Below are 57,671 nucleotides of genomic sequence, written 5' to 3' on the forward strand. Positions count from 1 at the left end.
TGCGTGGCACCGCCGGCCGGTCCGTACCGGCGGCGCCTGGATATGTCGTCGGTACACACCGACCTCCCGCGTTCGCAGGGACTTGAGGCGCGGCTTCATGCCGCGCGGTCCGTCTTTTCGACTCGGGGAGACGGGGCCCGCATATGCAGTTCTCAATCAGCCGGCGCTTCCTTCGAACCCGTTTCACGGGGCCCTCCAGGCGCTACCTGCACACCGGGATTCCAGAACCAGCCTGCAATCTGGTGCGCACCAGTAGAGTGCATCTGGTGCGCACCAGTGTCAAGGTGGTTCGCTGATTCGGTGGCGGTCGAGCCGCCGCGGTGCATCTCCAGAAGACCTCTGGAGGCAGGGCCGCCGGTAGCCAACAGGGCTTAACTTCCGGCCTGTTAACCCCTGTTGACCTGCGGCAATGTTCGTCATCCTGGCAAGGTGGTGCGAGGGGAACCAACGCCGGGAGGTGGGCCCGTGAGTGCGGGACTTCGGAGTGCGCGGACGGCGCGCGGGTGGTCGCAGGAGCGGTTGGTTCGCGAGATCGAGCAGTTCGCCCGACGGAACCTCACGGACGTTGCGTCAACCGCGAGTCTGCGGGTGTACGTGTCCGAGTGGGAGAACGGCAAGCGCACCATCTCTGACCGGTACGCGCGCGTCCTGCGGCAGCTTCTCGGCGTAACGGATGAGGAGCTGCGGGATTCCGGTCCGGCCCCGGTGGCGCCGACCGCCGACGGCTACGACGACCTACTGAGCCGGATCGATTCGGCCAGCAGCGTCAGCGAGTCCATGGTGAAGATGTTCAACGACCAGACTGAGCTACTGCGGACCATGGACCGCCAGAGAGGCGCCGCAGCCCTGGTCGATCAGATGTCCGGCCATCTGTCCGCCCTCGAAGACGCGCTCAACTTCGCGGTGCTGCCTGCTGCCCGTCGCCCCGTGGCCCTTGCGCTCGCGGGCGCCTCAACTCTTGCGGCATGGCAGGCAATCGACTCGGGGGCCGTCGAGCGGGCGTGGCGGCACTACGAGCTTGCCAAGCGTGCGGCGCGCGATGCTGAAGAGCCCATGTACCTGGCCCACGCCATGGGCGAACAGGCGTACGTCCTCTGCGAAGCGGGACGGCCGGCGCTCGCCGTCGACCTCGTGCGGGATGCTCAGCGCACTGTTGGGCAAGCCGGTTCCGCCCGACTCCGGGCATGGCTGTACGCCGCAGAGGCCGAGATGTGCGCTCATGCTGGGATGCCCGAAGACTGCCGGCGTGCACTGGACTCGGCCATGGCCGTCGTCCCGTCGGGCCCCGAGGACCGTGACCCGGACATGCTGAGCATCTTCCTGAACGGCGCGCATCTGGCCCGGTGGCAGGGCAATGTGCTCGCCCTGCTCGGGGAAGAGTCGGCGGTCACCAGCCTCTACAGCGCGCTCGAAGTGATGGACCCGACCTTCGTGCGCGCCCGGAGTGGGCTGCACGCCGACCTGGCCCAGGCGCACCTCACGCGAGCCGAGTACGACGACGCCAGCACGCACCTGCGGCAGGCCCGACTGTTGGCGAGCCGGACCGGTTCGGTCCGGCAGCGCCGTCGCGTCGACCTGCTCAGTGCGCGGTTGTGAGTCCCTGAGTGCGTCGAGCCGCCAGGATGTGGAGCAGTGCGACCAGGGTTCCGGAGCCCAGTAGCTCACCCCGGGCCATGAGCCCGGGGATGTCCGCCAGAGGTACCCACTCGATGTGACCGGACTCCTCCGGGTCGCTCGGCGCACCGACCTTCTCAGCGCCGTGTCCCACGAAGATCTCGTGCGGTGAGTCGACCATGCCGACCATGGGCTGATAGCTCACGACGTGTTCCAGCGATCTGGGACGCCACCCCGTCTCCTCGATGGTCTCCCGCATCGCCGTGTCCGCAGGGTCTTCCCCCTGGTCGACGATGCCGCCCGGCAGCTCCCAGCCGAATTGCTTCGGGACGAAGCGGTACCGCCACATCATCAGGACGCGGTCCTGATCATCAATGACGGCTGTGATCGCTACATGGTGAAGCTTCACGACGTGGTGTTCGAACCGCTTCACTCCCGGCGGCTCCACGTCCCAGAGCTGGAGTTTGACCCATCGGTTGTCGTAGACGTCGCGCTCGCCATGGATTCGCCAGGGCTCCAGCCCTTCGGGCCGCTCAACGCTCACCGCGCCCGGTACCCGGTACGAACTCCGTCCCCGGACCTCCAGCAGTCCCTCTGAGACGAGGCGGGCGAGCACCTGCCGTAGGGCTGTCCGGCCGATGCCGAGTTCTTCCACAAGCGTGCGTTCCGAGGGGAATTTGTCGCCGGGGGCGTACTCACCTGCCGCGAGTCGCGCGCGAAGCGTCTCGTAGACCTTGGTCGTCTTCGGTCCCATCCGCGGAGCACTCTCCGTTCTGACGTGGTGCGTACCAGCGTAGCGGGGATGGGTCACGCTTCCTCCGGCCGTCGGGTAGCCCATGGGGCACGTGTGGGGCAGTGGGTCCTCCAAAGGTGGATATGCACAGGCCACGGCGTGATCGTCGCGCGGACTGTAAATCTGCCGGCTCAGCCTTCCCAGGTTCGAATCCTGGCGCCGCCACACGACCGAAAGGGTCCGTGACCAGCGATAACGCTGGACGCGGGCCCTTTCGTCGTTCCCGGGGTTCCCGGGGTTCCCGGAGTCCGTGGGGTCGTGCCGGGCGGGGTGTCCCGGTTCGCTCCCGGTTCTGGTGGGCAGGCGGCCGGTGTGCGAAGACCCGGCCGCCGGGGTTGGCGCCGGATCATCCGAGGCTCCTCCTCTCCCGATCTCGAACGTCGATCCGGGTGGCTCTGGTGCCCTCCCGGGTTGTACGGGCTTGCGCCCATGACGGTCCGCCGTTTCTGGGGTCGGGCGAGAGGTCGATGTTCGGGTGTGTTTTCCGGAATGGCCAGAGAATCGTTTTTTGTGAATGAGGTGCAGAAATCGATCCCGGAGTGGTTCCGCTGTTTCGCTGGTTCATGGGGCGCTGGGGCGGGACAGTGGCGGGGCGGTTCGGGGAAGGCTTCTTCCCCGTCGCCTTGGGAGAAGGAGGACGCCGGCGGAGCGGTCGTGCCGGGTTGCTTCGCCCGGTCCCCTCGTGGAGATCGGTCTCAGCAACGGTCGGCGCCCCCGCATGTCCCCTGCCGCCCCCGTCGAAACGTGGCGGCGGCGTCGACCGCGGAGGTGCTCGAATGCGCCGCGGTGCCGCTCGACCGGCTTGAGCGCCGGACGGGGGGCGGCGCGAGGGGTGAGTGGAGGTCTGAGCTTCCGCAAGGCATGCTGAATGAATGCAGGCGCGCTTGTGGTCGACCTCTCGGCCGGGAGCGGGGGGTCACGGCCGGGTCCTCTTGGCGCTGATGCAGTGTGTGCCCTTCCTGATCGGGCTGGCCGTGCTGGTCATCGAGCTCACGCCTGCCCACTTCATCTACACCGGCCCGTTTCTCACCGCGATCCCGGCGCTGGCGGCGGTGACGCTGGGCCCCGGGGGAACCGCTGCGGCAGCGGGTCTGGCGCTCGCGATCAGCGTGACCACGGCCACCCACAACGACGCCTGGGGCACCCTGCAGGTCTACACCAACTTCCTGGCCCTGGCCCTGGTGTCCGTGGCCGGGTTCATCACCAGCCGCGCCATGCAGTCGCGCCGGCAGAGAGAGCTCGATCAGGTTCGCCGGATCGCCGTGGCGGCCCAGGAGGTGGTGCTGCGGCCCATACCCGAGCGGATGGGTCCGGTGCGGGCAGCAAGCCTCTGCCTCGCGGCCGGGACGGGCGCACAGGTGGGCGGTGATCTGTACGAGGCCGTGCAGACGCGGTACGGCGTCCGGATGATCGTGGGGGATGTGCGGGGCAAGGGGCTGTCCGCGGTGAGAGCCGTGGCCGTGGCCGTGGGCGCGTTTCGGGAGGCCGTGCACTACGAGGTCGAGCCGGTGGAGGTCATGAACCGCTGTGCGGCTGCCCTGCGCCGGGAGGTCGCCGTGCCGGGCGCCTTCGAGCAGGAAGTTCTGCTGGAAGGGTTCACCACGGTGCTCATCGCGCAGATTCCGGACGAGCCCGTGGTGCAGCTCGTCAACCGAGGGCATCCGCCGCCGCTGCTGCTGCATGAGGGCAGGGCGAGGGCGCTGATGCCGGCCTCGCCCCTGCCGCCGGTCGGACTGGAAGACCTCGTCACCGGCTCTCCGCCCAAAGCCGAGAGCTATTCCTTTCTCCCCGGCGACCGTCTGCTGCTGTATACCGACGGCGTGATAGAGGCCCGGGACCGCACCGGCGAATTCTTCGATCTACCCGCGGCCATGGAGGGGATACGCCCCGACGCCACGCCTTCGGAATTCCTGGAACAACTGCACCAGGAATTGCTCCGCCACACCGAGAACGACCTGGCGGACGACGTGGCGATGCTCTTCGTCGACCGGCTCGACGACACGGTGGAGTCGCCTGCCGCCCAGGTGCAGGTCGGGGAGAGGCCGCTGTGAGCCGAGGAACCGCGCTGTGGGTGATGCCCTCCGCACGGCGGGCGGGTCCGCCGGCTGTTCCCCGCCTCGGTGTGTCAGGGCCTGGCGCGGGTGTGGCGGGTCCGAGCCCGCTCGGGGGATCGGCCTGGAGGGCGTGGGCCGCCGGTAGGACGCAGGGCGCTGATCGTGGCCGCTGCGGGGTGCCGTGTCGTGTCGGATCGGTGCCGTGTCCGGGCCGGACCGGCGTCATGCTTCGCCGGTGGGGGGCTCCTGGGCCGTCCTCTTCACTTCCGCCTCGACCTCGTTGCGGGGTTTGCCCTCACCCTTGGCGTACTCGGTGACCGATCCCTGTGCCTCCCGCGCGAGGTCGCGCCAGGCGCGCCAGGCGGTCTCGTACGTGCCGTGCTGCTCGCCGGTCCAGGCCGACGTCGTCGGGGCGCCGAAGGTGTCGCGCAGCTCCAGCACGCGCGCGTGCGCCTCGTTCGCCGCACGCTGTTTTTCCACGAGTTCGTCGAAAGTGTGGGCCACGTTGGGATGCTATGGAGGTCACGGCGTATGCGCGCGGCGGGCCGGGCGCCGCGCGCGCAGGGATACACGAGTGGCGCACCGGGGCACGCCGACCGCGCGTCCAGCCGCCGCGGACACCACCCGCATGCCCTGGGCGGGCCGCTGTCCTCGCGGGCCGTCGTCTTCGCGAGCCCGCGGTCTCCGCCCCGGACGTCCCGCCCGGTCCCGCGGGAGCGGGGCGCCGTCGTCTGCGCCGGTCCGGGAGGTCCGCCGCCCAACCGGGCGCGGCGCAGCCGGGCTTGGACGGGTGCGTCGTTTGACGGTCCCTCGGCCGGCTGACCGTTCCGATGGGCAAACGGGCAAACGGGCAAACGGGTGAACCGGTGAACCGGTGGACGGCCACACGGCCACACGGCCAGGTGGGCCGGCGGGCCGGCGGGCCTGCGGGGCGACCGTCCGACGGGTCCGGGCTGGGCCGTGTACTGCCCCGCAGCGAGGCGCGTCACGGAGACGGTGCCGCCCTCGGGGCCGTCGAACCGTCAGGGTCAGTTCCCCGCCACCGACTTCACCGCCACCGAGACCGGAGTCGAGCCGCCGACCAGTTCAAGGGTCAGTCCGGCTGTCGCCGTGCTGTCGACCAGCTCGGCGAGGACGGCGGCCACGTCGTCGCGGGGGATCGGGCCGCGGCCGGTGCGAGCTTCCAGGCGGACCAGCCCGGTGCCGGCGTCGTTCGTGAGCGAACCGGGGCGCAGGATCGTCCAGTCAAGGTCCAGGCCGCGCACATGGTCGTCGGCCTCGCCCTTGGCCCGCAGGTACACGTCGAAGACCTCGTTGCCCTGGTGCCGGGCGTTCGCGCCCATCGACGACACGATCACGAGGCGCCGTACACCCGCCCGGACCGCCGCGTCCGCGAACAGCACGGCCGCGCCCTTGTCGACCGTGTCCTTGCGCGCGATCCCGCTGCCCGGGCCCGCACCCGCGGCGAAGACGGCCGCGTCCGCACCCTGCAGATACGCCGCGACCTCTTCCACGGACGCCGACTCCAGGTCCAGCAGCACCGGTTCGGCGCCGGCCGCCCGCAGGTCGGCGCCCTGTTCGGCCTTGCGGATCAGGCCTGCGACCTCGTCCCCGCGCGCGGCGAGCAGACGCTCCAGCCGCAGCGCGATCTGACCATGACCACCAGCGATGACAATGCGCATGTCTTTGACCGTACGCCCGTGGCGTTGTATCCGCCGCATGATGCCGGCGACGCGCTTCCGGTTCGTGCACGGCGCGTGAAACGGCACCCTTGACCTGCCGTGCGCCGTCCCTTCGGTGGGAGCGTGCCGTCCTGCACGTCCCGCGCGCCCCCGTCGCGCGCCATGCCTCTTCGCCTCACCGACGAGTGCGGACACCGTCGCAAGCCGGTCCCGCGCCTCGCGCAACGGCCCGCGCGCCAGCGGCGCGCGCCCGGTGTCCCCGACCCCTGGCGCAGTCACGGCACCCGCGGCGTGCGCGCCGTGCACGGCGCACGAAGCCGGGCGGCCGGGCGCTGTGATCGGGGTGCTGTCACGACAGCTCCTTGCGCCCCTGGCGCGGCAACCCCAGTTCCACCGCTGCGGCCGAGTCGCAGAACTCCCGTACAGCGCTGGTGCGCGCCACCACGCGCCCCCGGTGGACGACGACCCGGCTGTACGCCAGGGAGAGCGCCCCGGAGAGCCGGTCGCCCCGCACGGCCAGCAGCTCGGCGGGGAAACCCGCCTCCACCCGTACCTCGGGCAGACCCATGGCGGCCCGTGCGGCGGAGCTGACGGTGTCGTAGGCGTCGTCGGGGCGCAGTCCCTCGCGTGAGGCGAGCAGGTACGCGGCCTCCAGGGGGTCGCCGCGGCCCACGGGGTTGCCGGAGTCCCGCAGGGCGCCACTGCCCGCTGCGAGGTGCACGCCCGCGCCGCGCAGGAGCCGTACGGGCGCCGTGTCCCGCTCCTCCGCGCTCCCGCAGCCGCCTTGCGGCAGGCAGACCACGGAGACGCCGGCGGCGGCCAGCTGGTCGGCGGTGCGCCCGGCGATGTCTGCGGGCAGCCGGTCCAGGCCGCCGCACGGTCCGATGGTCACACCGGGCCGCAGACCGCCGGCCATCGCGGCCACGCGCGCGAGACGTGCCGGATCGGCGGCGTCGGTGTGCAGGTCGACCGGGCAGCCGTGTTCGGAGGCGATTTCCAGGACGGCCTCGACATAGCCGGTGGGGTCCGGGTCCAGGTCCGGGCAGCCGCCCACCACGGAGGCGCCCATCTTCATCGCGTCCCGCAGCATGGCGAGCCCGTCCGCCCCGGCCGCCCCGGTCAGCACGCGCGGCATCGCCACCGCCGAGAGTTCCACGAGCCCGCGCAGTGCTCGCCGCGCCTGCAGGACCGCGGCCAGCGCGCCGAGCCCCTGGACGTCGCCCACACGCACGTGCGCGCGCTGGGCGGTCGCGCCGTGCCCGAGTTGCAGCAGCGCGGCCTCGGTGGCCCGGCGCTGGACGTCGTGCGCATCGTAGGGGGCCGGTCCGCCGAGGTCCGCCGACAGCGCGGTGTCGGCGTGGGCGTGCGGTTCCGCGGGTGCCGGCAGGAGCAGGAAGCCGCTGAGGTCCACGCGTGCGCCGCCGCGGGCGCCTCCGGCGGCCAGGCTCCCGGCGGTGCCCACCGCCACGATGCGCCCGGCGCCCAGTCGTACGTCCACCCGGCGGCCGTCGGTGAGCCGCGCCCCGCTCAGCAGCAGGGGGGAGGGGTGGGCCGGGCCCGAGGGGGGCGGCGTCGCGTGGGGCGGCTGCTGCTGGCTGTCGGGCATCGCGCTCCAGGGGCTCGGGCCTGTCGTGGGGACGGCGTCCGGCTGTCGTGCGGTGGTCGTCGGGTGCTCGGATCGCACCCGGCCCGCCCTGGCGCGGTCGGGGCCGGGCCGGGCTGCGGTGCAAGATCACACAGCGGTCGAGCCTAGGGCTGAGGCCCGCCCCCGTAGCGGAGGAGCGCAATAGTCGTACCGGTGTGGTCCGCCGTTCGGGCGGTGCGGCCGAGGCCGGTGGGAAGGCTCCGGGGCGCCGCCGGTGAGGGTGCGGGATACGGATTTGGGCGAACGGCGGGCGACCGTGTAATGTCTTCATCGCTCGCCCCAATAGCTCAGTCGGCAGAGCGTCTCCATGGTAAGGAGAAGGTCAACGGTTCGATTCCGTTTTGGGGCTCTGGTGAGAGAGGTTCCCGCCGCGAGGTGGGTTCTGATCGATCCGCAGCGGTGTAGCTCAGTCGGTAGAGCAAGCGGCTCATAATCGCTGTGTCACCGGTTCAAGTCCGGTCACCGCTACTCGCAGTAGCCGATTGGTGGGTCGGTCCGTCGATCGGCTACTCTTTCTTGCGTTGAAATAGCCTACCCGTTCGTCAAGGAGCACTCACGTGGCTGCCACCGACGTCCGCCCGAAGATCACGCTGGCCTGCGTGGAGTGCAAGGAGCGGAACTACATCACCAAGAAGAACCGGCGGAACAACCCCGACCGGCTCGAAATGAAGAAGCACTGCCCGCGTTGCAACGCGCACACCGCGCACCGCGAAACGCGCTGATTCAGGCTCGTACACGAGGCCGCCCCCGCAGTTCGGGGGCGGCCTCGTGTCGTTTCCGTGCCGGTTACCCGCCGGTTCGGGCAGGCGGTCAAGTCGTCCGCCGGACGTTCACAGCAGACACCAGGAGGTGCCGGGCCATGGCGCTCGACCAGTCCTTCGTCGGGCGGAGCTACCCGCCCACCGAGCCCTACGAGGTGGGGCGCGAGAAGATCCGTGAGTTCGCGGAAGCGGTGGGGGACGCCGACCCGGCGTACACGGACCCGGAGGCCGCCAAGGCACTCGGCCATCCCGACGTCGTGGCCCCGCCGACCTTCGTCTTCGCGATCACCTTCAAGGCGGCCGGGGTGGTCATCCGGGACCCGCAGCTCGGCCTCGACTACAGCCGCGTGGTGCACGGAGACCAGAAGTTCGCCTACACCCGCCCGGTGCGCGCGGGGGACCGGCTCACCGTCACCTCCACCATCGAGGCGGTCAAGTCGATGGCCGGCAACGACATCCTGGACGTTCGTGGAGAGGTCCACGACGAGGCCGGCGAGCACGTCGTGACCGCCTGGACCAAGCTGGTCGCCCGCGCGGCGGACCCGGACGAAGGGCAGGGCTGAGAACCACATGACCGCGAAGATCGCTTACGACGACGTCGAGGTCGGCACGGAACTGCCCGCCCGTTCCTTCCCCGTGACGCGTGCCACGTTGGTCCAGTACGCGGGTGCCTCCGGGGACTTCAACCCGATCCACTGGAACGAGAGGTTCGCCAAGGAGGTCGGCCTCCCGGACGTCATCGCCCACGGCATGTTCACCATGGCCGAGGCGGTCCGGGTCGTCACCGACTGGACGGGCGACCCGGGCGCGGTCGTCGAGTACGGCGTGCGCTTCACCAAGCCGGTCGTCGTCCCCGATGACGACCAGGGGGCCGTGATCGAGGTCGGCGGCAAGGTCGCGGCCAAGCTCGACGACAACACCGTCCGCGTGGACCTGACCGTGACCAGCGGCGGGCAGAAGGTGCTGGGGATGTCGCGGGCGGTCGTCCGACTGGCTTGACCGGCAGACCGGCAGACCGGCAGACCGGCAGACCGGCAGACCGGCAGACCGGCAGACCGGCAGGCCGGCGAACGGGTGAACCGGCGGGCCGAGAGACGGGCCGGCGGACGACGGACCGACTGATCGGCGGGCTGGTTGAAGCCCCCCCCCGCCGGTCCTGTGGAAAGGCGGGGTGGGCGTCCTCCGCCGAGAGGCGCCCCTCGCCCGCCACCGGCCCTGAGTCCCCCGGCGCATGCCCCCGTGCGGGAGCCCTTGACGAAGTTAGTGATTGAGTACTAACTTATGTCTCATGGTCAGGATGAGCGCAGAAGAGCGGCGTGAGAGTGTCGTCCGGGCAGCGACCGCCGAGTTCGCGCGAGGCGGCTACCACGGCACCTCGACCGAGGCGATCGCCAAGCGGGTCGGCGTCTCGCAGCCGTACCTCTTCCGGCTCTTCCCCGGAAAGAAGGCGATCTTCCTCGCGGTGGCCGAACGCTGCGTGGAGGACACCATCCGGACCTTCGAGCAGGCCGCCGAGGGGCTGCACGGCGAAGAGGCCCTGCATGCCATGGCGAACGCGTACACCAAGGTCATCGCGGAGCAGCCCGAGCGGCTGATGATGCAGATGCAGATGTACGTCGCCGTGGGCGCCGCGGAGGCGGAGGGCGACCGTGAGTTCGGTGAGTCCGTGCGGGCCGGCTGGATGCGGCTGTGGGACACGGTCCACCTGCCGCTGGGGGCGGACGTCGACGAGACGACGACCTTCATGGCGTACGGCATGCTCATCAACTGCCTGGTGGCCATGGGTTTCCCGCCCGACCACCGGGTGTGGGAGGGCGTGTACTCGTCGGCCCGGCTGCCGGACGGGCCGAAGGAGGAGCGCGGGCGGCGGGCGTGCGGTGGCGTGGGCCCGCGGTCGTGCGAGCGGTAGGGGGGGCAGGGGTGCGGAACGAGCGCCTTTCTGTGTCCCAAAAAGTTAGTAATCAATAACTAATCAAGGTCATCAGCGCTCTCTGGGGGAGAGATGTCACAGCCAACCGCACCACGCGGGGGAGCCGCATGGGCCCTCGTCATCACCAGCGTCGCCGGATTCATGGCGGCCCTCGACAACCTCGTCGTCACCACCGCCCTGCCCTCCATCCGCGAGGACCTCGGCGGTGCCCTGGACGACCTGGAATGGACCGTCAGCGCCTACACGCTCACCTTCGCCGTCCTGCTGATGTTCGGCGCGGCCCTCGGTGACCGCTTCGGCCGCCGCAGACTGTTCCAGGTCGGTCTCGTCATCTTCACCGGTGCCTCCGCGGCCGCCGCCCTGGCGCCCGGCATCGGCTCCCTCATCGCGGCCCGTGCGGTCCAGGGAGTGGGAGCCGCCGTGATGATGCCACTGACGCTCACCCTGCTCACCGCCGCCGTCCCCGCGGCCAAGCGCGGTATGGCGTACGGCATCTGGGGCGCGGTGAACGGCCTCGCGGTCGCCTCCGGACCCCTCATCGGTGGCAGCCTCACCGAGCACATCTCCTGGCACTGGATCTTCTGGCTGAACGTTCCGCTCGGTGTCGCCCTGCTGCCCCTCGCCCGGCTGCGCCTCGCCGAGTCCCACGGCACCGGCGCCCCGCTCGACATCCCCGGCACCCTGCTCGCCAGCGGCGGTCTGTTCGGCATCGTCTACGGACTGGTGCGCGGCCCGGCCGACGGCTGGACCAGCGCCCTGGTGCTGACCGGCCTGTTCGCGGGCGGTGCCCTGCTCTTCGCCTTCGTCCTGCACGGTTCACGCGCCGCCAACCCCATGCTGCCGATGCGGCTGTTCCGCTCCCGCGCCTTCTCCGGCATCAACGCGGCGAGCCTGCTGATGTTCCTCGGCATGTTCGGCTCGATCTTCCTGCTCAGTCAGTACATGCAGGGCGTCCTCGGCTACTCGCCCACCCAGGCGGGGCTGCGCATGCTGCCGTGGACCGGTATGCCGATGCTCGTCGCGCCGATCGCCGGCATCCTCTCCGACCGTGTCGGTGGTCGCCCCGTCGTCGCCACCGGCCTGTTCCTCCAGGCGGCCGGCCTCGGCTACCTGGCCTCCGTGGCCGCGACCGACACCTCCTACGCCGGCCAGCTGCCCGGCCTGATCATCAGTGGCATCGGCATGGCCCTGTTCTTCGCGCCGGCCTCCAACCTGGTCATGTCCAGCGTCCGCCCGGCCGAGCAGGGCATCGCCTCCGGCGCCAACAACGCCCTGCGCGAGGTCGGCGGCGCACTCGGCATCGCCGTCATGTCGTCGATCTTCTCTGCCCGGGGCGGCTACGAATCCGGCGAGGCCTTCGTCGACGGCCTCCGGCCCGCGCTGGTCACCGGCTCTGCCGTGGTCGCCCTCGCCGGTGTCGCGGCCCTGCTGATCCCCGCCCTGCGCACGGGCGGCCGCACCACGGCGGAGGCCGCGCCGGCGCCCGAGGCGGCCCTCGTCCAGAACGCCTCCCACTGACCGCGACCCCACCCGCAGGAGTCCGAGATGCCCACCCTCCCCTGGACCGTGCCGAACACCCCGCCCCGGGACGCCGTCGTCCACGTCTTCGCCTCCCGCTTCGAGACCCGCACCGTCCTCGGCGCGCTCCGCTTCCTCACGCGTACGGCGGGGGTGTGGCGGCAGGTCGGCCGGGCGCCCGGAGCGTACGGGGCGTCGCTGAGGGCACAGCCGCTGAAGCGGACGTTCTGGACGCTGTCCGCCTGGGAGTCGGCGGAGGCGCTGAAGGCCTTCGCCCGCTCCGGCACCCACGCACCGACCTCGCAGGGACTGGCCGGGGAGATGAAGGACGTGAGGTTCGCCTCCTGGACGACGCCGGCCGATCGTCTTCCGTTGCCGTGGGAGGAGGCGGTACGGCGCCTGAAGTGAAGCGGACGCGGCGGACCGCTTGCTCGGAGGCACCCGAGACTCCCGGAGCCGCCGACGCTCGGCCCTCCGGCACCCGAGCCCACCCACGCGTCCGGCTACGGCACCCGACCCCGCCCCCGAGTCCGCCCACGCTCCCCCTGCGGAACCCGAAGCCGCACCCGGATCCCGCTCCCGCCGGCCGAGGCAGAGCCCGAGCGTCCGCACCCGCCCCGCACCCGTACGTGGACCCGTACGTGGACCCGTACGTGCCGCCGCGCCGCGCCGCTGGCGGGCGGCCCGGCCGCGCAGTCGCACCGTGCGGCGCACGGGGGCGACACCGACCGGCCCCCGCCCACCCGCACCGGCCGCCGCGGACCACCCGTCTCGTAGTCTTGGCGCGTGCAGGAACTCCACGACGCCCCCCTCGCCCCGCTGACCACCTTCCGGCTGGGCGGCCCCGCCACCCGGCTGATCACGGCGACCACCGACGCCGAGGTCGTCGACGCAGTCCGTGAGGCCGACGCCGCCCGGACGCCGCTGCTCGTCATCGGCGGCGGCTCGAACCTGGTCATCGGCGACAAGGGCTTCGACGGCACCGCCCTGCGCGTCGCCACCACGGGCTTCGCACTGACCGGGACCAGCCTGGAACTCGCCGCCGGCGAGATCTGGACCGACGCCGTCGCGCGTACCGTGCAGGCGGGCCTGGCCGGCATCGAGTGCCTGGCCGGCATCCCCGGCTCCGCCGGCGCGACCCCGATCCAGAACGTGGGGGCGTACGGCCAGGAGGTCTCCGCCACGATCACCGAGGTGATCGCCTACGACCGCCGCGCCCGCCGGACGGTCACCCTCACCAACGCCGACTGCGCCTTCTCCTACCGCCACAGCCGCTTCAAGGCCGACCCCGACCGTTACGTCGTCCTGCGCGTCCGCTTCGGTCTGGAGGACGCGGACGGCCTCTCGGCGCCGATCAGGTACGCCGAGACGGCCCGCGTGCTCGGTGTGGAGCCCGGAGACCGGGTCCCGCTCTCCGACGCACGCGAGACGGTCCTGAAGCTGCGCGCCGGAAAGGGCATGGTCCTGGATCCGGAGGACCACGACACCTGGTCGGCCGGCTCCTTCTTCACCAATCCGATCCTCACGGACGCCGACTTCGCCGCGTTCCGCGCCCGCGTCCACGACCGGCTCGGCGCCGGCGCCGAACCGCCCGCGTACCCCGCGGGAACCGGTCACACCAAGACCTCCGCGGCCTGGCTGATCGACAGGGCGGGCTTCACCAAGGGCTACGGCACCGGCCCGGCCCGCATCTCGACCAAGCACACCCTCGCCCTGACCAACCGGGGTGGCGCCACGACCGAGGACCTCCTCGCCCTGGCCCGCGAGGTCGTCGCCGGCGTCCACAGTGCCTTCGGCATCACGCTGGTCAACGAGCCGGTGACGGTGGGCGTCAGCCTGTCTTCCTGACCCGGTCCTCCCGGCCGGTGGGCCCCGGATGTCCCGCTCCAAGATCCCGGGACGAGGCCCACGTCGGTCGGGTTCCCGGCGCACGGGCAATCGGATGGCACCGGTGCACGAAGATCACATAGGGTCGCCCGGTCATGTCGACGACGTCACGAGAGGGGCGGCTTCGTGTCAGGGGGATGGGTACGCCGGGGGGCGGCCGCGGTGGTCGCGGCGGCACTGGCAGCAGGGCTCGCCACGGGATGCGGTGCTCGCCACGCGGCACCGGGCGGGGGGAGTTCCTTCGCGCCGGCGTACGGGAAGGACGAGGACATCGCCGAGAGCCTGGCGCCGGACGGTGCCACCGTGCTCGTGGGCTCCGCACGGGCCAGGACCGTGGTGCACCTGTACGAGGACATGCGCTGTCCGGTCTGCGAGGAGTTCGAGACCGGGGGCGGCGGCCGCCAGCTGCGTGAGATGGTCCTGGCCGGCGATGTCCGGGTCGAGTACACGCTGGCTTCGTTCCTCGACGACAGACTCGTCGGCGAAGGCTCCCACAGGGCCGCCAACGCCCTGCGCGCCGCCTTGGAGGCGGGGAGGTTCGTCGAGTACCACGACCTGCTCTTCGCCCACCAGCCCGAGGAGTCCGCCGACGGCTACACCGACGCGTTCCTGCTGGAGACGGCCTCCGAGATCGAGGGCCTGCGCGGCGCGGAGTTCGACGCGGCCGTCCGCGGCATGAAGTACGGCGACTTCGTGACCGCGTCCGAGGAGGCCTTCGAGGCCTCGGGGGTTTCCGGCACGCCCGGCATGGAGGTCAACGGAAACCTCGTGGGTGGCCGGCTGGGAGACCAGATCTTCGACCGCCAGACGCTTCCGCTCGTCATCGCCCTCGTGTCCCAGCAGTGAGCGCCCGCGGGCACCCTCTCAGCCGGCCAGCCAGTCGTCCACGCCCGACAGCAGCTTGTCCCGCACGCCGTCCGGTGCCGCCGAAGCCCGGATCGACTGGCGGGCCAGCTCGGCGAGCTCCTCGTCGGTGAAGCCGTGGTGCCGGCGGGCGATCTCGTACTGCGCCGCCAGCCGGGAGCCGAACAGCAGCGGGTCGTCCGCGCCCAGCGCCATCGGCACGCCCGCCTCGTACAGGGTGCGCAGCGGCACGTCCTCCGGCTTCTCGTACACCCCCAGGGCCACGTTGGAGGCCGGGCACACCTCGCACGTCACCCCGCGCTCGGCGAGGCGCCGCAGCAGGCGGGGGTCCTCCGCGGCCCGCACGCCGTGCCCGACCCGGTGGGCATGCAGGTCGTCCAGGCAGTCCCGCACCGACGACGGCCCCGTCAGCTCGCCGCCGTGGGGTGCGGACAGCAGCCCGCCCTCCCGGGCGATGTGGAAGGCGCGGTCGAAGTCCCGGGCCATGCCGCGGCGTTCGTCGTTGGACAGCCCGAAGCCCACCACGCCCCGATCGGCGTAGCGCACCGCGAGCCGGGCCAGGGTGCGCGCGTCCAGGGGGTGCTTCATGCGGTTCGCGGCGAGAAGGACCCGCATGCCCAGCCCCGTGTCGCGGCTCGCCCTCTCCACGGCGTCGAGGATGATCTCCAGTGTGGGGATCAGACCGCCCATCCGGGGCGCGTACGACGTCGGGTCGACCTGGATCTCCAGCCAGCCCGAGCCGTCCGCCAGGTCCTCCTCCGCGGCCTCCCGGACCAGCCGCTGGAGGTCCTCGGGTTCGCGCAGGCAGGAGCGCGCCGCGTCGTACAGCCGCTGGAAGCGGAACCAGCCCCGCTCGTCCGTCGCCCGCAGCCGCGGCGGCTCCCCGCCGGTCAGTGCCTCGGTCAGGGCCTCCGGCAGGCGCACGCCGTACTTGTCGGCGAGTTCCAGCACGGTTCCCGGCCGCATCGATCCGGTGAAGTGCAGGTGCAGGTGGGCCTTCGGCAGCCCAGAGAGATCACGTACACGCTCCATCCCAGGATCCTGCCGCATGCCCGGGCGGTCCCGGTAGCGCATTCCCCGAACGTGGCCTTGCTCGCACAAACGAAGGGGCCGGTGCCCCGGGAAGGGGACACCGGCCCGTACGGGTCCGGGGGACGTCAGTCCCTGGCCTCCGCCAGCAGCTTCTGGAGGCGGCTCACGCCCTCGACGAGGTCCTCGTCACCGAGCGCGTACGACAGGCGCAGGTAGCCCGGGGTGCCGAACGCCTCACCCGGTACGACCGCGACCTCGGCCTCCTCCAGGATGAGCGCGGCCAGCTCGACGGTGTTCTGCGGGCGCTTGCCGCGGAGCTCCTTGCCGAGCAGGCCCTTGACCGACGGGTAGGCGTAGAACGCGCCCTCGGGCTCCGGGCAGAGCACGCCGTCGATCTCGTTCAGCATCCGCACGATGGTCCGGCGCCGCCGGTCGAAGGCCTCGCGCATCCGCTCCACGGCCGACAGGTCGCCGGAGACCGCGGCCAGCGCGGCGACCTGGGCGACGTTGGACACGTTGGAGGTGGCGTGCGACTGGAGGTTCGTGGCGGCCTTGACGACGTCCTTCGGGCCGATGACCCAGCCCACGCGCCAGCCCGTCATGGCGTACGTCTTGGCGACGCCGTTGACGACGATGCACTTGTCGGCCAGTTCGGGCACGACCACCGGCAGCGAGTGGAACGCGGCGTCGCCGTAGACGAGGTGCTCGTAGATCTCGTCCGTGAGGACCCACAGCCCCTTCTCCGCCGCCCAGCGGCCGATCTCCTCGATCTGCTCGCGGGTGTAGACGGCGCCGGTCGGGTTCGACGGCGACACGAAGAGAAGCACCTTCGTGTTCTCGGTGCGGGCGGACTCCAGCTGCTCCACGCCCACCCGGTAGCCGGTCGTCTCGTCGGCGACGACCTCGACCGGGACACCGCCGGCCAGGCGGATCGACTCCGGGTAGGTCGTCCAGTACGGGGCCGGGACGATGACCTCGTCGCCCGGGTCCAGGATGGCGGCGAAGGCCTCGTAGATGGCCTGCTTGCCGCCGTTGGTGACGAGGATCCGGGTGGGGTCGACCTCGTAGCCCGAGTCACGCAGCGTCTTCGCGGCGATCGCGGCCTTCAGCTCGGGCAGGCCGCCCGCCGGGGTGTAGCGGTGGTACTTCGGGTTCTTGCAGGCCTCGACGGCCGCCTCGACGATGTAGTCGGGGGTCGGGAAGTCGGGCTCGCCCGCGCCGAAGCCGATCACCGGCCGTCCGGCGGCCTTCAGAGCCTTGGCCTTGGCGTCCACGGCGAGGGTGGCGGACTCGGAGATCGCGCCGATGCGGGCCGATACCCGGCGCTCGGTGGGAGGGGTTGCAGCGCTCATGCCGCCCATGGTTTCAGACCGGAAACGAGCCCGGCACGCGGGTTTCACAGACTGAACAGCACAGGGGACAGGAGCGAACAACAGTCCGGAACCCCGCCCCGGCCTGGCTGATCTTCCCTCCCTTTCCCGCCGATCTTGCGCTTCCGGGGCCCTCACGGGCCCTTTCTGTTCGACGGGGCGCTTCGGACCACGTACACTCTCACCTCGTTGGCCTTCGGCAGCCGTGCCCCAGTCGGTGCACACCAAGCACCCGACCGGATGCGGTACGTTGGGGGACACACAAAGGGTCGTAGCTCAATTGGTAGAGCACCGGTCTCCAAAACCGGCGGTTGGGGGTTCAAGTCCCTCCGGCCCTGCTACACACACCTTCGCCAGGATGTGTGCGCATGTACGTACAGCAATGCACCGCCGTGCGGCTCAGACCGGGCGCGGCACGGCCACGACCCGGGATCAGGTGAGGACGAATGGCGGACGCCGTGGGCTCCATCGACACGCCTGATGCCCAGGATGAGGCGCCGGAGTCGAAGAAGACCCGCAAGGGCGGTAAGCGCGCCAAGAAGGGCCCGCTGAAGCGCCTCGCGCTCTTCTACCGACAGGTCGTCGCGGAACTCCGCAAGGTGGTCTGGCCGACGCGGAACCAGCTGACGTCGTACACGACAGTGGTGATCTTCTTCGTCGCCGTCATGATCGCCCTGGTGACCGTGATCGATTATGGGCTCAGCCACGCGGCCAAGTACGTCTTCGGCTGAGCCGAGAGCGAAGGGCGCCGAGGTATCCGGCGCCCGTTTCGCGTGTTCCACCCCTCTGTATCCAGGAAGAAGCAGCCACCGTGTCTGACCAGAACCTGAACGACGCCGTCGAGCCTCGCGCGGAGGACGTCGAGTCCGTCGACGACGAGCTCGACATCGTCGAGGGCGCGGACGAGGACCTGGACGAGGTCGAGGCTGCCGACGCCGAGGCGGGCAAGCCCGCCGAGGAGGCCGCGCTGCACACCGAGGAGACGGCCGAGGGCACCGAGGGTGCCGAGGACGCCGTCGACCAGGTCGAAGAGGCGGAGGAGGCCGAGCCGGTCGACCCCGTCCAGGCCCTGCGTGATGAACTGCGCACCCTGCCCGGCGAGTGGTACGTCATCCACACCTACGCCGGCTACGAGAACCGCGTGAAGACCAACCTGGAGCAGCGCGCCGTCTCGCTGAACGTCGAGGACTACATCTTCCAGGCCGAGGTGCCGCAGGAAGAGGTCGTCCAGATCAAGAACGGCGACCGCAAGACGATCAAGCAGAACAAGCTGCCGGGCTACGTCCTGGTCCGGATGGACCTCACGAACGAGTCCTGGGGCGTCGTCCGCAACACCCCCGGTGTCACCGGTTTCGTGGGCAACGCCTACGACCCGTACCCGCTGACGCTGGACGAGATCGTCAAGATGCTCGCCCCGGAGGCCGAGGAGAAGGCCGCCCGCGAGGCCGCGGAGGCCGAGGGCAAGCCGGCGCCGCAGCGCAAGGTCGAGGTCCAGGTGCTGGACTTCGAGGTCGGCGACTCGGTCACCGTCACCGACGGCCCCTTCGCCACGCTCCAGGCGACGATCAACGAGATCAACCCCGACTCCAAGAAGGTCAAGGGCCTGGTGGAGATCTTCGGCCGCGAGACGCCGGTCGAGCTGTCCTTCGACCAGATCCAGAAGAACTAGCTTCGCGATCATCCGGCAGAGCCCCTGCCCGGCGGGAAACCGCCGGGCAGGGGCTCTGCCGCGTCCCGGGGCCGCCCCGGCGCCCGTCCGGGCGCCTGCCGGAGGCGGTCACCTTCCCGCCCCGCGGCGGAACGCGTCCGCGGCTGCCGGTGCGGCCGTGCGGTGCGGCCGTACCGGCGAGCGGGTGCCGTGGTGCGTCCGTGGCGTACGGGCCCGCGCGACCTGGGCCGAGGACCGTCCGGGGCGCCGCGCGCCCCCGGTCGCGGATGACCGTGGCCGGGGTCGGTGCGCACCCCCGGCGCTCTCTCTGACCTGGCCGATTTCGTGCCGCGGGGTGCTGGCGGCTATCGTTGTGCGGTATGCCATCTGCGGGATCATGCATCCGAATGGCGCAGACGGTACTCAACCTCTCAGTAAGGACCCGGAGAGAGCATGCCTCCCAAGAAGAAGAAGGTCACGGGGCTCATCAAGCTCCAGATCCAGGCCGGCGCAGCCAACCCGGCCCCGCCGGTCGGCCCGGCGCTGGGTCAGCACGGCGTCAACATCATGGAGTTCTGCAAGGCCTACAACGCCGCGACCGAGTCGCAGCGCGGTTGGGTCGTGCCGGTGGAGATCACGGTCTACGAGGACCGCTCCTTCACCTTCATCACCAAGACGCCGCCGGCCGCGAAGATGATCCTCAAGGCTGCGGGTGTGGACAAGGGCTCCGGCGAGCCGCACAAGACCAAGGTCGCCAAGATCACCGAGGCGCAGGTCCGCGAGATCGCCCAGACCAAGATGCCCGACCTGAACGCAAACGACCTGGACGCCGCCGCGAAGATCATCGCCGGCACCGCCCGGTCGATGGGCGTCACCGTCGAGGGCTGACCCCAACCACCCCCAGCAGAAGCACGTGGCGGGGCCTGCTCGGCCCGGACCACGACTCCTAGCCACAACACAGGAGACAGAAGTGAGCAAGCGCAGCAAGGCTCTCAAGGCTGCGGACGCCAAGGTCGACCGGGAGAAGCTCTACGCCCCGCTCGAGGCCGTCCGTCTCGCCAAGGAGACCTCCACGACCAAGTTCGACGCCACCGTCGAGGTCGCCTTCCGTCTGGGCGTCGACCCGCGCAAGGCCGACCAGATGGTCCGTGGCACCGTGAACCTTCCGCACGGCACCGGTAAGACCGCCCGGGTCCTGGTCTTCGCGACCGGCGACCGTGCCGAGGCCGCGCGTGCCGCGGGCGCCGACATCGTCGGTGCCGACGAGCTGATCGACGAGGTCTCGAAGGGCCGCCTGGACTTCGACGCCGTCGTCGCCACCCCGGACCTCATGGGCAAGGTCGGCCGCCTCGGCCGCGTGCTCGGTCCGCGTGGTCTGATGCCGAACCCGAAGACCGGCACCGTCACCCCCGACGTGACCAAGGCCGTCACCGAGATCAAGGGCGGCAAGATCGAGTTCCGCGTCGACAAGCACTCGAACCTGCACTTCATCATCGGCAAGTCGTCCTTCGACGACTCGAAGCTGGTGGAGAACTACGGCGCCGCGCTGGAGGAGATCCTCCGTCTGAAGCCGTCCGCCGCCAAGGGTCGCTACATCAAGAAGGCCGCCATCACCACCACGATGGGCCCCGGCATCCCGATCGACCCGAACCGCACCCGCAACCTCCTCACCGAGGAGGACCCGGCCGCGGTCTGAGCCCGACGGCTCACCGAAGTCGGTCACGGGCCCCGCACCCTCTGGGTGCGGGGCCCGTTCCCGTTCAGCGGGACACCACCACCGGGCCGCCGTGGAGACCAGGAGGCCAGGGGGATCACGGGGGTCAGGAGCCGCGGGGACCGAGGGGAGGCGATGCGCCTTTCCGCTCGTCGGGCGCGGCGGCCGTCCGCGGATCCTCCCGACCCTGCAGAAGACCGTCCAGCCGTCCAGCCGTCCAGCCGTCCAGGCGCCCAGCTGTACCGGCGCCTCGGCCGTCCCTGCCGCCTCCGCCCGCCCTGGCCTGGTCGCCGTCCTGGCCGCGAACGCCGCTGTGACGGCGCACAGGGCCCGGACGGCGCGAGAGACCGCGGGACGGCCCGAGGGAGCGAGTTCGCCTGCTCCGGGAGCCCCCACAGGGCGCACAGCGCCCACAGCGCGCCTGAGGTCCCCGTGCGAGCGGCTCACCCCGCCCTCCACGGCGTCGGGCCGCAGTGACGACCCCGCCGGCCGTCGGCGCCGCGGACCGCGCGGGGAAGAAGGCGACGGGTACGAGCGGTCCGCCGGAAACGGCGCGACCAGCCGGTAACAAGGCGGATATGGTCATGACATCGCTGCCGTGCACCGACCATGTCGTTCCTGGGGGGAACCAATGAAGCCTGCCGCACCCGCCGTCGCCGTCGCCACGCTGCTCCTGGCCGGAGCCGTCGGCTGCTCCGCGGGGGACGCGTCACCGGAGATGGAGCCCGCCGCCGCGGCGGTCGCCAGGGCCGCGAAGTCCTCCGACGGCATCACGTCCTTCCGCTACCGGATCACCGGCACGGTGCCGGAGACGGGCCGGGTGCACGGCGAGGCGGCGATGAACGTCGAGCCGCTCGCGATGAGCATGCGGATGACGGCCGAGGACCGGGCCGACGACGGCCAGGTGGAGATCCGGCTCGTGGACGGCGCCATGTACATCGGCGGGGGCGCCGAGGCCGCCAAGGAGACGGACGGCAAGAGCTGGATCAAGTTCGACCTGTCCGCGACGGGCGCGGACGGGGAGCTCAACAGCGAGCAGCTCGGCGGCGGGCAGGCCGGCAAGAACCCGGCCGCCGAGTCCACCTTCCTCACCGGCTCCAAGGACGTGAAGAAGGTCGGCAGCGAGACGGTCGAGGGCGTGCGGACGACCCACTACAACGGCACCGTCACCCTCGACGCCCTGGAGAAGTCCTTCGACAAGGCCGACAAGGCCACCCGTGAGAAGCGGCAGAAGAGCATCGAGCAGTACGAGAAGATGGGCGTCGACCGGCTCACCATGGACCTGTGGGTCGACGGCGACGACCACACCAAGCGGTTCCGTATGCGCGGCGACGCCGACAAGGGCCCGCTCGACATGACGATCACGTTCTTCGACGTCAACAAGCCGGTGACCGTCGCTGCCCCGCCCGCCCGGGACGTCGCCGACCTCGCCGAGATGATGAAGGACGGCGGCGCCTGAGGGCTCGCCGCCCCGCGAGCGGGTGCCGTACGAGCGGATTTGCCTGACGGCGGCCCGTTCCCTTACTCTCCTCGGGAAGCCAAAGACCGCTGGTCGTTGCCGTGCCCCTGCCGGGGCTCGGTGGCCGAAGGATCCGCTGACAATGCGGACGACCCGCGCAGGTGACAGTGGAAGAACTCCCGGCGTGCACGTGTGACGCGTGTGTGACCGGTCGAGTCCGCCCCGTGCGCCTGCGCCGGGGCGTTTCGTTTTACCCCAGTCCTCCTTCGGGTCCGCGCGGTCCGAATCACCCGGAAGGAGGCCGAGGCTCTATGGCGAGGCCCGACAAGGCTGCCGCGGTTGCCGAGCTGACGGACAAGTTCCGCAACTCGTCGGCTGCCGTGCTGACCGAGTACCGGGGTCTCACCGTGGCGCAGACCAGGAAGCTGCGTCTTGCACTCGGTGAGAACGCCCAGTACGCCGTGGTGAAGAACACGCTGACCAAGATTGCGGCCAACGAGGCCGGGATCACGACGCTGGACGACCTGTTCAACGGTCCGACGGCTGTCGCCTTCGTCACCGGTGACCCGGTGGAGTCGGCGAAGGGTCTCCGTGACTTCGCCAAGGAAAACCCGAATCTCGTCATCAAGGGCGGTGTCCTTGACGGCAAGGCGCTGTCCGCCGACGAGATCAAGAAGCTTGCGGACCTCGAGTCCCGCGAGGTTCTGCTCAGCAAGCTGGCCGGTGCCTTCAAGGCGAAGCAGTCCCAGGCTGCCTCCGTCTTCCAGGCGCTGCCGTCGAAGCTCGTCCGCACCGTGGACGCGCTGCGCGCCAAGCAGGCCGAGCAGGGCGGTGCCGAGTAACTCGGCTCGCACCCCGGCCCCCGCTGCCCGAACGCGGAGGCCGACGCGGGCCGACGTACGCCCGCCTCATCCAGTACATCCGGCACCTGCCGATTTAGTGGAAGGACCGCCATCATGGCGAAGCTCAGCCAGGAAGACCTGCTCGCGCAGTTCGAGGAGATGACCCTCATCGAGCTCTCCGAGTTCGTGAAGGCCTTCGAGGAGAAGTTCGACGTCACCGCCGCTGCCGCCGCCCCGGTCGTCGTCGCCGGTGCCGCCGGTGGCGCCGAGGCCGCCGCCGTCGAGGAGCAGGACGAGTTCGACGTCGTCCTCACCGGCGCCGGCGACAAGAAGATCCAGGTCATCAAGGTCGTGCGTGAGCTGACCTCCCTCGGCCTGAAGGAGGCCAAGGACCTGGTCGACGGCACCCCGAAGGCCGTCCTGGAGAAGGTCAACAAGGAGGCCGCGGACAAGGCCAAGGAGGCCCTCGAGGGCGCCGGCGCCTCCGTCGAGGTCAAGTAAGACCTCCGCGACCTCCGCGACCGCGAGACAGGCCCCGCAGGATCTGTAACGCGAGCGCACCGAAGGGCGATCATCCATCCGGGTGGTCGCCCTTCGGCGTTCCCCGGGGCCCGGCGCGGGCCGCCTTGCACCTGTGAGCGCGAGGGGTAAGGTGATCTTCGTCGTGTCTCCGGAAGCCCCGGTTCGGGCAAGGGGGGCCTTGACGAACCGCACGCAGCGCGCAATTCTCAGGACGCGTCGTCACAAGGATCCGAATCCGAGGCATGGATCGACGGCGAAGAGGGCAGTATCAACGTGCGTTGAGGGCAGACATGCCGCAGGCGTTGAGAACAGTGGGAGTCTCAGTACATCGGGACTGGACATCAGTGTGCCATGTGGCTACACTGACCCTTTGCGCTGCCTGTTAGCTGTCCCCTGCCCGTCACCAGGGGTCTGCCCTCACTCGAGCACTGACCGACAGATGGTCTCCGACCTGGGACTTCTGTCTCTGTGTACGGGTGAGGGGCCGGTACGCGCGTAGTGAGTCCGAGCCCTCGGAAGGACCCCCTCTTGGCCGCCTCGCGCACTGCCTCGACCGCGAATACGAACAACGGCGCCAGCACCGCCCCGCTGCGCATCTCCTTTGCAAAGATCAAGGAGCCTCTCGAGGTTCCGAACCTGCTCGCGCTGCAGACCGAGAGCTTCGACTGGCTGCTCGGCAACACCGCCTGGCAGAGTCGGGTCGAGGAGGCTCTCGAGAACGGTCAGGACGTCCCCACCAAGTCCGGCCTCGAGGAGATCTTCGAGGAGATCTCCCCGATCGAGGACTTCTCCGGGTCGATGTCGCTGACCTTCCGCGACCACCGCTTCGAGCCGCCGAAGAACTCGATCGACGAGTGCAAGGAGCGCGACTTCACCTACGCCGCGCCGCTCTTCGTCACGGCCGAGTTCACCAACAACGAGACCGGCGAGATCAAGTCCCAGACGGTCTTCATGGGCGACTTCCCGCTCATGACGAACAAGGGCACCTTCGTCATCAACGGCACCGAGCGTGTCGTGGTGTCGCAGCTGGTCCGGTCGCCGGGTGTCTACTTCGACTCCAGCATCGACAAGACGTCCGACAAGGACATCTTCTCCGCCAAGATCATCCCGTCCCGGGGTGCCTGGCTGGAGATGGAGATCGACAAGCGCGACATGGTCGGCGTCCGCATCGACCGCAAGCGCAAGCAGTCCGTGACCGTCCTGCTCAAGGCGCTCGGCTGGACGACCGAGCAGATCCTCGAGGAGTTCGGCGAGTACGAGTCCATGCGCGCCACCCTGGAGAAGGACCACACCCAGGGCCAGGACGACGCGCTGCTCGACATCTACCGCAAGCTGCGCCCGGGCGAGCCCCCCACGCGCGAGGCCGCGCAGACGCTGCTGGAGAACCTGTACTTCAACCCCAAGCGCTACGACCTCGCCAAGGTCGGCCGCTACAAGGTCAACAAGAAGCTGGGTACGGACACCGCGCTCGACGCCGGCGTCCTGACCGTCGAGGACATCATCGCGACGATCAAGTACCTGGTGAAGCTGCACGCGGGCGAGGCCGAGACCACCTCCGAGTCCGGCCGGACGATCATCGTCGAGACCGACGACATCGACCACTTCGGCAACCGCCGCATCCGCAGCGTCGGCGAGCTCATCCAGAACCAGGTCCGCACCGGCCTGGCCCGGATGGAGCGCGTCGTGCGCGAGCGCATGACGACGCAGGACGTCGAGGCGATCACGCCGCAGACCCTGATCAACATCCGGCCGGTCGTCGCCTCCATCAAGGAGTTCTTCGGCACCAGCCAGCTGTCCCAGTTCATGGACCAGAACAACCCGCTGTCGGGGCTGACGCACAAGCGTCGTCTGAACGCCCTCGGCCCGGGTGGTCTCTCCCGTGAGCGGGCCGGCTTCGAGGTCCGCGACGTGCACCCGTCGCACTACGGCCGCATGTGCCCGATCGAGACGCCGGAAGGCCCGAACATCGGTCTGATCGGCTCGCTGGCCTCCTACGGCCGGGTCAACGCCTTCGGTTTCATCGAGACCCCGTACCGCAAGGTCGTCGAGGGCCGGGTCACCGACGAGGTCGACTACCTGACCGCCGACGAGGAGGACCGCTTCGTCATCGCGCAGGCCAACGCGCCGCTGACGGAGGAGATGCTCTTCGCCGAGAACCGCGTGCTGGTCCGCCGCCGCGGCGGCGAGGTCGACTACGTCCCCGGCACCGACGTGGACTACATGGACGTCTCGCCGCGCCAGATGGTGTCGGTCGCGACCGCCATGATCCCCTTCCTGGAGCACGACGACGCCAACCGTGCCCTCATGGGCGCGAACATGATGCGCCAGGCCGTTCCGCTGATCCAGGCGGAGTCCCCGCTCGTCGGCACCGGCATGGAGTACCGCTCCGCCGTCGACGCCGGCGACGTCGTCAAGGCCGAGAAGGCCGGTGTGGTCCAGGAGGTCTCCGCGGACTACATCACCACCGCCAACGACGACGGCACGTACATCACGTACCGGCTGGCCAAGTTCTCCCGTTCCAACCAGGGCACCTCGGTCAACCAGAAGGTCATCGTCAACGAGGGCGACCGCCTCATCGAGGGCCAGGTCCTCGCCGACGGTCCCGCCACCGAGAACGGTGAGATGGCGCTCGGCAAGAACCTCCTCGTGGCGTTCATGCCGTGGGAGGGCTACAACTACGAGGACGCCATCATCCTCAGCCAGCGCCTGGTGCAGGACGACGTCCTCTCCTCGATCCACATCGAGGAGCACGAGGTCGACGCCCGTGACACCAAGCTGGGCCCCGAGGAGATCACCCGGGACATCCCGAACGTCTCCGAGGAGGTCCTCGCCGACCTCGACGAGCGCGGCATCATCCGCATCGGCGCCGAGGTCGTCGCCGGCGACATCCTCGTCGGCAAGGTGACCCCGAAGGGCGAGACCGAGCTGACGCCGGAGGAGCGCCTGCTGCGCGCGATCTTCGGTGAGAAGGCCCGTGAGGTCCGTGACACCTCGCTGAAGGTGCCGCACGGCGAGACCGGCAAGGTCATCGGCGTGCGTGTGTTCGACCGCGAGGAGGGCGACGAGCTGCCCCCGGGCGTGAACCAGCTGGTCCGCGTCTACGTCGCGCAGAAGCGCAAGATCACCGACGGTGACAAGCTCGCCGGCCGCCACGGCAACAAGGGCGTCATCTCCAAGATCCTGCCGATCGAGGACATGCCGTTCCTGGAGGACGGCACCCCGGTCGACATCATCCTCAACCCGCTCGGTGTCCCGTCCCGGATGAACCCGGGACAGGTCATGGAGATCCACCTCGGCTGGCTCGCCTCCCAGGGCTGGAAGGTCGAGGGCAGCGAGGAGTGGATGGAGCGCCTGAAGGCCATCGGCGCCGACGACGTCCCCGCCCGGACCAACGTCGCCACGCCGGTCTTCGACGGTGCGCGGGAGGACGAGCTGGCCGGCCTGTTCGACTACGCCCTGCCCAACCGCGACGGCGACCGCATGATGCTGCCGTCCGGCAAGGCGCGGCTGTTCGACGGCCGTTCGGGCGAGCCGTTCCCGGACCCGATCTCCGTCGGGTACATGTACATCCTCAAGCTGCACCACCTGGTCGACGACAAGCTGCACGCCCGGTCGACCGGTCCGTACTCGATGATCACCCAGCAGCCGCTGGGTGGTAAGGCGCAGTTCGGTGGCCAGCGCTTCGGTGAGATGGAGGTGTGGGCCCTTGAGGCCTACGGCGCCGCCTACGCGCTCCAGGAACTGCTGACCATCAAGTCCGACGATGTCACCGGCCGCGTGAAGGTCTACGAGGCCATCGTCAAGGGCGAGAACATCCCCGAGCCCGGCATCCCCGAGTCCTTCAAGGTGCTCATCAAGGAGATGCAGTCGCTCTGCCTGAATGTGGAGGTGCTGTCCAGCGACGGTATGTCCATCGAGATGCGCGACACCGACGAGGACGTCTTCCGCGCTGCGGAGGAGCTCGGCATCGACCTGTCCCGGCGCGAGCCGAGCAGCGTCGAAGAGGTCTGACGGGAGTCCGGTAGGGGCCTCGCCGCCGTGCGAGGCCCCGCCGACCCCCAGGCCCCCGTTTCAGACCACAGACTTAACAACCCTGAGAGGGATTGACGCATAGTGCTCGACGTCAACTTCTTCGACGAGCTCCGGATCGGCCTGGCCACCGCTGACGACATCCGGCAGTGGAGCCACGGCGAGGTCAAGAAGCCCGAGACCATCAACTACCGCACCCTCAAGCCCGAGAAGGACGGACTCTTCTGCGAGAAGATCTTCGGCCCGACGCGGGACTGGGAGTGCTACTGCGGCAAGTACAAGCGCGTCCGCTTCAAGGGCATCATCTGCGAGCGCTGTGGCGTCGAGGTGACGCGCGCCAAGGTGCGTCGTGAGCGGATGGGCCACATCGAGCTGGCCGCCCCCGTCACGCACATCTGGTACTTCAAGGGTGTCCCGTCCCGCCTGGGCTACCTGCTCGACCTCGCCCCGAAGGACCTGGAGAAGGTCATCTACTTCGCGGCGTACATGATCACGTACGTCGACGAGGAGCGCCGCACCCGCGACCTGCCCTCCCTGGAGGCGCACGTCTCCGTCGAGCGGCAGCAGATCGAGAACCGCCGCGACTCCGACCTGGAGGCCCGCGCCAAGAAGCTCGAGACCGACCTGGCCGAGCTGGAGGCCGAGGGCGCCAAGGCGGACGTGCGCCGCAAGGTGCGCGAGGGCGCCGAGCGCGAGATGAAGCAGCTCCGCGACCGCGCGCAGCGCGAGATCGACCGCCTCGACGAGGTGTGGGCCCGCTTCAAGAACCTCAAGGTCCAGGACCTGGAGGGCGACGAGCTGCTCTACCGCGAGCTGCGGGACCGCTTCGGCACCTACTTCGACGGCTCGATGGGTGCCGCGGCGCTGCAGAAGCGCCTGGAGTCCTTCGACCTCGACGAGGAGGCCGAGAAGCTCCGCGAGATCATCCGCACCGGCAAGGGCCAGAAGAAGACCCGCGCCCTGAAGCGGCTGAAGGTCGTCTCCGCGTTCCTGCAGACCTCCAACAGCCCCAAGGGCATGGTCCTGGACTGCGTCCCGGTCATCCCGCCGGACCTGCGTCCGATGGTGCAGCTGGACGGTGGCCGCTTCGCGACCTCCGACCTGAACGACCTGTACCGCCGTGTGATCAACCGCAACAACCGCCTGAAGCGGCTTCTCGACCTCGGTGCGCCCGAGATCATCGTGAACAACGAGAAGCGCATGCTCCAGGAGGCCGTCGACGCACTGTTCGACAACGGCCGCCGCGGTCGCCCGGTCACCGGTCCCGGCAACCGTCCGCTGAAGTCCCTCAGCGACATGCTCAAGGGCAAGCAGGGCCGCTTCCGCCAGAACCTGCTCGGCAAGCGTGTGGACTACTCCGCGCGTTCCGTGATCGTCGTCGGTCCGCAGCTGAAGCTGCACCAGTGCGGTCTGCCGAAGTACATGGCGCTGGAGCTGTTCAAGCCGTTCGTGATGAAGCGTCTGGTCGACCTGAACCACGCGCAGAACATCAAGTCGGCCAAGCGCATGGTCGAGCGTGGCCGCACCGTCGTGTACGACGTCCTCGAAGAGGTCATCGCCGAGCACCCGGTGCTGCTGAACCGTGCGCCCACCCTGCACCGCCTCGGCATCCAGGCCTTCGAGCCGCAGCTGGTCGAGGGCAAGGCCATCCAGATCCACCCGCTCGTCTGCACCGCGTTCAACGCGGACTTCGACGGTGACCAGATGGCCGTCCACCTGCCGCTGTCCGCGGAGGCGCAGGCCGAGGCCCGCATCCTGATGCTGTCCTCGAACAACATCCTCAAGCCCGCCGACGGCCGTCCGGTGACGATGCCGACCCAGGACATGGTGCTGGGTCTGTTCTTCCTGACCACGGACAAGGAAGGCCGCGCGGGCAAGGGCGAGGGCCGCTCGTTCGCGTCCACCGCCGAGGCGATCATGGCCTTCGACGCCGGTGAGCTCTCGCTGCAGGCGCCGATCGACATCCGCTTCCCCGTCGGCACCATCCCGCCGCGCGGCTGGACGCCGCCAGCCGGGGAGGAAGGCGGCGAGGCCCTCGGCGAGCGGGCGTGGCAGCAGGGCGACTCGTTCCGTCTGCGGACGACCCTGGGCCGCGCGCTCTTCAACGAGCTGCTGCCCGAGGACTACCCGTTCGTCGACTACGAGGTCGGCAAGAAGCAGCTCTCCCAGATCGTCAACGACCTGGCCGAGCGCTACCCGAAGGTCATCGTCGCGGCGACCCTCGACAACCTGAAGTCGGCCGGTTACTACTGGGCGACCCGTTCCGGTGTCACCGTCGCCATCTCCGACGTCGTCGTCCCCGAGGCGAAGAAGTCCATCGTCGCGGGGTACGAGGCGCAGGACGAGAAGGTCCAGAAGCAGTACGAGCGCGGTCTGATCACCAAGGACGAGCGCACGCAGGAACTCATCGCGATCTGGACCAAGGCGACCAACGAGGTCGCCGAGGCGATGAACGAGAACTTCCCGAAGACCAACCCGATCTTCATGATGGTGAACTCGGGTGCGCGAGGCAACATGATGCAGATGCGTCAGATCGCCGGTATGCGTGGTCTGGTGTCGAACGCGAAGAACGAGACGATCCCGCGTCCGATCAAGTCGTCCTTCCGCGAGGGTCTGTCCGTGCTGGAGTACTTCATCTCCACGCACGGTGCCCGTAAGGGTCTGGCGGACACCGCCCTGCGGACCGCCGACTCGGGTTACCTCACCCGTCGTCTGGTCGACGTCTCCCAGGACGTCATCGTCCGCGAGGAGGACTGCGGCACCGAACGCGGCCTGCGCCTGCGGATCGCCGACCGCGGCGCCGACGGTGTGCTGCGCAAGGCGGAGGACGTCGAGACGTCCGTGTACGCGCGCTGCCTCGCCGAGGACATCGTGGTCGACGGCCAGGTCCTGGCTCCGGCCGGCACGGACCTGGGCGACGTGCTCATCGACGAGCTCGTGCTGCGCGGCATCGAGGAGGTCAAGACCCGCTCGGTCCTGACCTGCGAGTCCGCCGTCGGCACCTGCGCGATGTGCTACGGCCGTTCGCTGGCCACCGGCAAGCTGGTGGACATCGGCGAGGCGGTCGGCATCATCGCCGCGCAGTCCATCGGTGAGCCCGGCACCCAGCTGACGATGCGTACCTTCCACACCGGTGGTGTGGCCGGTGACGACATCACCCAGGGTCTGCCGCGTGTCGTCGAACTCTTCGAGGCGCGTCAGCCCAAGGGTGTCGCCCCGATCTCCGAGTCCTCCGGCCGCGTGCGGATCGAGGAGACCGAGAAGACCAAGAAGATCGTCGTCACGCCGGACGACGGCAGCGACGAGACGGCCTTCCCGATCTCGAAGCGCGCTCGTCTCCTGGTCAGCGAGGGCGAGCACGTCCAGGTGGGCCAGAAGCTCACCGTGGGTACCGAGAACCCGCACGACGTGCTGCGCATCCTGGGTCAGCGCGCCGTCCAGGTCCACCTGGTCGGCGAGGTCCAGAAGGTGTACAACTCGCAGGGTGTGTCGATCCACGACAAGCACATCGAGATCATCATCCGGCAGATGCTCCGCCGCGTGACGATCATCGAGTCCGGCGACGCCGAGCTGCTGCCGGGCGAGCTGGTCGAGCGCTCGAAGTTCGAGACCGAGAACCGTCGTGTGGTCCAGGAGGGCGGTCACCCGGCCTCGGGTCGTCCGCAGCTGATGGGCATCACCAAGGCCTCGCTGGCGACGGAGTCCTGGCTGTCGGCCGCCTCCTTCCAGGAGACGACCCGAGTCCTGACGGACGCGGCGATCAACGCCAAGTCCGACAGCCTCATCGGCCTCAAGGAGAACGTCATCATCGGCAAGCTCATCCCGGCCGGTACGGGCCTCGCCCGCTACCGCAACATCCGGGTGGAGCCGACCGAGGAGGCCAAGGCCGCGATGTACTCGGCCGTCGGTTACGACGACATCGACTACTCGCCGTTCGGTACCGGCTCCGGCCAGGCCGTTCCGCTGGAGGACTACGACTACGGTCCGTACAACCAGTAAGCGGGCAGTTCGAAGGGCGGCCATCCCCGATCCGGGGGTGGCCGCCCTTCGGCGTGCCCGGGTGCCGCGTGTGTCAGTGCCGCTGCGGCCGGAGGTAGGGCTGGAGGTGGTGCAGCCGGGTGTAGTAGTCCGGGTGGGAGGCCAGCAGCTTGCCCAGCGTGCTCTCCTCGGGTGGGGCGCCGCCGTTGCGTGCGGCGAGCGCGGCTGTCGCCTGCTGCTCCTCGTGGTGCATCTTCTCCAGTACGGAGGCCAGCATCGGGGCGAATCCGAGGGCCGCGGCGTGCTGGTCGGCCCGCAGCTCGGAGCGCCGGCCGACGGCGGCGAGCGCGTAGGGCACGCCCAGGACCAGCAGAGGCAGGCCGTACAGGGAGCTGATGGTGGCCAGGGCGATCCCGCCGACGACGAGGCCGAAGAAGAGGACGCCGAAGCAGGAGAAGGCCTGCGACACCTTGAACATCACGGTGGTCATCACGCGCAGCACCCGCCAGGCGAGCCGCCCCGGCAGCGCGTACCAGTGGCCGAGCAGGCCGGACCAGGCGTGGCCGCCGACGTGGTGTCCCAGTTCGTGGGCCATGACGGCGGCGAGTTCGCCGTTGGGCAGGTCGGTCATGGCGAAGCGGGTGACGCCGACGATGTGCCCGGCCGCCGCGACGGCGTTCAGATGGTCGCTGTCCTCCACCCACAGCTCGTAGACGCGGCCGTCCACACCGGCCCGGGTGGTCACCTCCTGCCAGACCGGTTCGAGTTTGGCTCGTTCCTGCGGCGTGGGGTAGCGCAGACGGAGCAGACGGCGCGCGAGGGCTCGTTCGGTGGGGCGGTGGAAGACGAGCGCGCCGGTGGCGAGCCAGGCAAGTATCAGCACCGGGCCGAAGTCGCCGAAGAGCAGGGAGATCAGGACGACGACGAAGAGGCTGCACAGGAAGTTCGGCAGATGCAGCAGCAGGCTGCCCACGGTGGTGGCGTCGGTGCGCCGCTGGTGGGCGGAGAGGTGGACGCGACGCGGGCCGGTGCTGATGTGGTGCGGGTGGTCGGCGTCGTCCGCGCCGGCCGGAGCCTGCGGGGCGGCCGGGGCGGACGGGGCCGCCGGTGAGGGAGCCGCCGGCGGCACGGGGGCCTGGGGGTACTGCGGGGGAACGGTGAGGGAGGCCGGGGCCTGCGCGTACGGGTGGGCCGGGGCGCCGGGGTGGTGGGGTGCGGTCGGGTACCCGGGCGGCTGCGGGGCCCGCGGGTATCCGGGGGCGGCCTGCTGGAACGACGGCGCTCCGGGTGCGGGCTGCTGCGGCTGGTGCTGCGGGTGCGGGTACGCGGCGGCGGGAGGCTGCGGGTACTGCGGAGCGGCCGTCGGCTGCGGGTACTGCGGTGCGGCCGTCGGCTGCGGTTGCTGCGGGTACTGCCCGGGTGGGGGCGGGGCGGGTTGTCCGGGGTGTTCCGGCGGTGTGGGCGGCGGCTGGGTCATGGGGTTCCGGATTCCTTCTGTGTGCGGGGACGGTGGCGGTCAGCCGATGAGCAGGGAGGCCGGTACCAGGACCGTGCCGACGCAGAACGCGATCAGGCCGGTGCGGATCCACTGGTGCTTGCGTGCGGCGATCCCGCTCGTCTCGGTGAGGGCCGCGACCAGACCGGCCGTGGGGTCGCGCTCGGTGTCGTCGAGCGCGGCCTCCAGCCGGTTCGCGCGGACGGCTTGCTGGATGTCTCCGAAGTACGACAGGGGACGGCCCGGCGCCCACGCGTCCCGGCGGTAGCGCGGCAGCACGGCCAGTAACAGCGCGAACAGCGACAGGGCGAGTGCGGCGATCCCGGTCCACCACGCGACGGTGCCCGGACCGGACAGCGAGGTGGGAGACCAGTTGCGCCCGGCGAGCATCCCGCTGAACACGCCTGCCGCCAGACCGAGCGCGGCGACCAGTACGGACGCCTTGCTGTCGGCCCGCGCGATCTCGCCCCGCAGATCCGCGAGCAGGCGCTCGCAGAGCTGCGCCCGGGCGGGTGCACCGGTCACCGGCCCGGGCTCGCCGGTCGTCGTCATACGGCACCGCCGCCCTCGGCCTCGTCGGCGGCCGGCTCTGCGTCCGTCGCCGGCACCGGCGCGTCGCTCTGCCCGCCGGTGCCGGGGGAGGAGGGCCGCGGACGGGATGCCCCGCGGGACGGCGCGGCCGGCGCGGGAGCCGGGGCGGCAGGCTGCGGTGCGGATCGCTGGGCGCTCTGCGCCGGGGTGGCCGGTTGCGCGGTGGGCTGTGGGCCGGGCTGCTGGGGGCTCTGCGCCGGGGCGGCCGGAGGGGAGGAGGGCTGCGGGGGTGCCGTCGGGATGCTGCCGTAGCCGGGCGGCGCCTGCCAGGCCGGGGCCGTGTGGGCGTTCGCCGGCGGGGGCGCGGCGTGCGGGGCGGGCGCGCCGTGGTGGGGCGCGTACGGGCCCGGGCCGCCGGGTGCTGCCGTGGGGCTCGCAGGTCCGCCGGGGGCGCCGGGCGATTCCGCTGCCGCACCGGACGCCGGCCGCGGTGGTGTGTACGGCGGCTGTGCCGGGGTGTACGGCGCCGGCGGCTGTATCCCGGGCACGGGGCCGGGCGGCGACTGAGGGAACGGGACGCCGGGTCCGCCGTACGGCGTTCCGCTGGGCGGGGTGCCGTACGGAGGGGGTGCCGGGGGCGCGAGGGGCATGCCGGGGGGCGGCGCGTAGGGGGCTGCGCCGGGGAGCGGCGGAGCCGCGGGGGCCGCCGTGCCCGGGTTCGGGAACGCGGGCGACTGCGGCCCACCGTAGGGTGCCGCGTCCTGCGGCCCGTGCGGGGCGGCGGCTCCGGCCGGGGGCTGTGCGGTCCCGGCTCCCTGCGCGCCCTGCGGTGTCCCGGCGTGGCCCCCCGCCGTCGCGGCTCCGTCGGGTGCCGCGAAGGGTGCCCCCGTGCCGGGAGGCAGCCCCGGGGCCTGGTCGTCGGCCGGCGGGATCAGGGGCGGGTTCTGTGCGACGCCGGGCAGGCGCTGGTTGAGGATGTCGCTGACCGTGCGCAGGGCCAGCTGCTTGGGACCCTCCAGCTCGAACTTCTCCGCGTTGTCACCGGCCAGCAGCTCCTTCACCAGCTCCATCTGCGCCTGGATCATGCGGAGCTGGTCGTCCCGCATGGCGTTCATGACCAGACCGGTGTCCTCGGGGTGCTCGGACAGGTGCAGCGCCCAGGCCTGGACTCCGCCCTGCTGGAGGTGCGCCCGGTAGAACTCGATCTTCTGTGCCTCGTAGTGCTGCATCGCCAGGGCGTACTGGGCCTGCTGCGCGGCGACCTGGTACTGCTGGGTGCCGTGCAGCATCGCCTGCTCGTGCTGCCAGTGCGCCTGCTGGAGGGCGAGCTCCTGCTGCTGCCGGCCGAAGGCCAGTGCGCGCTCGACCTGCAGCCGGTCCTGCTCGCGCGCCCGGAGGTCCACCTCGGCGTCCACCTCGGTGCCGCGCCGGGCGGTGTGCACCTGCTCGGTGGCCGAGTGGTCGATGGCCTGGAGCCGCTGCTGGTGCTCGATGTTGGCCAGGTCCCGCCTGATCCGCAGGGTCCAGGTGACCATCAGCCCGGCGGTCGCGCCGAGCGGGTCGAGCGAGTTCAGCGCTCGCAGCAGCTCCTCCTCGGCCGCCGCGCTCCCCGCGATCGGGAACCGGCGGGACACCGGCCGGGCCGCCTGCTGGAGCTGCCCGACCAACATCTCCGGCACGTCCCGATGGCCACTGGCGACGAACCGCGCCGGATCCAGCACCTGCCAGGAGAAGTCGACCTCGGCGGTGAACTCGAAGGCGTCGTTGTCACTCGGCAGGGCGAACGAGCCCGTGAACGGGTGCACGCCCATGTCCACCTCGTACACGGCCGTGTACCGGTGGGCGGCGATCTCGCTGCGGCTCGGGCGGCGCGGCGGCAGGTACGCCTCGTAGCCGCCCTTCGGGGTGGAGAAGACCAGCGCGTGGTCGATGCGGACCACGTGCTTGATCGAGAGCTCGAAGCGGGACAGCTGCCGGACGGTGAGCACCGGGTCGATCAGCTGCGTGTGCCGGTCCGCCGGCTGCTGCCATTCGGGTGGGCGGTTGAAGCGGGGCATGGGGTGGGTCTCCTCGGCGGGGCGGAACAGGGGCCGGTTCGCGGGCGGATCACTGGGGCGGAAGCGTGGTCAGCAGACGGGCCGCGACCCGTGGCGGGGGCGCGCCGTCCTGGCCGGGCATGGTGCGCAGCAGGTGGCTCAGCCGCTGGTGCTCGGTCGGCGTGGTGACGAGCTGCGGCAGCAGTGCGGCCAGCGCCCACTCGGTGCCCGGCGACCGGTCGGCGATCAGCACCCAGTCCCGCAGCGCCTCAAGCGCGTAACGGGTGCTGTACCGGTCGCCGAGCACGGCGCGCCACAGGAAGGCGATGCCGGCCGCGGCCGGGGAGCCGGCGGTGGCCGCGTCGGCGTACCAGGCGAGGACGGTGGGGCGGTCGGCCGGATCGGTGTCGTCCTCCTGCCGGCGGCAGGCGTTGACGAAGCCGCCCAGGGACAGCGCGTGCACCGCCTGGTCGTCGTCCAGGTGCTTGCGCAGTTCGGCGAGGACCTGGTCGTGCGCGGGGGAGAGCAGCAGCAGCGCCGTCGCGTCGGACAGCTCCCGCACCATCTCCAGGTCGAAGGCGTCCGGGTCGTCGAGGTCGTCGTACAGGGTGCGGGCGGCGTCGCGCAGGGCGGCGAGCGCCTGGTCCGGCATCTCAGGGCCGATCAGCGCGTACGCCCGGGCCGCCACCCAGCGCAGCCGCCGGTCCTCGCTCCCCGACCAGCCGTCCAGGATGCGCGGGATGTTGGGCGTGCCGACGAGGTGGGCGAGGGTGAGGGAGTTGACGGCGACGAGCCGGTGCCGGAACAGGTCGGAGGTGGCCCACGGTTCGATGACCAGGGCCATCGCGGACGGCAGGTCGGTGCGGGCGAGGACGGCGACGGTGGACGCGGCGCGGGTGCGGACCAGCGGGCGGCCGTCGTCGGCGAGCACGCGCAGCCACTCGATCAGCGCGGGCCGGGCGGACGGGTGGCCCGTCCACACCAGGCGCAGCAGCATCAGGGAGACCCGCTCGTCGAGGAACCTCGCCTTGAACTGGGTCACCGGCCCCCATTCGGTGTTCTCGTCCTCGTCGTACCCCTCGGCGCGGGCCAGCTGGAGCCGCTTGTCGATGTGGGTGCCGAAGACGGGCACCTCGGGAACCAGGCGCGGGTTCTCCGTCTTGAGAAGGTGGCGGTAGAGCAGGTCGCTCAGCTCGGCGGTGAGGGCGTACGGCCCGCCGTCGAACGCGGCCAGGGCGACGAGGAACGCCTTGTCCCGCAGGTGGATCGCGCTCTCGTCCTCCTCGAACCACTCCTGGACCTGGTTCTCCAGCGAGGCCCGGGAGAACGCCGCCACCGCCTCGTCGGTCACCTCCCCCGCGGCGTGGCGGCACAGCAGCCCGGCGAAGTCGGCGATCTCGCGCAGCCGGTGGCTGCGGCCGAGGAAGTCCGCGGTGACCGGCAGCGCCAGCAGCTCCGACACGGTCTGGCGTGCCACCAGGGTGCGCAGATGGGCGGCGAGTACCTCCGCCGCGGTGGGCGGTTGCCAGCGGACGACGGGTATGTCCTCCAGTACGGCCATGGGCCCGACGGTGATCACCAGGTACGCGTCCTGCTCGACGAGCCGGCTGCGGGCGGCCAGGAGGTGGGGTTCGCGCAGCGGGGTGCCGCGCCGGGTGGCCAGGTCGCCCAGGACGTATCCACGGGCCGGTCCTGCGCCGGTGGCGGTGAGCCGTTCGGCCAGGGATCCCGGGGCGGTGTCCCGGTCCAGGACGTGCACGGGGGCGGCGCCGAGCCGGTGCAGCAGCACCAGCGCCGCGGTCTGGCGGCCGGTGAAGCGGGCGCCGGCCAGGACGAGGACCCGCTCGCGGCGCAGTTGCTCCAGCAGGTCCCCCATGGTCCCGTCGTCGGCGAAGGAAGCCGCCAGCCGCTCCAGCCGGACCTGCGGCACCTCGCCGGAGGTGACGGAGGGCGCCGACAGGCCGGCGAAGGCCCAGTGGTGGACCTCCGTCCTGCCGCCCAGGAAGACGTCGCCGGTGATCTGGTTGCCGGCGAGGTTCGTCTGGTCGCCGTGTACGGTGCCACCGCCGAACCGGGCCCGGGCGCCGATGTCCATCGTCCGCGGGCTGTGGTCGACCAGGTCGCGTCGTGCGGTCCAGACGTCCTGCGGCTGGTCCCGTTCCCCGGACCCCTCCGCGCCGGTGGAGGTCTGCTCCGTGTCCGGCTCCTGTGGGGGCGGGTCGGGCTCGGTGTCCGTCCGCTCCGGCTGCTGCTCGCTCATGCGTCCTCGGCCTGCTCCCGGGGTGTGCTCCCGCCCAGGTGGATGCCGCCGGTGATCTGGTTGCCGGCGATGTTGTTCTGGTTGCCGTGGACGGTGCCGCCGCCGATGGTGACGGCACCGTCGAAGTGGAGGGCGGGACCCGGCGCCGGGGCTCCCCGTGTTCCGTCCGGCGCCGGGCGGCGGCCCGCGCCGGGCTCGCCCTGCGCGGGGACCCGCGGCGCCGGGCGGTCCCCCGAACCGCCCGGCGCCTCCCCCTCCCCCGTGCCACAGTGGTCCTCGTGGGCCCGCCCCGTGGGGGGCTGCCCGTACAGCCAGGCGGTCAGCGGGCCGTTCTTGCTGGTCACGGTCATGCGGTGGAAATCGCCCGCGGGGATGCCGGGGTGGTCGTGCCGTACGACCCCGCCGTAGAGCGGGTCGGATACGCAGAGGGCGAAGTCGTCGGCGCGTTCGCACAGGGCGGCGCGCAGCACGTCCGCGTCGAGCAGGCGGCAGGCGTGGTTGAGGTCGGAGCCGACCCAGCCGTCGCGCTCGTCCACGGCGACGTAGCCGGTGGCGAGGACTCCGCGCAGCCGGATCTGCGCCGAGCGGGAGGCCATGCGGTTGACGGCGCGAAGTTGGGCCGGCACCTCGGTGAGCAGGGCCCGCAGCAGCGCCGTCACCGGGGCGTTGGCGTCGATGAGCTCCATCACCGAGTCGCCGCGGTCGGCGCGCAGCCGCAGGGTCCGGTCGATGCCGGCGTTGTCCAGGGTGCGGTCGGTGACGTCGTACAGCATCCGCCGCAGGTAGGCCTGCTCCACGTCGTCCCGGTCGCTGAACCTCTCGATGTCCAGCAGCAGGATGGTGCGGCTCACGGGGTCGCTCATGGTCGCCTTTCTCCGGGGGGTGGCGTGCAGGGCAGCAGCGTGCGCCTGCCGGGGCCGCGGTGGTGAGGGCGGATGACGCACTCGGAGTGTGACCGTGTGCACAGAAGGCCCTCCGGGACCGGCGGGCCGTCTGATCGATGCCGGGGTGGCGGGATGCAGGGGTACCGGGGTGGCGGGATGCCGGGACGCCGGGGGCGTGGCGCGACCGGCTGCCGACGGGCTTCCGGGGCAACGGGAACGCGGGGGAGCGGCCGGGCTTCGGGCCCCCGGGGAAGCGGGTCGGGAAGCGGGTCGGGACGGGGGCTCAGGGGCGGGTACCCGAGGGGCTTGTCCGCGGTGTCCGCGGTGCCCGCGGTGCCCGCGGTGTGTGCCGGGGCGGTGGAGTGTCCGCGGGGCGTCCGTACCGTGAGCGGGCGGCCACGGGCGTGTGCGGTGGGCGTCCGTGGTGCGGGTGGGCGTCCGCGAGCGCCCGCGGAGGTACGCGGCGCGGGTGGGCGCCGGGGCGCGTGCGGTACTCCGGACGGGTGACGGCTCCGGTCGGGTCCGTCACTCCTCCGGTGGGCGGGGCGGGGACGGGATGCCCGGTACGGGGGCGGAGGCGGCGATGCGGCTGAGCAGGTCGGGGCGGCGGATGAGGAGTTCCCGGCGGCCGGTGACCACGGCCTCCCGGTCCCGCAGCTCCTTCAGCAGCCGCTGCACCATCTCCCTCGACGCCCCGACCGACCCGGCCAGCTCCTGCTTGCTGAGCGGCACGGCCAGCTCGATCCCGTCGGCGGTGCGCCGACCGTGGGTGCGGGCGAGGTCGAGGAGGAGGACGGCGAACCGCTGCCGCACGCTCATCGACGCGAACTCCAGCCGGCGGCGGTCGGCCGCCCGCGTCCGGTCCGCGGTCAGCCCGAGCAGGGCGAACGAGACGCCGGGGGAGCGGCCGAGGAAGTCCCGGAAGCGCTCCCGTTCCACCGCCACGGCCCGCACCGCCTCCAGTGCGGTGACCGTGGCCGAGCGCGCCCGGCCGGTCAGGGCGGCCGACTCGCCGACGACGTCACCGGGTCCGCGCAGCGCGAGCAGGGCCTCGTAACCGTTGGCGGCCGATGCGGTGACCTTGGTCCAGCCGTCCACCAGGAACAGCACGTGCGAGGAGGGTTCGTGCTGGTGGAGCAGGACCATGCGGGGCGTGAAGGTGAGGGTGCGGCCGAGAGCCAGCAGCGCGGATCGGTCCTCGCGTTCCAGTCTGGCCAGGAAGGGCACTCGGTCCTCCAGGCCCCCGTCGTCCGGCGAGTACGCCGGCGTGCTCGTGGTCATGCCCATCCCCCGGATGTCGCAGCGGCCGATCAACGTACTGAAAGCGCAAGACCGCGTACCGTGGGAAGAGCGTGATTCGGCCAAGATGTGACCGGGGGACAGGCCGGGTGAATCCGAGCCTGCGAGGTGAGGAGCCCGGCGTGTCGGGGTGCGATCCGTTTGTTTTGACCGGAGCTGATGGGCTAGGTACGCTCAGACCTTGTGCCTGGGGTGTGCCCTGGCCCTCGTGCGTGCCTACGACCGCACCGAGAGCCTGAGACGGCCACCGTAATCTGCGCTTCCTCCTGCCTTCCGGTGGGAGTTCGCGTGATTCGACACACCCGACCGCGTGGGTCGGCGACGTTCCAGGTTAGCTGTACCCATCGGCACACAGAAACCGGAGAAGTAGTGCCTACGATCCAGCAGCTGGTCCGTAAGGGCCGGCAGGACAAGGTCGAGAAGAACAAGACGCCCGCACTCGAGGGTTCCCCTCAGCGTCGTGGCGTCTGCACGCGTGTGTTCACGACCACCCCGAAGAAGCCGAACTCGGCCCTGCGTAAGGTCGCGCGTGTGCGTCTGACCAGCGGCATCGAGGTCACCGCTTACATTCCGGGTGAGGGACACAACCTGCAGGAGCACTCCATCGTGCTCGTGCGCGGCGGCCGTGTGAAGGACCTGCCGGGTGTTCGCTACAAGATCATCCGCGGCTCGCTCGACACCCAGGGTGTCAAGAACCGCAAGCAGGCCCGCAGCCGCTACGGCGCCAAGAAGGAGAAGTAAGAATGCCTCGTAAGGGCCCCGCCCCGAAGCGCCCGGTCATCATCGACCCGGTCTACGGCTCTCCTCTGGTGACCTCCCTGATCAACAAGGTGCTGCTGAACGGCAAGCGCTCCACCGCCGAGCGCATCGTCTACGGCGCCATGGAGGGTCTGCGCGAGAAGACCGGCAACGACCCGGTCATCACGCTCAAGCGCGCTCTCGAGAACATCAAGCCGACCCTTGAGGTCAAGTCCCGCCGTGTCGGTGGTGCCACCTACCAGGTTCCGGTCGAGGTCAAGCCCGGCCGTGCCAACACCCTGGCGCTGCGCTGGCTCGTCGGTTACTCCCGCGCCCGTCGCGAGAAGACCATGACCGAGCGTCTGCTCAACGAGCTCCTCGACGCTTCCAACGGCCTCGGTGCCGCTGTGAAGAAGCGCGAGGACACGCACAAGATGGCCGAGTCCAACAAGGCCTTCGCGCACTACCGCTGGTAGTCGCAGTCCACATCGAGACCGAGAGAAGACTGAAGCCTTATGGCTACCACTTCGCTTGACCTGGCCAAGGTGCGCAACATCGGCATCATGGCCCACATCGACGCGGGCAAGACGACCACCACCGAGCGGATCCTGTTCTACACCGGTGTGTCCTACAAGATCGGTGAGGTCCACGACGGCGCCGCCACCATGGACTGGATGGAGCAGGAGCAGGAGCGTGGCATCACGATCACCTCTGCTGCCACCACCTGCCACTGGCCGCTGGAGAACGTCGACCACACCATCAACATCATCGACACGCCGGGCCACGTCGACTTCACCGTCGAGGTGGAGCGCTCCCTGCGTGTGCTCGACGGTGCCGTGACGGTGTTCGACGGCGTTGCCGGCGTCGAGCCGCAGTCCGAGACCGTGTGGCGTCAGGCGGACCGCTACGGCGTTCCGCGTATCTGCTTCGTCAACAAGCTCGACCGCACCGGTGCCGAGTTCCACCGCTGTGTCGACATGATCTCCGACCGCCTGGGTGCGCAGCCGCTGGTCATGCAGCTGCCGATCGGTGCCGAGGCCGACTTCAAGGGCGTCATCGACCTCGTGACGATGAAGGCCCTGGTCTGGTCCCCGGAGGCGACCAAGGGCGAGATGTACGACACCGTCGACATCCCGGCCACGCACACCGAGGCCGCCGAGGAGTGGCGCGGCAAGCTGCTCGAGGCCGTCGCCGAGAACGACGAGGAGCTGATGGAGCTGTACCTCGAGGGCCAGGAGCCCTCGGTGGAGCAGCTGTACACGGCGATCCGCCGTATCACCATCTCCTCCGGCAAGGGCACCGGCACCACGGTGACCCCGGTGTTCTGCGGCACCGCGTTCAAGAACAAGGGCGTGCAGCCCCTGCTCGACGCGGTCGTGCGCTTCCTGCCCTCCCCCGTCGACATCGAGGCCATCGAGGGCCACGCGGTCGCCAACGCGGACGAGGTCATCAAGCGCAAGCCGTCCGACGAGGAGCCCCTCGCGGCGCTGGCGTTCAAGATCATGAGCGACCCGCACCTCGGCAAGCTCACCTTCGTCCGCGTGTACTCCGGCCGCCTGGAGTCCGGCACCGCCGTGCTGAACTCCGTCAAGGGCAAGAAGGAGCGCATCGGCAAGATCTACCGCATGCACGCCAACAAGCGTGAGGAGATCGCGTCGGTGGGCGCCGGCGACATCGTCGCCGTCATGGGTCTGAAGCAGACCACCACCGGTGAGACGCTCTGCGACGACAAGTCCCCGGTCATCCTGGAGTCCATGGACTTCCCGGCGCCGGTGATCCAGGTCGCCATCGAGCCGAAGTCGAAGGGCGACCAGGAGAAGCTGGGTGTCGCCATCCAGCGCCTGGCCGAGGAGGACCCGTCCTTCCAGGTCCACTCCGACGAGGAGACGGGCCAGACCATCATCGGCGGCATGGGCGAGCTGCACCTCGAGGTGCTGGTCGACCGCATGAAGCGCGAGTTCAGGGTCGAGGCCAACGTCGGCAAGCCGCAGGTCGCGTACCGCGAGACCATCCGCAAGTCGGTCGAGAAGGTCGAGTACACCCACAAGAAGCAGACGGGTGGTACCGGCCAGTTCGCCCGCGTCATCATCGCGATCGAGCCGATCGAGGGCGGCGACGCCTCGTACGAGTTCGTCAACAAGGTGACCGGTGGCCGCGTGCCGAAGGAGTACATCCCTTCGGTCGACGCGGGTGCGCAGGAGGCCATGCAGTTCGGCATCATCGCCGGCTACGAGATGACCGGTGTCCGCGTGACGCTGCTCGACGGCGCCTACCACGAGGTGGACTCCTCCGAGCTCGCGTTCAAGATCGCCGGTTCGCAGGCCTTCAAGGAGGCCGCGCGCAAGGCCAGCCCCGTGCTGCTCGAGCCGATGATGCAGGTCGAGGTCACGACGCCCGAGGACTACATGGGCGACGTGATCGGCGACATCAACTCCCGCCGTGGTCAGATCGAGGCCATGGAGGAGCGGGCCGGTGCCCGCGTCGTCAAGGGCCTCGTGCCCCTGTCGGAGATGTTCGGCTACGTCGGCGACCTCCGCAGCAAGACGTCGGGTCGCGCGAGCTACTCGATGCAGTTCCACTCCTACGCCGAGGTTCCGCGGAACGTCGCCGAGGAGATCATCGCGAAGGCCAAGGGCGAGTAACGCACCGCGTTCACACGCCGTAGGCTTGACTCCGGAGCCTCAAGGGGCAAACGTCCGCAAACGTGAACGTTTGCCCCGGGTTCCGGGCTTTGACAGCAAAGATCACCTGGCGCCGATGAAGTAAGGCGTACAGAACCACTCCACAGGAGGACCCCAGTGGCGAAGGCGAAGTTCGAGCGGACTAAGCCGCACGTCAACATCGGCACCATCGGTCACATCGACCACGGTAAGACGACCCTCACGGCCGCCATTACCAAGGTGCTGCACGACGCGTACCCGGAGCTGAACGAGGCCACCCCGTTCGACAACATCGACAAGGCGCCCGAGGAGCGCCAGCGCGGTATCACCATCTCCATCGCGCACGTCGAGTACCAGACCGAGGCGCGTCACTACGCCCACGTCGACTGCCCGGGTCACGCGGACTACATCAAGAACATGATCACCGGTGCCGCGCAGATGGACGGCGCGATCCTGGTGGTCGCCGCCACCGACGGCCCGATGCCGCAGACCAAGGAGCACGTGCTCCTGGCCCGCCAGGTCGGCGTTCCGTACATCGTCGTCGCCCTGAACAAGGCCGACATGGTGGACGACGAGGAGATCCTGGAGCTCGTCGAGCTCGAGGTCCGTGAGCTCCTCTCCGAGTACGAGTTCCCGGGCGACGACGTTCCGGTCATCAAGGTCTCCGCGCTCAAGGCCCTTGAGGGCGAGCAGCAGTGGGTCGACTCCGTCCTGGAGCTGATGAACGCCGTCGACACCGCCATCCCGGAGCCGGAGCGCGACGTCGACAAGCCGTTCCTGATGCCGATCGAGGACGTCTTCACCATCACCGGTCGCGGTACGGTCGTCACCGGCCGCATCGAGCGTGGTGTCCTCAAGGTCAACGAGACCGTCGACATCATCGGCATCAAGACCGAGAAGACCACCACCACGGTCACCGGCATCGAGATGTTCCGCAAGCTGCTCGACGAGGGCCAGGCCGGTGAGAACGTCGGTCTGCTGCTCCGCGGCATCAAGCGCGAGGACGTCGAGCGCGGCCAGGTCATCATCAAGCCGGGCTCGGTCACCCCGCACACCGAGTTCGAGGCGCAGGCCTACATCCTCTCCAAGGACGAGGGTGGCCGCCACACGCCGTTCTTCAACAACTACCGCCCGCAGTTCTACTTCCGTACCACGGACGTGACCGGCGTCGTGCACCTCCCCGAGGGCACCGAGATGGTCATGCCGGGCGACAACACCGAGATGCGCGTCGAGCTGATCCAGCCCGTCGCCATGGAGGAGGGCCTGAAGTTCGCCATCCGTGAGGGTGGCCGGACCGTCGGCGCCGGCCAGGTCATCAAGATCGTCAAGTAAGTTCCGCTTGCTTGAGGGTCCGGTGACCCGGTAGCTCCAGCTGCGAGCTCCTGGAGGGGCCCGTACGACTTCGGTCGTGCGGGCCCCTCCTCTTGTCGGTACAGCCCTCGGGGGCGCGCTGGTCGACCTGGCCCGGGACCCGCTCCTGCTCACGGGTGGGGAACGGTTCTGTCACAGGTCGTCCGTCCTGCAACCGCCCGGACCGGTGAAGCCCTCCTACGGCATGAACCTGGCCGGATCTCGGCCCCGGTCGCACTCCGGACCGTGCTCCGACCGCACCACACCCGCTCTCGCTTCCCGTCCGGGGGGACACAGCATGACGACGACATCACTCAGACCTGCCCTCCTCGCGGCGGCCGTCCTCTGCCTGGCGGGGATCGCCGCGTGCACGCCCAGCGGCCACGCGGGCGCCGGGGCCGGGGCCACGGCCACCGCCTCCCCGTCGTCCGGCGCGGGTGCCACGGACCGTGCGACCGGGACGCCGTCGCCGTCCGTCTCCGTGGCGACCGGGTCGCCGTCCCCCACGTCGTCGTCCTCCACGCCCGGACACCCCACCCCGGCCGCCTCCGCGACCTCCGCGAAGGCCACACCGGCCCCCCGCCCCTTCTGGCCGCGCGCCACGTTCGCCGGCCTCACCTTCCAGATCCCGCCGAGCTGGGCAGTGAACCGGCAGAGCGCCCAGTACGCCTGCGTCGAACCGGTGCGGCATGCGGGGCTGCCCCGGATGTTCGGCTGCACCGGGCTCGCGATCAGGACGGACGGCTTGATCGCCGGCTACGAGCTGAGCACCTACAAGCCCGGCCAGCCCGGCGGCTGGTACGCGGCCACCGACGTCCAGCCCTGCCCCGTCAACCCGCGCCGGGGGGACGGATCCCTCAACGGCATCGGCAGCGCGCACACCGCGCCCATCGCCTCCGGTCTGCGCCCGGTGGGCTCCCACAAGGCCTGGTACGACCGCTGGACCGCGAGTTGCTGGAACGGCTACCGCTTCTCCCCCCAGGCCTGGTACCTGCCGGTGTCCAAGGTGCTGATCCTGGACTACACCGGGCACGCGGAGACGGCGCGCATCCTGGAGTCGGTGCGGTTCCCGGGCTGAGCGCGGCCCCTCGCCGCAGGCGGATCCGCCCCGCCCGTCACCGCGTCACCGCGTCACTGTGGAGGCGGTCTTCGGTCTGGCTCCCACGCGTCGTACGGGGCTGCGCGGACGGGGAACCGGCTCGGCATGCACGGCAACGTCCAGGCTCGGGGGAGCGGAAGGCGCGGTCGCAGCCGTCGCAGTTGCGCAGGGGATGCCGGACGCCCGGCGGTGGGGCAGGGGCGCGGAACGGGGGCGGCGGCGGGAGCTGCGCGGCGAGCCGGTGGGCCAGCAGCGCGGCCGGCCGGCGCAGGCCTTCGGCCGGCAGGCCGGCGGTCAGGGTCCGCCGTACGGAGCCGGGGCTGACCTCGCGCTCCAGCCAGGCGGCGACGCCGGGCGCCAGGTGGGCGGTGTCGCAGGCGGAGAGCAGCAGGCGCGGGTCGTGCCGGCGGAGATCGGCGAGGAGTTCGGTCGCCGCCTCGACGAGGGCGGGTGCGGGGGAGGACGGCTGCGGCACGGCCGGAAGCGGCTTGCGGGGTGCGCGTTTCCTCACGGCAGGTGGGCGCTCGGATGCCCCGCGGGCAGGCTCGCGGGAACCGTGGGCGTGCCCGGGCCGGTTGCAGGACGTGGTGCGGGTGACGATGCGCCCGTCGGAGGCGCGTACCCGCTCGCGCCGCAGGTAGCCGTGGGTTTCGAGCTCGCGCAGGGCGGCGGCGACACGGGTGGTGCCCTTGGTGAAGCGGGCGGCCAGGGACCTGATGTCGACGCGCGCCCCGGCCGGGAGGGACTGGAGGTGCGTGGCCAGCCCGATGGCGACGAGGGACAGGTCCGGGTGCTGCGCGAGATGGTTGCCGATCACGGTGAAACGGTCGCTGTGGCGGGAGTCGTCGTGGACCAGCCCGCCGGAGCGGGTGCGGGAGCGCCGGATCGGGTGGTTGTTGGCGCCAACACGGGACTGGGCGTGCGGGGGCGCGCTAGGGTTTTCGCTGTCCATCGGGAAGCCCTACTTCCTCGGTGGTCAGGCCCTCGCACTGGGATTGCCCGTCCCGGCGAGGGCCGACTCATGTCTGCGGTTGTCTCGTGCTGCGCCGAGCGTAGGGCAGGCAACCGGTGCCGGATCCAGCCGAGTTGGGCATATTCACCCGCGGGAGTGAGTGTGCCCGGCGGGAGGGAGGGGTGGGGGTCGGGCAGGGTTCTTTCCCCTCGTGGTCCTTGGGGAGAGCGCCCGTCGCACCGGAGTCCAGGAAGACGGGTCCCGGTCGATCGCCCGGGTGACGTCACTCGTGCGATGGCCCCGACGGCGACTCCTGCGTCGGGGTCGCGACCACCCCCGCCGCCGTGCGCGTCCGCGACTCCAAGCAGCACACCGCCGGTTGCTGCCCGGCGCTCACCCCGCGTGCCCGGACGGTGTTCGTCCGTGTCCTTTGACGACGACGAGCCCGTCTTCCGGCGGAGCCGGTGGGGGACGAAGCGCTACGAGTACAACCCGGGCAACTCCGTCGGCCGCACGCTGATTTCCGGTGGCCGGTCGAGCCGCGGCGCCCTCCCGCCCCGGCCGGACGGGAGAGTGCCCGTGCTGCTTCCGGGGTCAGGCTCGCGTGCGGCGGGCGTGCAGGGCCGCGATGCCCAGTGCCGCGGCTCCGGCCAGGAAGAGGGCGCCGGCCGCGGCGGCGATCGTGGACGTCCCGTCGCTTCCGGTCCTGGCCAGCTGCGTGGTCGCCCCGGACGTGCCGGAGGTCGTGCCCGAGGTCCCGGACGGGGCCTGGGTGGAGGGGGACGGCGAGGCGGACGAGGTCGGGGTCGCGGAGGCGGTCGGGGTCGGGGTGGGCGTGCCTCCGGCGGAACCGGTGGATTCCGCCGCGAGCACCGTCAAGGTCGCCTGGGGCGCGCAGTCCGTGGTGCCGCTGAACGGCCTCGCCCCCTGGTTGACGAACACGCAGGACTGCACGGTGGTCTTCCCGGTGGGCGTGTCCTTGCGGTAGGTCACCCGGACCTTGGAGACCGTGCTGCTGTGCGCGGCGAGGGAGGCGTCCTTGCCGATCACGTTGAACCCGTACACCTCGGTCTCGGCGGCCGATGCGACCGGCGTGAGGGTCGTCCAGGTCCCGGAGCGCAGCACCTGCACGGAGGCGTACCTGCTGGTGATCAGCGTCTCGGTGACGTTCTCGTACCTCGACGGGGTGGGGTTGGTCACCGTGGCCTCGAAGCCGACGGCGGGGCCGCCCGCGGTCACGGTGCCGGGGACGCCGGACAGCCCGGCGCGGAGGCCGTCGACCTTGATGGTGTCGTCGTCGCGGCCGGTGGTTGCCCCGGACGCGCCGTAGGAGACCAGGGTGGTCAGCTCCAGCTGCTGGGGTGCCGCCGTTGCCGTCGCCGTTGTGCGGGGTGCCCATGGGTACCCCGATGCGCAGCTGCACGGTGCGGGACCGGCCCGCGGCTAGCGGGAACGTTTCGGGCACCTCGCCGGAGAACCTCCCGTCGGCGTGCGTCAGCGGCACCGTCTTCCACTCCGTGCCGCCGAGCCGGTACTCCAGGCTGACGGCGTTCGACGGCAGTCCGGCTCCCCCGTCGATCCGGTAGCCCAGCCGTGCCGACGAGGTGTCGTACGCACCGGTGTTGGAGACCTCGGTGGTGAAGGCGACCGGCAGCCCCGCCAGGCCGACCTCCGCGGGCGCGGCGGTGGCGACCGCCAGCATCGGCGGCTGCGATTCGTCCGCGGAAGCGGCCGGCGCGAGCGCGAAGCCCGCGGCGGCCAGCAGCAGGGCGGTCCCCGAGACCGCGACCGACGAACGGACCCTGTGTGCAGACGTGTTCAACGTATCCCCCGGTGTGTGTCGCGCGGTGTCGCCGCGGTCGGTGACGGCGGGCGGTGTGCTGTCGTCACGCGCGGCTAGATGGGTCGGCCCGGCAGCCGGTTGCCCTGCGTCATGTGACGGTTCTGTCACCGAAGGTGTCGAGCCCTCGCGCTGTACCGGCGGGCTCTGCACCCCACGGAGCGCCTGCGGGAGAGGTGGCGGGGCCCGGCCGATCGCGGTTGCGGGACCGTCGATCACCACGGGAAAACCTGGCGGCGCGCGGCACGCCCTTTCCGTGCCGGGCAGGTTTTTTGTATGTTTGTCCTGTCAATAATCTCGACCGCGTGCCGCAAGCAGGGCCGCGGGGCAGGACGGGTGCTCAGCGTGGAAGAGACGGTGCCCGCCGGTGCGGGCCTGCGGCAGGTGTTGCTGGCGCTCGGTGAGCCGGTCATCGACTTCGTGGCCGCGCCCGCCGGACTGGACGTCGAGATCACCGACGTGGCGATCCTGGACGCAGACGAGCAACCGGAGGCGTACCACGCCGACCTGGTGCTGCTGATCGGTGCCCGCGGACGCAGGGCCGCCCAGCTGGCATGGGCCGCGGGCCGCCGGGGGGCGGCGGCCGTGGCGCTCAAGGTGGAGGCCGGCGACGACCGGCAGGCGCTGAAGGAGCTGGCCGAGGGCACCGGAACCGTCGTGCTGGGAGTCCGGCCGGAGGTGCGCTGGAGCAGGCTCGACGCGCAGGTCAGGGAGGTGCTCGCGGACGCCCGCTGGGCGGGGCAGGCCCCGGCGTCCGGGCAGCCCGCCGATCTGTTCGCGCTGGCCGAGACGGTCGCGGCGCTCACCGGCGGCATCGTCAGCATCGAGGACAGCGCCAACCGTGTCCTGGCGTACTCCCGCTCCGACGACGACGTCGACGAACTGCGACGGCGTTCCATCCTCGGCCGGGAGGGCCCCGCCCACTTCCTCGCGCTGCTGCGGCAGTGGGGCGTGTACGAGCGGCTGCGGGCCGGCGAGGAAGTGGTGCACGTCGAGGAGCGGCCGGAACGCGGCATCAGGCGGCGGCTGGCCATCGGCATCCGCGTCGACGAGCAGATGCTGGGCTCGATCTGGGTCCAGCAGGGCCGGGAGGAACTCTCCGACAACGCCGAGAGCGCGCTGATCGGAGCCGCGCGCACCGCGGCCCTGCTGCTCGTACGCAACCGCACGGGCGCGCCCACCGACCTGCGGCTGGAGGACGCCCTGCTCAGCAGGATGCTGGAGGGCCACATCGACCCGCGGACCTTCGCCGCCCGCATCGGGGCCGACCTGGGCAAGCCCGCCGCGGTCGTGGGTTTCGCGCTGCGCGACACCACGACCGGCGGCGAAGCCGGGCGGCCGGCCTTCGAACTGCGCCGGGCGGACCTGACCAACCTGGTCTCGGTGCACGCCGCCGCGTTCCGGCGCCGCTCCCTGGTCGCCGGCGCGGGCACCCGTGTGTACATGCTGCTCCCCGGTCTGCAGGAACGTTCCGGTCCGGGTGCCGTCGCGGCGCTGGCGCAGGACATCGTCCGCACCGCGGGCCAGCGGCTGCAACTCGACGTCTACGCCGCGGTCGGCTCGGTGGTCGAGGGACTGGACGTCATCGCCGAGTCCAAGGCCGAGGCCGACCGGGTGCTCGACATCGTCGCCGCCGGCGGCGAGCGGCGCGTCGCCACCATCGACGACGTCCGCTCCGAGGTCCTGGTCGGCGACACCCTCGCCCTGCTGGAACGGCACCCGCGGCTGCGCGACCCGCGGATCAGCGCCCTCCTCGCCTACGACCGGCAACACGACACCGGGCTGGTGGCGTCGGTCCTGGCGTACCTCGCCGCGCAGAGCAACATGCGCGCGGCTGCCCGCCTGCTGCACGTGCACACCAACACCCTCCGCTACCGGCTCAAGCGGGCCGAGGCGGTCAGCGGGATCGACCTGAACGACGCGCACCAGTGCCTGTTCTCGCACCTCCAACTGCTGCTGGAGACGGGCGCGATGCCCGTGCCGCACGCGTAGTCGTACCCGTGGTACGGCCACCGTGGGTCCCTCGCCCGGTTCGGCCTGCCCGGTGCGCTGGGTGATTCCCCGGGGGGATGTCCGAGGGCTCCCCGGGACCTGCGGTGCGACGACGGGCGCGGGCGTGCGCCCTGGGCAACGGCTGCACGCTGACGGTGAGTTCGCGCGGCCCAGCACGTTCACGGCGTCCGGCGCGGCTTTCGGCGACGACCTGCGTGAGGGCCGCGCTCCTTGAGCGGCACGATGCGTGGAAGCCCTGCTGCGAACCGCCTTCACCGGGAACAGCACCGCCAACGGGATCTCCGCTGCCGGAGGCACGCGCGATGCCGGTGCCGCACGCGTGGTCGTCACGCGTGCGGCACCGGCATCGGCGAAGGGGCAGCCGGGGCAGGGCCTCTTACGGGGCTTCCTCCACGGCGGCGGCCACCGCGACGGGCTCCGGCTCGCGGTCCGGCCTCGGCGACACGTCGCCGCTGCGCAGCGCCGCGTGGAAGCGGGCCAGTTCCTGCTTGACGAACGGGGCCAGCAGGTAGAGGCCGATGATGTTGACCAGGGCCAGCAGGAACAGCACCGCGTCGGTGAAGTCCAGCACGCTGCCGAAGGTGAGCACCGCGCCGACCACGATGAACAGGCAGAAGATGACCTGGTAGATGCGCTCGCTGGTCCGGGTCTTGCCGAACAGGTGGGTCCACGCCTTCTGGCCGTAGTACGACCAGGTGATCATGGTCGAGACGGCGAAGAGGACGACGGCCACGGTGAGCAGCTTCGGGAACCACGGCAGGACGGTCTCGAACGCCGAGGAGGTGACGGTGACGCCGTCCGCCTTGGAACCGTCCGCCGCGTACTGGGCCTTGGCCTCGTTCCAGAAGCCGCTGTCGGCGATGACGATGGTCAGCGCGGTCATGGTGCACACGACGACCGTGTCGATGAACGGGCCGACCAGCGCGACCAGGCCCTCGGTCACCGGGTAGCGGGTCTTCACCGCGGAGTGGGCGATGGGCGCCGAGCCGAGGCCGGCCTCGTTGGAGAAGGCGGCGCGGGTGAAGCCGACGATCAGCGCACCGATGACACCGCCGACCACGCCCTCACCGGTGAAGGCCTCGTGGAAGATCGAGCCGAACGCCGCCGGGACCTCGGTGACGTTGGTCAGGATGACGATCAGGCAGGCGGCGACGTAGAGCACGGCCATGCCCGGTACCAGACGGCTGGCCACCTTGCCGATCGACCGGATGCCGCCGAGGATCACCGCGCCGACGACCACGGCGAGCACGACGCCCATGATCAGCGCGGAGCCGCTGCCGCCGAGCGGGCCGGTGTCGCCACCGGTGACGTTGCGGATCTGCTGGATGGTCTGGTTGGCCTGGAACATGTTGCCGCCGCCGATGCCGAACAGCAGGATCATGACGGCCGCGAGGGCGGCGAGCACCTTGCCGATGACCGCTCCGCCCGCGCCGGGCAGGCGCTCGGCCAGGCCCTTGCTCAGGTACTTCATCGGGCCGCCGGAGAACGACCCGTCCGCGTGCTGGTCGCGGTAGCGCACGCCGAGGGTGCACTCGACGAACTTCGACGCCATGCCGAGCAGGCCGCAGAGCACCATCCAGAACGTGGCCCCGGCCCCGCCGATGGTGATGGCGACGCCGACACCCGCGATGTTGCCCAGGCCGACCGTGCCGGACAGCGCCGAGGACAGTGCCTGGAAGTGGGTGATCTCGCCGGGGTCGTCGTCACGGCTGTAACGGCCGCGCAGCAGGTTCAGCGACAGCTTGATGCTGCGGAACTGGATGAAACCGAAATAGACGGTGAACACCGCACCGGCGACCACCAACCAGGCCACGATCCATGGGAACGTGATCCCGCCGACGGTGACATCGGCGAAGACGAAGTCGCCGAGCCCTTTGGCGAGTGGGTCGAAGAGAGAGTTGATCTTGTCCTCGACCTGTCCGAGGACGCCCTCTTGAGCCATGGTGATTGATCCTTTCCGCCGACCCGTCGACCTGGCGACGTACCGGTGCCGACCGGGCCCGAACTGGGGGACTGAAGCTGTCGGGGACCCGTGTGCAACCCGAACCGCGTCGGGTTTCGGCAAACCGTAGGGGCTGGTGGCAGGCCCGCATCTCGTACAAGCGGACAAAGAACCGGCCGGTATGCCGTCAAAGTGACGTTCAGACGCGCCCATGACATGTGCAGCCACGCCCCGGGATGCTTCCGTCGCGAAGATCGTCGACTGGCAGGTTCCGGGGCGCGACACACCGTCATGACCTTGGTCCGCAGACGGTACGGGGGCGTGGCCTCGTGGTCCGGCCGGCGGCGCGGCGGCGCGCGCTGCCGTTTCGACGAACGTCGCTGTTCACAGGGGTTCCTGCGCGGCACGTGATCTCCGCCCGCACGGCGGCCCCGGGCCCCGGCCCCGGCTCCTGCTCCGGTCCTCGCCCGGGGGCCTTCCCCCGCGGGCCGGCCGGCGCCACTGCCCCGGCTCTTCCCCCCGCCCCGGCCCGCGCCCGCACCCCCGCCCCCGCTCGCCCGCCGGCTCTCTCCCGTGTCCCGAACTTTTCCTGATACTTCCGTCACATCCGGCATGCCTGCCGCACCCGACGCGCTGCGCACGCAGGCGGTACTCGCCGTGCCGACCGGGCCGCAGTCCGCCGGGCAGTTGAAAGGGCGGGCCGACGGCACCGTGCGCAGCCTCGCGTTCAGCGGCGTCGGCTCGACGACGTCCTTCGGCACGCACCCGACGCGGGGCCTGGCCGGGCCGGACGGAGCCGGACAGGGCCGGACAGAGGGGGCGGACGGGGCCGGCCGGAGTGGCGGCGCGGGGAGCGTGGGGCTCAGGCCCATAGCGGTTCGATCACGGGTTCCGCACGATCACTGGGCACGGGCCGTGGTGGCGGAAAACAATGCTCTCTGATGATCTTGCGCGGTCCCACCGCCGGTCGCCGCCCCCACGTTCCCGTACCTCCGCATCCGTCCCATGAGAGCGAGCCCGTGACCACCGTCCCGCCGCCCGAACACCCCGACGAGGAGCCCGGCGAGGGGCTCTCGATAACCGACGACCAGTGGGAGGCCTTCCAGCGCGATGCCGCCGACGAAGGTGGCCGGAACGCGCCGAAGGAGCCCTCCGCGCGCGCCCGGATGGTGACCCGGCGGCTGCGGGAGCAGGACACGGCGGGGGAGCCCGCCGCAGGCGGGGCCCGGCGGCGGTGGTGGCGGCGGCGCCCGCCGGAGCCGCAGCCGTGGACGCCGCCCGGCTGGCGCACCGGACCGGCCTGGCAGGAGATGAACGGCACCCGCGCCCGCCGGCGCCGGGCGGTCTCGGTCGTCGCCGTGCTGGCGGCGGTGGCGGTCGCCGTGGTCGCCGTACGGCCGTCGCTGGTGACGGACCACGTCCCCGGGTTCGACACGGCGTCCGGGGCCTCGCCCTCGCCGCTGCCCCCCGAGACGGCCCGGCCCTCCGCGTCCCCGGCCGGCGCCGACAGCTTCAAGATCCCGAACCGCGCCCACCCCTTCCGCGGCTCACCTGCCCTGAACTGGGCCGACGGCGCGGACGCCGTGGTGCTTCCGCCCGCGAAGGCGACGGCCGGACTGAGCAAGGACGACGTGGCCCGCGCACTGCGCCGCGTCAAGACGTTCCTCGTCGCCGCCGAACTCGACCCGGACGTGCTGCGCGGCGCGCAGCCCGACAAGGCGCTGTCCCTGCTGGACCCCAAGGATCCGAGCCGGCTGTCCGAGCTGCGGCGGTACCTGCGCGATCCGGCGCGGCACAGCGACCCGCTCTCCGTGTTCAGCCGCTTCGACCCGCACGAGGTCGTCCCGGCGGGTGACGTGGTCAAGGTGCGCGGCCGCATGACGTTCGCCGACGCCGGGCAGGGGCAGCTCCGCGTCCGGGCCGACTACTCCTTCGTCTACCCGCTGGTGAAGGCGGGCGCGGACGGTGGGGACGACGACGTGGTCGCCCGCACCGTCGTCCGCCGTGTGCTCACCTTCTCCGTCGCCGATCCCCACCGGTGGCAGGTCACGCCGGGCAAGCTCTGGCTGGAGGACTGGGACGCCGAGTTCTACAACGACGAGTGCGGCGTGGACGACGGCTACCTCCACCCCGCGTTCCCCTACGGCCGGCCCTCCGGCACCCAGCCGTCGGGGGAGCCTGTGAACCCCTACGACCGCAGCCAGCCGCTGAGGGAGAGCAGTGCGCCGGAGGCCTCGGCCGGTCCGGACACCGTGGAGTGCGGGACGACCACCGGCACCTGACGCCGCGCGCGGCGCCCCGGGAGGGTTTGACCTTCGTCACGCTCGGGGTATTCTCTCCGGCCCGATTGGCCAGCCCCCTGCCCCATATGGCAGACTGTCCGAGTTGCTCGGTCGAGTGTTGATGCTGCGCGCCTCCCGCCGGGAGGACCGGAAGCGAGTCCCACAGTACTCGTCGCCCCAACTGCCGCAAGGCAGCGCTGGGGCGGACGTACGGGAATCTTCCGGGAAGTGTCGGTGCGACACCGGCCAGGCACCCGGTGGGCCTTCCGCCCTCGGCTTGCGGTTCCGGACGGGCCGTGTTCATTCCGCAGGGATGTTCGAACAAGGGACATCTGTGTCAGCGGGAGCGCGACACGCCCGACCGCGTGGGTCGGAGACGAGGGCCTCGAACACCGGGTTCCAGAGCGTAAGAGAGACAGGACTACTGAGTAGCCATGGCGGGACAGAAGATCCGCATTCGGCTCAAGGCCTACGACCACGAGGTCATCGACTCCTCGGCGAAGAAGATCGTCGAGACGGTGACCCGTACCGGTGCGTCGGTCGCGGGCCCGGTGCCGCTGCCCACTGAGAAGAACGTGTACTGCGTCATCAAGTCGCCGCACAAGTACAAGGACTCGCGCGAGCACTTCGAGATGCGCACGCACAAGCGCCTGATCGACATCCTCGACCCCACCCCCAAGACCGTTGACTCTCTGATGCGACTCGACCTCCCGGCCGGTGTCGACATCGAGATCAAGCTCTGAGGCGCGGTGATCTGAGAGATGGCTAAGCAGATCAAGGGCATCCTGGGCGAGAAGCTCGGCATGACGCAGGTGTGGGACGAGAACAACCGTGTTGTTCCGGTCACCGTCGTCAAGGCCGGCCCCAACGTCGTCACCCAGGTTCGTACGAACGATGTCGACGGCTACGAGTCGGTCCAGATCGCCTTCGGCGAGATCGACCCGCGCAAGGTGAACAAGCCCCTCAAGGGCCACTTCGCCAAGGCCGACGTCACCCCCCGTCGTCACCTCGTCGAGATCCGCACCGCGGACGCCTCCGAGTACACGCTCGGCCAGGAGATCACCGCCGAGGTGTTCGAGGCCGGCGTGAAGGTCGACGTCACCGGCAAGAGCAAGGGCAAGGGCTTCGCCGGTGTCATGAAGCGCCACAACTTCGGTGGCCTCGGTGCCGGGCACGGTACCCAGCGCAAGCACCGCTCCCCCGGTTCCATCGGTGGCTGCGCCACCCCGGGCCGTGTGTTCAAGGGCCTCCGCATGGCGGGTCGCATGGGCAACGAGCGGGTCACCACCCAGAACCTGACCGTCCACGCCGTTGACGCGGAGAAGGGTCTGCTGCTCATCAAGGGCGCGGTTCCCGGTCCGAACGGCGGCCTCGTCCTGGTCCGCACCGCGGCCAAGGGGGCCTGAGGTAACCGATGAGCACTGTTGACATCCTTTCGCCGGCGGGCGAGAAGGCCGGTTCCGTCGAGCTCCCCGCGGAGATCTTCGGCGTTGAGAAGGTCAGCGTCCCGCTGATCCACCAGGTCGTCGTCGCACAGCTGGCCGCGGCCCGTCAGGGCACGCACAAGACGAAGACGCGCGGCGAGGTCCGCGGCGGTGGCAAGAAGCCGTACCGCCAGAAGGGCACCGGTCGCGCCCGTCAGGGTTCGACCCGCGCGCCGCAGTTCGCCGGTGGTGGCGTCGTGCACGGTCCCGTGCCGCGCGACTACTCGCAGCGCACCCCGAAGAAGATGAAGGCTGCCGCTCTGCGTCACGCCCTCACCGACCGGGCGCGTCACGACCGCATCCACGTCGTCTCCGGTGTGATCGAGGGCGAGACCCCGTCCACCAGGGCCGTCAAGACGCTGTTCGGCAAGATCAGCGAGCGCAGGAACCTGCTGCTCGTCGCCGAGCGCTCGGACGAGGCCGCGTGGCTGTCCGCCCGCAACCTGCCCCAGGTCCACATCCTGGAGCCGGGCCAGCTCAACACGTACGACGTTCTCGTCTCGGACGACGTGGTCTTCACCCAGTCCGCGTTCGAGTCCTTCGTGTCTGGCACGCCCTCTGCTGCGCGGAGCACTGACACCGAAGGGAGCGAGGCCTGATGGCTACGCGTCACCCGAGCATCGCCTCGAAGGCGGCCAAGGCCGCCAAGGCCGCGCGCGTCGCCAAGGCGCGCCGCCACGCCACCGAAGGCAAGAACACCGTCGTCACCCCGGCGAGCAAGGCGTACACGGACCCCCGTGACGTCCTGCTGAAGCCGGTCGTGTCCGAGAAGAGCTACGCGCTCCTCGACGAGAACAAGTACACGTTCGTCGTCGACCCGCGTGCCAACAAGACCCAGATCAAGGAGGCCGTCCAGGCGGTCTTCGACGTCAAGGTCACCGGGGTCAACACGATCAACCGCCAGGGCAAGCGCAAGCGGACCCGCACCGGGTTCGGCCAGCGTGCCGCCACCAAGCGCGCGATCGTGACCCTTGCCGAGGGCGACCGAATCGACATCTTCGGCGGTCCGACCGCGTAAGCGGTCGGGATCGTCCAGATTTCGGAAATCACTTCCGAGGACTGAGAGACAATGGGTATCCGCAAGTACAAGCCGACGACTCCTGGCCGTCGTGGCGCCAGCGTCGCCGACTTCGTCGAGGTCACGCGGTCCACGCCGGAGAAGTCGCTGGTCCGCCCCCTGCACAGCAAGGGTGGCCGCAACAACGCCGGTCGTGTGACCGTCCGCCACCAGGGTGGTGGCCACAAGCGCGCCTACCGTGTGATCGACTTCCGTCGTCACGACAAGGACGGCGTGCCGGCGAAGGTCGCGCACATCGAGTACGACCCGAACCGCACCGCGCGCATCGCGCTCCTGCACTACGCGGACGGCGAGAAGCGCTACATCCTGGCCCCCCGTGGCCTGAACCAGGGCGACCGGATCGAGAACGGCCCCGGCGCCGACATCAAGCCCGGTAACAACCTGGC

Annotated in this window: 46 protein-coding genes, 4 tRNA genes and 1 pseudogene (1 of these 51 only partly in view); 36 read left to right on the top strand and 15 right to left on the bottom strand. The window is 70.7% G+C overall.

Features of this window, described 5'->3' with window-relative positions; translation table 11 throughout:
* Positions 1-588 precede the first annotated feature (588 nt).
* Positions 589-1,596 carry an XRE family transcriptional regulator gene (locus tag I3F54_RS08585; protein WP_240118144.1) on the top strand — a complete coding sequence of 336 codons (1,008 nt, stop codon included), beginning with the start codon at positions 589-591 and terminating at the stop codon, positions 1,594-1,596.
* Here I3F54_RS08585 and I3F54_RS08590 read toward each other — a convergent pair.
* Positions 1,580-2,368: an NUDIX domain-containing protein gene (locus tag I3F54_RS08590; RefSeq protein WP_205382401.1), complete on the bottom strand. Its 789-nt coding sequence runs from the start codon at positions 2,366-2,368 to the stop codon at positions 1,580-1,582. The two genes, I3F54_RS08585 and I3F54_RS08590, sit on opposite strands and share 17 nt — an antisense overlap.
* Before the next feature lie 97 nt (positions 2,369-2,465).
* Here I3F54_RS08590 and I3F54_RS08595 point away from each other — a divergent pair.
* Positions 2,466-2,572 (top strand) — tRNA-OTHER (locus I3F54_RS08595).
* A gap of 776 nt (positions 2,573-3,348) precedes the next feature.
* On the top strand, positions 3,349-4,458 hold the full coding sequence (locus I3F54_RS08600) for a PP2C family protein-serine/threonine phosphatase (protein ID WP_240118145.1): 1,110 nt from the start codon (positions 3,349-3,351) through the stop codon (positions 4,456-4,458).
* Between the two features lie 225 nt (positions 4,459-4,683).
* Here the strand turns inward: I3F54_RS08600 and I3F54_RS08605 are convergent, their stop codons facing one another.
* From I3F54_RS08605 to I3F54_RS08615, 3 genes are all read right to left on the bottom strand, one after another.
* A complete protein-coding gene (locus tag I3F54_RS08605) occupies positions 4,684-4,965 on the bottom strand; it encodes a hypothetical protein (protein ID WP_240118038.1) in 282 nt (93 codons plus the stop codon).
* A 524-nt stretch (positions 4,966-5,489) separates the two neighbouring features.
* A complete protein-coding gene (locus I3F54_RS08610; RefSeq protein ID WP_240118039.1) occupies positions 5,490-6,143 on the bottom strand; it encodes an SDR family oxidoreductase in 654 nt (217 codons plus the stop codon).
* 349 nt (positions 6,144-6,492) lie between these two features.
* A complete protein-coding gene (locus I3F54_RS08615) occupies positions 6,493-7,749 on the bottom strand; it encodes a hydrolase (RefSeq protein WP_240118040.1) in 1,257 nt (418 codons plus the stop codon).
* Positions 7,750-8,064: 315 nt separating this feature from the next.
* Between I3F54_RS08615 and I3F54_RS08620 the strand changes: the two genes are divergently transcribed.
* From I3F54_RS08620 to I3F54_RS08665, 10 genes are all read left to right on the top strand, one after another.
* Positions 8,065-8,137 (top strand) — tRNA-Thr (locus tag I3F54_RS08620).
* A 46-nt stretch (positions 8,138-8,183) separates the two neighbouring features.
* Positions 8,184-8,256: transfer RNA gene (locus I3F54_RS08625), tRNA-Met, on the top strand.
* A gap of 89 nt (positions 8,257-8,345) precedes the next feature.
* The gene (gene rpmG / locus I3F54_RS08630; RefSeq protein ID WP_003948671.1) at positions 8,346-8,510 is read left to right on the top strand and encodes a 50S ribosomal protein L33; all 165 of its coding nucleotides are present in this window, start codon (positions 8,346-8,348) and stop codon (positions 8,508-8,510) included.
* A 137-nt stretch (positions 8,511-8,647) separates the two neighbouring features.
* Positions 8,648-9,112 carry a MaoC family dehydratase N-terminal domain-containing protein gene (locus tag I3F54_RS08635; RefSeq protein ID WP_240118041.1) on the top strand — a complete coding sequence of 155 codons (465 nt, stop codon included), beginning with the start codon at positions 8,648-8,650 and terminating at the stop codon, positions 9,110-9,112.
* A gap of 7 nt (positions 9,113-9,119) precedes the next feature.
* Positions 9,120-9,548 (top strand): MaoC family dehydratase, encoded by a 429-nt coding sequence (locus I3F54_RS08640; protein ID WP_240118042.1) that lies wholly within the window; start codon positions 9,120-9,122, stop codon positions 9,546-9,548.
* 289 nt (positions 9,549-9,837) lie between these two features.
* A complete protein-coding gene (locus I3F54_RS08645; RefSeq protein WP_240118043.1) occupies positions 9,838-10,458 on the top strand; it encodes a TetR/AcrR family transcriptional regulator in 621 nt (206 codons plus the stop codon).
* Between the two features lie 93 nt (positions 10,459-10,551).
* Positions 10,552-11,997 carry a DHA2 family efflux MFS transporter permease subunit gene (locus tag I3F54_RS08650; protein ID WP_240118044.1) on the top strand — a complete coding sequence of 482 codons (1,446 nt, stop codon included), beginning with the start codon at positions 10,552-10,554 and terminating at the stop codon, positions 11,995-11,997.
* A gap of 27 nt (positions 11,998-12,024) precedes the next feature.
* A complete protein-coding gene (locus I3F54_RS08655; RefSeq protein WP_240118045.1) occupies positions 12,025-12,405 on the top strand; it encodes a DUF3291 domain-containing protein in 381 nt (126 codons plus the stop codon).
* Positions 12,406-12,783: 378 nt separating this feature from the next.
* A complete protein-coding gene (locus tag I3F54_RS08660) occupies positions 12,784-13,845 on the top strand; it encodes a UDP-N-acetylmuramate dehydrogenase (RefSeq protein ID WP_240118046.1) in 1,062 nt (353 codons plus the stop codon).
* A gap of 165 nt (positions 13,846-14,010) precedes the next feature.
* A complete protein-coding gene (locus I3F54_RS08665) occupies positions 14,011-14,730 on the top strand; it encodes a thioredoxin domain-containing protein (protein WP_240118047.1) in 720 nt (239 codons plus the stop codon).
* An 18-nt stretch (positions 14,731-14,748) separates the two neighbouring features.
* On the opposite strand, the gene I3F54_RS08670 is transcribed toward I3F54_RS08665, so the two are convergent.
* Both I3F54_RS08670 and I3F54_RS08675 read right to left on the bottom strand, forming a co-directional pair.
* Positions 14,749-15,780: an adenosine deaminase gene (locus I3F54_RS08670; RefSeq protein ID WP_240118048.1), complete on the bottom strand. Its 1,032-nt coding sequence runs from the start codon at positions 15,778-15,780 to the stop codon at positions 14,749-14,751.
* A 125-nt stretch (positions 15,781-15,905) separates the two neighbouring features.
* Positions 15,906-17,132, bottom strand: coding sequence for a pyridoxal phosphate-dependent aminotransferase (locus tag I3F54_RS08675; RefSeq protein WP_240118049.1), 1,227 nt, complete (start codon positions 17,130-17,132; stop codon positions 15,906-15,908).
* 283 nt (positions 17,133-17,415) lie between these two features.
* Between I3F54_RS08675 and I3F54_RS08680 the strand changes: the two genes are divergently transcribed.
* The 10 genes from I3F54_RS08680 (at position 17,416) to I3F54_RS08725 (ending at position 31,363) form a co-directional block, all read left to right on the top strand.
* A tRNA-Trp gene (locus tag I3F54_RS08680) sits at positions 17,416-17,488 on the top strand.
* Positions 17,489-17,596: 108 nt separating this feature from the next.
* Complete coding sequence (gene secE, locus I3F54_RS08685; protein WP_240118050.1) at positions 17,597-17,881, top strand: preprotein translocase subunit SecE; 285 nt, start codon at positions 17,597-17,599, stop codon at positions 17,879-17,881.
* An 80-nt stretch (positions 17,882-17,961) separates the two neighbouring features.
* The gene (gene nusG, locus I3F54_RS08690) at positions 17,962-18,819 is read left to right on the top strand and encodes a transcription termination/antitermination protein NusG (RefSeq protein ID WP_240118051.1); all 858 of its coding nucleotides are present in this window, start codon (positions 17,962-17,964) and stop codon (positions 18,817-18,819) included.
* 432 nt (positions 18,820-19,251) lie between these two features.
* Positions 19,252-19,686 carry a 50S ribosomal protein L11 gene (gene rplK / locus I3F54_RS08695; RefSeq protein ID WP_205382417.1) on the top strand — a complete coding sequence of 145 codons (435 nt, stop codon included), beginning with the start codon at positions 19,252-19,254 and terminating at the stop codon, positions 19,684-19,686.
* 82 nt (positions 19,687-19,768) lie between these two features.
* Positions 19,769-20,494, top strand: coding sequence for a 50S ribosomal protein L1 (rplA, locus tag I3F54_RS08700; protein WP_240118052.1), 726 nt, complete (start codon positions 19,769-19,771; stop codon positions 20,492-20,494).
* A 649-nt stretch (positions 20,495-21,143) separates the two neighbouring features.
* On the top strand, positions 21,144-21,971 hold the full coding sequence (locus I3F54_RS08705; RefSeq protein WP_240118053.1) for a DUF1396 domain-containing protein: 828 nt from the start codon (positions 21,144-21,146) through the stop codon (positions 21,969-21,971).
* 311 nt (positions 21,972-22,282) lie between these two features.
* Complete coding sequence (rplJ, locus tag I3F54_RS08710; protein ID WP_110629788.1) at positions 22,283-22,813, top strand: 50S ribosomal protein L10; 531 nt, start codon at positions 22,283-22,285, stop codon at positions 22,811-22,813.
* A 114-nt stretch (positions 22,814-22,927) separates the two neighbouring features.
* A complete protein-coding gene (gene rplL, locus I3F54_RS08715; protein WP_240118054.1) occupies positions 22,928-23,314 on the top strand; it encodes a 50S ribosomal protein L7/L12 in 387 nt (128 codons plus the stop codon).
* A 549-nt stretch (positions 23,315-23,863) separates the two neighbouring features.
* A complete protein-coding gene (gene rpoB / locus I3F54_RS08720; RefSeq protein WP_240118055.1) occupies positions 23,864-27,346 on the top strand; it encodes a DNA-directed RNA polymerase subunit beta in 3,483 nt (1,160 codons plus the stop codon).
* A gap of 102 nt (positions 27,347-27,448) precedes the next feature.
* Positions 27,449-31,363 (top strand): DNA-directed RNA polymerase subunit beta', encoded by a 3,915-nt coding sequence (locus I3F54_RS08725; RefSeq protein WP_240118056.1) that lies wholly within the window; start codon positions 27,449-27,451, stop codon positions 31,361-31,363.
* Between the two features lie 73 nt (positions 31,364-31,436).
* Here I3F54_RS08725 and I3F54_RS08730 read toward each other — a convergent pair whose 3' ends face one another.
* The 6 genes from I3F54_RS08730 to I3F54_RS08755 all read right to left on the bottom strand — a co-directional run bounded on the left by I3F54_RS08730 (position 31,437) and on the right by I3F54_RS08755 (position 39,829).
* Entirely contained in the window at positions 31,437-32,819 is a 1,383-nt protein-coding gene (locus I3F54_RS08730) for a M48 family metalloprotease (RefSeq protein WP_240118057.1), read from the bottom strand.
* A gap of 39 nt (positions 32,820-32,858) precedes the next feature.
* Entirely contained in the window at positions 32,859-33,389 is a 531-nt protein-coding gene (locus I3F54_RS08735; protein ID WP_240118058.1) for a Pycsar system effector family protein, read from the bottom strand.
* Complete coding sequence (locus tag I3F54_RS08740; protein WP_240118059.1) at positions 33,386-35,425, bottom strand: hypothetical protein; 2,040 nt, start codon at positions 35,423-35,425, stop codon at positions 33,386-33,388. The genes I3F54_RS08735 and I3F54_RS08740 overlap by 4 nt, the downstream gene beginning before the upstream one ends.
* Before the next feature lie 49 nt (positions 35,426-35,474).
* A complete protein-coding gene (locus tag I3F54_RS08745) occupies positions 35,475-37,664 on the bottom strand; it encodes a hypothetical protein (RefSeq protein WP_240118060.1) in 2,190 nt (729 codons plus the stop codon).
* Positions 37,661-38,527, bottom strand: coding sequence for a hypothetical protein (locus I3F54_RS08750; protein WP_240118061.1), 867 nt, complete (start codon positions 38,525-38,527; stop codon positions 37,661-37,663). Before I3F54_RS08750 ends, I3F54_RS08745 begins: the two co-directional genes overlap by 4 nt.
* Before the next feature lie 546 nt (positions 38,528-39,073).
* Complete coding sequence (locus I3F54_RS08755) at positions 39,074-39,829, bottom strand: Crp/Fnr family transcriptional regulator (protein ID WP_240118062.1); 756 nt, start codon at positions 39,827-39,829, stop codon at positions 39,074-39,076.
* 387 nt (positions 39,830-40,216) lie between these two features.
* On the opposite strand from I3F54_RS08755, the gene rpsL reads away from it, so the two are divergent.
* From rpsL to I3F54_RS08780, 5 genes are all read left to right on the top strand, one after another.
* The gene (gene rpsL / locus I3F54_RS08760; RefSeq protein ID WP_003948652.1) at positions 40,217-40,588 is read left to right on the top strand and encodes a 30S ribosomal protein S12; all 372 of its coding nucleotides are present in this window, start codon (positions 40,217-40,219) and stop codon (positions 40,586-40,588) included.
* A 2-nt stretch (positions 40,589-40,590) separates the two neighbouring features.
* Positions 40,591-41,061: a 30S ribosomal protein S7 gene (gene rpsG / locus I3F54_RS08765; protein WP_003998848.1), complete on the top strand. Its 471-nt coding sequence runs from the start codon at positions 40,591-40,593 to the stop codon at positions 41,059-41,061.
* Between the two features lie 39 nt (positions 41,062-41,100).
* Positions 41,101-43,227, top strand: a complete 2,127-nt coding sequence (gene fusA / locus I3F54_RS08770) for an elongation factor G (RefSeq protein ID WP_240118063.1) — start codon at positions 41,101-41,103, stop codon at positions 43,225-43,227.
* 156 nt (positions 43,228-43,383) lie between these two features.
* Positions 43,384-44,577 (top strand): elongation factor Tu, encoded by a 1,194-nt coding sequence (tuf, locus tag I3F54_RS08775; RefSeq protein ID WP_240118064.1) that lies wholly within the window; start codon positions 43,384-43,386, stop codon positions 44,575-44,577.
* A 316-nt stretch (positions 44,578-44,893) separates the two neighbouring features.
* Entirely contained in the window at positions 44,894-45,673 is a 780-nt protein-coding gene (locus tag I3F54_RS08780) for a hypothetical protein (protein WP_240118065.1), read from the top strand.
* 37 nt (positions 45,674-45,710) lie between these two features.
* On the opposite strand, the gene I3F54_RS08785 is transcribed toward I3F54_RS08780, so the two are convergent.
* Positions 45,711-46,646: a helix-turn-helix domain-containing protein gene (locus I3F54_RS08785; protein ID WP_240118066.1), complete on the bottom strand. Its 936-nt coding sequence runs from the start codon at positions 46,644-46,646 to the stop codon at positions 45,711-45,713.
* A 308-nt stretch (positions 46,647-46,954) separates the two neighbouring features.
* Here I3F54_RS08785 and I3F54_RS08790 point away from each other — a divergent pair.
* Positions 46,955-47,080: pseudogene (locus I3F54_RS08790) on the top strand (DUF397 domain-containing protein); the annotation flags it as partial.
* Positions 47,081-47,240: 160 nt separating this feature from the next.
* Here the strand turns inward: I3F54_RS08790 and I3F54_RS08795 are convergent.
* The gene (locus tag I3F54_RS08795; RefSeq protein ID WP_240118068.1) at positions 47,241-47,885 is read right to left on the bottom strand and encodes a hypothetical protein; all 645 of its coding nucleotides are present in this window, start codon (positions 47,883-47,885) and stop codon (positions 47,241-47,243) included.
* A 946-nt stretch (positions 47,886-48,831) separates the two neighbouring features.
* On the opposite strand from I3F54_RS08795, the gene I3F54_RS08800 reads away from it, so the two are divergent.
* The gene (locus tag I3F54_RS08800) at positions 48,832-50,478 is read left to right on the top strand and encodes a helix-turn-helix domain-containing protein (RefSeq protein ID WP_240118069.1); all 1,647 of its coding nucleotides are present in this window, start codon (positions 48,832-48,834) and stop codon (positions 50,476-50,478) included.
* Positions 50,479-50,875: 397 nt separating this feature from the next.
* Here I3F54_RS08800 and I3F54_RS08805 read toward each other — a convergent pair whose 3' ends face one another.
* Positions 50,876-52,441 carry a sodium:alanine symporter family protein gene (locus I3F54_RS08805; protein WP_240118070.1) on the bottom strand — a complete coding sequence of 522 codons (1,566 nt, stop codon included), beginning with the start codon at positions 52,439-52,441 and terminating at the stop codon, positions 50,876-50,878.
* A gap of 1,019 nt (positions 52,442-53,460) precedes the next feature.
* On the opposite strand from I3F54_RS08805, the gene I3F54_RS08810 reads away from it, so the two are divergent.
* The 6 genes from I3F54_RS08810 to rplB form a co-directional block, all read left to right on the top strand.
* The gene (locus I3F54_RS08810) at positions 53,461-54,723 is read left to right on the top strand and encodes a hypothetical protein (protein WP_240118071.1); all 1,263 of its coding nucleotides are present in this window, start codon (positions 53,461-53,463) and stop codon (positions 54,721-54,723) included.
* Between the two features lie 434 nt (positions 54,724-55,157).
* The gene (rpsJ, locus tag I3F54_RS08815) at positions 55,158-55,466 is read left to right on the top strand and encodes a 30S ribosomal protein S10 (protein ID WP_003948644.1); all 309 of its coding nucleotides are present in this window, start codon (positions 55,158-55,160) and stop codon (positions 55,464-55,466) included.
* 18 nt (positions 55,467-55,484) lie between these two features.
* Positions 55,485-56,129, top strand: coding sequence for a 50S ribosomal protein L3 (gene rplC, locus I3F54_RS08820; RefSeq protein WP_103781446.1), 645 nt, complete (start codon positions 55,485-55,487; stop codon positions 56,127-56,129).
* 8 nt (positions 56,130-56,137) lie between these two features.
* The gene (gene rplD / locus I3F54_RS08825) at positions 56,138-56,806 is read left to right on the top strand and encodes a 50S ribosomal protein L4 (RefSeq protein WP_240118072.1); all 669 of its coding nucleotides are present in this window, start codon (positions 56,138-56,140) and stop codon (positions 56,804-56,806) included.
* On the top strand, positions 56,806-57,225 hold the full coding sequence (rplW, locus tag I3F54_RS08830; RefSeq protein ID WP_240118073.1) for a 50S ribosomal protein L23: 420 nt from the start codon (positions 56,806-56,808) through the stop codon (positions 57,223-57,225). The genes rplD and rplW overlap by 1 nt, the downstream gene beginning before the upstream one ends.
* Positions 57,226-57,276: 51 nt before the next feature.
* Positions 57,277-57,671, top strand: partial view of a 50S ribosomal protein L2 gene (gene rplB / locus I3F54_RS08835; RefSeq protein ID WP_240118074.1) — the 5' end (the start) only. 442 nt of this gene lie beyond the right edge of the window; the window shows 395 of its 837 coding nt (coding positions 1-395); the start codon lies at positions 57,277-57,279; the stop codon falls past the right edge of the window.

This window comes from Streptomyces sp. MUM 2J (assembly GCF_022414535.1).
Classification (GTDB): Bacteria; Actinomycetota; Actinomycetes; order Streptomycetales; family Streptomycetaceae; genus Streptomyces.

Bases quoted from the DNA above. Each gene is read 5' to 3' on its own strand.
- I3F54_RS08590 (WP_205382401.1), bottom strand. From the start codon at position 2,368: ATGGGACCGAAGACGACCAAGGTCTACGAGACGCTTCGCGCGCGACTC.
- I3F54_RS08600 (WP_240118145.1), top strand. From the start codon at position 3,349: ATGCAGTGTGTGCCCTTCCTGATCGGGCTGGCCGTGCTGGTCATCGAG.
- I3F54_RS08610 (WP_240118039.1), bottom strand. From the start codon at position 6,143: ATGCGCATTGTCATCGCTGGTGGTCATGGTCAGATCGCGCTGCGGCTG.
- I3F54_RS08615 (WP_240118040.1), bottom strand. From the start codon at position 7,749: ATGCCCGACAGCCAGCAGCAGCCGCCCCACGCGACGCCGCCCCCCTCG.
- I3F54_RS08635 (WP_240118041.1), top strand. From the start codon at position 8,648: ATGGCGCTCGACCAGTCCTTCGTCGGGCGGAGCTACCCGCCCACCGAG.
- I3F54_RS08640 (WP_240118042.1), top strand. From the start codon at position 9,120: ATGACCGCGAAGATCGCTTACGACGACGTCGAGGTCGGCACGGAACTG.
- I3F54_RS08645 (WP_240118043.1), top strand. From the start codon at position 9,838: ATGGTCAGGATGAGCGCAGAAGAGCGGCGTGAGAGTGTCGTCCGGGCA.
- I3F54_RS08650 (WP_240118044.1), top strand. From the start codon at position 10,552: ATGTCACAGCCAACCGCACCACGCGGGGGAGCCGCATGGGCCCTCGTC.
- I3F54_RS08655 (WP_240118045.1), top strand. From the start codon at position 12,025: ATGCCCACCCTCCCCTGGACCGTGCCGAACACCCCGCCCCGGGACGCC.
- I3F54_RS08670 (WP_240118048.1), bottom strand. From the start codon at position 15,780: ATGGAGCGTGTACGTGATCTCTCTGGGCTGCCGAAGGCCCACCTGCAC.
- I3F54_RS08675 (WP_240118049.1), bottom strand. From the start codon at position 17,132: ATGAGCGCTGCAACCCCTCCCACCGAGCGCCGGGTATCGGCCCGCATC.
- secE (WP_240118050.1), top strand. From the start codon at position 17,597: ATGGCGGACGCCGTGGGCTCCATCGACACGCCTGATGCCCAGGATGAG.
- rplK (WP_205382417.1), top strand. From the start codon at position 19,252: ATGCCTCCCAAGAAGAAGAAGGTCACGGGGCTCATCAAGCTCCAGATC.
- I3F54_RS08705 (WP_240118053.1), top strand. From the start codon at position 21,144: ATGAAGCCTGCCGCACCCGCCGTCGCCGTCGCCACGCTGCTCCTGGCC.
- rplJ (WP_110629788.1), top strand. From the start codon at position 22,283: ATGGCGAGGCCCGACAAGGCTGCCGCGGTTGCCGAGCTGACGGACAAG.
- rplL (WP_240118054.1), top strand. From the start codon at position 22,928: ATGGCGAAGCTCAGCCAGGAAGACCTGCTCGCGCAGTTCGAGGAGATG.
- I3F54_RS08730 (WP_240118057.1), bottom strand. From the start codon at position 32,819: ATGACCCAGCCGCCGCCCACACCGCCGGAACACCCCGGACAACCCGCC.
- I3F54_RS08735 (WP_240118058.1), bottom strand. From the start codon at position 33,389: ATGACGACGACCGGCGAGCCCGGGCCGGTGACCGGTGCACCCGCCCGG.
- I3F54_RS08740 (WP_240118059.1), bottom strand. From the start codon at position 35,425: ATGCCCCGCTTCAACCGCCCACCCGAATGGCAGCAGCCGGCGGACCGG.
- I3F54_RS08745 (WP_240118060.1), bottom strand. From the start codon at position 37,664: ATGAGCGAGCAGCAGCCGGAGCGGACGGACACCGAGCCCGACCCGCCC.
- I3F54_RS08750 (WP_240118061.1), bottom strand. From the start codon at position 38,527: ATGAGCGACCCCGTGAGCCGCACCATCCTGCTGCTGGACATCGAGAGG.
- I3F54_RS08755 (WP_240118062.1), bottom strand. From the start codon at position 39,829: ATGACCACGAGCACGCCGGCGTACTCGCCGGACGACGGGGGCCTGGAG.
- rpsG (WP_003998848.1), top strand. From the start codon at position 40,591: ATGCCTCGTAAGGGCCCCGCCCCGAAGCGCCCGGTCATCATCGACCCG.
- fusA (WP_240118063.1), top strand. From the start codon at position 41,101: ATGGCTACCACTTCGCTTGACCTGGCCAAGGTGCGCAACATCGGCATC.
- I3F54_RS08780 (WP_240118065.1), top strand. From the start codon at position 44,894: ATGACGACGACATCACTCAGACCTGCCCTCCTCGCGGCGGCCGTCCTC.
- I3F54_RS08785 (WP_240118066.1), bottom strand. From the start codon at position 46,646: ATGGACAGCGAAAACCCTAGCGCGCCCCCGCACGCCCAGTCCCGTGTT.
- I3F54_RS08805 (WP_240118070.1), bottom strand. From the start codon at position 52,441: ATGGCTCAAGAGGGCGTCCTCGGACAGGTCGAGGACAAGATCAACTCT.
- rpsJ (WP_003948644.1), top strand. From the start codon at position 55,158: ATGGCGGGACAGAAGATCCGCATTCGGCTCAAGGCCTACGACCACGAG.
- rplC (WP_103781446.1), top strand. From the start codon at position 55,485: ATGGCTAAGCAGATCAAGGGCATCCTGGGCGAGAAGCTCGGCATGACG.
- rplD (WP_240118072.1), top strand. From the start codon at position 56,138: ATGAGCACTGTTGACATCCTTTCGCCGGCGGGCGAGAAGGCCGGTTCC.
- rplW (WP_240118073.1), top strand. From the start codon at position 56,806: ATGGCTACGCGTCACCCGAGCATCGCCTCGAAGGCGGCCAAGGCCGCC.